Origin of the sequence: Streptomyces sp. P17 (assembly GCF_032436805.1) — a bacterium.
Lineage (GTDB): Bacteria > Actinomycetota > Actinomycetes > Streptomycetales > Streptomycetaceae > Streptomyces.
In genome coordinates, this window is the sequence record NZ_JAVRBF010000018.1 from 1 (window position 1) to 55509 (window position 55509).

Consider the following 55509-nt stretch of genomic DNA (forward strand, 5'->3'; position numbering starts at 1 on the left):
GCGGGGGCGAGCCCGGCGAAGGCTTCCCGGCCGGCGGGGGCGAGCCCGGCGAAGGCTTCCCGGCCGGCGGGGGCGAGGCCAGCGAAGGCTTCCCGGCCGGCGGGGGCGAGGCCGGCGAAGGCTTCCCGGCGGGCGGTGGCCCAGGCGGCGTAGTAGGCGGCGGATCTGGCCGCCTGGACCTGGACGTAGACGTCGGCCAGGCGGTGCTTGACGGCCTGGAAGGAGCCGATCGGCCGCCCGAACTGCTCCCGCTGTTTCACATACTCGACGGTGAGCTCCAGCACTCGGTCGGCGGCACCGACGGATTCACAGGCGAGGACGGTGGCGACGGTGTCTCCGAGGCGGGCGAGTTCAGCGATGACGTCCGCACCCTCCTCGCCCAGCAACTCGGCCGGCACGTCACGGAGTTGGAGTCGGGCGAGCGGGCGGGTGGAGTCCAGGGCGGTCTGCCGCACCCGGACAAGCCCCTCGGCGTCCCCGGGAACGAGGAAGAGGTCGGTGCGGGAGCGGGCGAAGCCTCCGGTGTGGGCGGCGACGAGGAGGATCCCGGCGCTGTGTCCGTCGAGGACGTGCTCGGTCTCGCCGTAGAGCCGCCAGCCGCCCCCGACCGCCTTCCGGGCCTCGACGACACCCGCGGCCTGCGCGCCGCCCTCTGCCCGCCCAGCCTGTGCGCCACCCGCGCGCCCGTGCCCGCCTGACTCCCGCCCGGCCCGCGCGCCACCTTCTACCCGCCCAGCCTCTGACCGCCCAGCCTGCGCACCACTCGCCCGCCCGTCCCCGCCCGACTCCCGCCGGGCCTGAATGCCGCCGGCGCGCCCACCCCCCGCCCAGCCGCCACCGTTGTCGCCAGTGAGCGCCAGGGCTGTGGTGGGGGCGGCGAGGGCGGCCGTGAGCGAGCCGTCGGCGATTCGGGGCAGTAGCTCGGCGCGCTGGTCGTCGGTGCCGAGGGCGAGGATCAGGGGGGCGGCGAGGACGGCGGTGGCGAGGAGGGGTGAGGGGGTGAGAAGACGCCCCAGTTCCTCTGCCGCCAGCGCGAGTTCGGTCGCCGAGCAGCCGACTCCGCCGTAGGTCTCGGGGAGGGCGAGGCCCGGCAGGCCGAGTTGCTCGGCGAGGGCCCTCCACAGGGCGGGGTCGTGCCCGGCCGGGGTGTCGATGGCGGCCCGCAGCTCCTCCGAGCCGCACCTCTTGTGCAGCAGTTCGCGGAGAGTACGGCGGATCTCGTCCTGTTCGGCGGTGAAACCGGCGTCCATCGCTGCCCCTTCCCTCCGGAACTGACGGTCCGTCATATTAGGAGGACCGGGTCGAGATGCACAGAGGGAGAGGCCTGTCGTGGCTGACGGAAACCGGAAAGTGGCCGTGGTCGGAGCCGCCCTCTCCGACTGCGGCCGAGTGGACGACGCGACGCCGTACACCCTGCACGCCCAAGCCGCCCGCCGGGCCCTCGCGGACGCCGGGCTCGACCGCTCCCTGGTCGACGGCTTCGCCTCCGCCGGCACCGGCGTCCTCGCGCCGGTCGAGGTGGCCGAGTATCTGGGCCTGCGCCCGACCTGGGTCGACTCCACCTCGGTGGGCGGCTCGACCTGGGAGGTCATGGCGGCGCACGCGGCCGACGCGATAGCGGCCGGGCATGCGAACGCGGTCCTGCTGGTCTACGGCTCGACAGCCCGCGCGGACATCAGGGCGGGCCGGAGGACCGGCAACCTCTCCTTCGGAGCCCGCGGCCCGCTCCAGTTCGAGGTGCCGTACGGCCACACGCTCATCGCCAGGTACGCGATGGCCGCGCGCCGCCACATGATCGAACACGGGACGACCATCGAGCAGTTGGCCGAGGTGGCGGTGCAGGCGCGGCAGAACGCGGCGTTGAACCCGGAGGCGATGTTCCGGGACCCGATCACCATCGACGACGTCCTGTCGGGACCGATGATCGCGGACCCCTTCACCAAGCTGCACTGCTGCATCCGCTCCGACGGCGGCGCGGCGGTGCTGCTGGCGGCGGAGGAGTACGTACGCGACTGCCGCAAGGCGCCGGTGTGGGTGCTGGGGAGCGGGGAGTGCGTGTCCCACTCCGCCATGTCCGAGTGGGAGGACTTCACGGTGTCGCCGGCGGCGGTGAGCGGGCGGCTGGCGTTCGAGCGGGCGGGGGTGCGGCCGACGGAGATCGACGTGGCGGAGATCTACGACGCCTTCACGTACATGACGCTGGTGACGCTGGAGGATCTGGGCTTCTGCAAGAAGGGGGAGGGCGGGGCGTTCGTGCAGGCGCGGGAGCTGCCGGTGAACACGGACGGGGGCGGACTGTCGGCCCAACATCCCGGTATGCGGGGGCTGTTCCTGCTGGTGGAGGCGGTGCGGCAGCTTCGCGGCGAGGGCGAGGCGCGGCAAGTGTGGCGCGGCGAGGGGGAGTTGCCGCGCCTCGCGGTGGCGTCCGGGACGGGTGGGTGGTTCTGCTCGTCGGGGACGGTCGTGCTCGGCAGGGCTTAGAGGACGGCCCGCTGCCCGGCACGAACGTCTCCGCCGGCAGCGAGGCCCATCCGGTGAGCGTGGCCTGCCCGACGTCGTGGGGCTGCTCAACGGCGAGGGAGGAGGGCGCCGCGAGGGCGGCCGTCAGGGCGACGGCACTGAGCATGATCGAGGTTCTTCTCATGGCGGGCGCGGTAGGGCAGGCGACGCCGGCCGGTGGGGAACAGGCACCCGTCGGCCTTCGTTGTGCACCACAGCACAGGACGACTCGTCGATCCGCAGGAGGAGACCGGAAATGGCCCTGACCCGCGAACAGCGCGAGCAGTTCCTCGCAGAACCTCATGTCGCCGCACTGGCGGTGCACGCGGGGGAGGGGCGCGGCCCCCTGACCGTGCCGATCTGGTACCAGGTCGAGGACGACGGCAACATGTGGATCATGACCGGGCTGGACTCGCGGAAGAACCAGCTGATCAGCGCGGCGGGCCGGTACACGCTCATGGTCGACCGGCTGGAGCCGACGATCCGGTACGTATCGGTGGAAGGCCCGGTCGTGGAGACGGTGCCTGCGACGATCGATGACCTGCGGGAGATCGCGGCGCGGTATCTGCCCGCGGACAAGGTCGATGGATACGTGGACTTCGCCTGGAAGAACCACGGCGAGCAGGTGGTCGTACGGATGCGGCCCGAGCGTTGGGTGTCCTCGGACCTGGGAACCGTCTGACAATCGGTGCATGGATCTTCATGAGCTGCTGAGGTCACTGCGGGTGTGGGACCCGGAGGTGACCGAGTTGCCGCCCTTCGACCCGGGGTCGGCGCCGGCCGAGCCGCTGCCGCTGTTCGCGAACTGGTTCGCGGAGGCGGTGACGGCGGGGCAGATCGAGCCGCACACCATGTCGCTGGCCACTTCCGACGAGGAGGGCCGCCCTGACGTACGGACCGTGATGCTGCACGGGGCGGACGCGGACGGCTGGTCGTTCGCCACGCATGTCAGCAGCAGGAAGGGGCGGCAGCTGGCGGCACGGCCGTATGCCGCGCTGGGCTTCTACTGGCCGGTGCTGGGGCGGCAGGTGCGGGTGCGGGGGCCGGTGACGGCGGCGCCGTCGGTGGAGAGCCAAGCCGATCTGCACGCCCGCTCGACCGGCGCCCTGGCCGCCGCGCTCACCGGCCGGCAGAGCGAAGTCCTCGGCTCCCTGGAGGAGTTGGCGCGGGCCTCGGCCGAGTCCTGGGCGCGGGCCCAGCAGGAAGCGGACGCCCCTGTCCCCACCTGGACCCTCTACCGCCTGCTCCCGCAGGAGGTGGAGTTCTTCCAGGGCGACGAGAAGCGTCAGCACGTACGGCTGAACTACCGCCGTACCGGCAAAGGTTGGGCCCGGGAGCTTCTCTGGCCTTAGGTACCCGAACCGCCCTGGAAGTCGTACACCTCGAAGTCCGCCACCGCCCGGTAGCCGAGCCGCTGGTAGAGGACGTTGCTGGTGTTGTTGGCCATGTCGGTGAAGAGGAGGACCTCCTCCGCGCCGGCGCGGACGGCGGCGCGGCTGACCACGACCGTCACCGCGCCGGCGTAACCGCGTCCGCGCAGGTGGGGCGGGGTGTAGACGGGGGCGATACGGACCTGTCCCGCGACCATCGGGGTGACCCCGCACATGGAGAGGGGCGTGCCGTCGAGGCCCTCCCACAGGGTGACGCCGCCGTAGGCGATGCGGTGGTCGGCCCAGGACTCGATTTCCTCGGCGGCGGTTTCCCCCACGCTCTGGGTGAACTCGCGGTACCAGCGGATCAGTTGGTCCCTGTCCTTCTCGCCCGCCACCCGCGCACTGCCCTCCGGTACGGGCCGCGGTGTCATCAATGTGCCGAGCCGGTAGAGCCGTTGGCGCTGACGCAGGGCCGAGGTCGCGCCCGTGTGGCGCTGCCAGGAGCGGACGAAGGCGGTGGTCGTCTCGCGGGTGCCGATGATGCCCGGCACCGGGTGACCGGTGGCGACGAGGTGGGCGGCGAGGGCGTCGGTCTCGTCGGCGGTGAGCGGGGTGACGTTGAGCCGGTAGGGCGGGGTGCGGAAGTAGGCTCCACGCACCTGTCCGTCCCGTTCCATCACCCCGAACACGGGCGGTTCGTCACCGCCGTACGCGCGCAGCCCGCGCATCCGCAGCGACTCCGTCACCGTCAGGGCGACGGTGTGCAGATCGGGGCGCGACCGCAGGAAGCCACCGGCGTGGCCGAGGAAGCGGTCGAGGTCTTCGGTGACGTACCAGTCGTCCGAGCGCATGTCTCATGATCCCGCGTCTGTACGGGACTTGGCCATGCCTTTCCGGGGTGAACACACGGCCGTCACATCGACGCGAGAGTCACGCCCTCATGACGCATCCGGATCCGGATCATCCGCAAGCCGCGCGTGCAGATGCATGTCCCGGTAGGCGTCGTGGCGACCCGCCTCCCACATCGCGCCGCGCAGGGTCCCCTCGTACGTGAAACCGCAGCGCTCGGCGATGTGGCAGGAGGATACGTGGCCCACGGCGTGATCGAGTTCCAGGCGGTGCAGGCCCAGATCGGTGAGCGCCCAGCGGGCGGCCAGGGTGAGCGCCCGGGTCGCGAGTCCGTGTCCGCGCGCCTCGGGGAGGACCCAGTAGCCGACGCGCGCTGTGTTCATCACACGGTTGATGACGTTGACGCCGATGTGCCCGAGCGGCCGCCCGGTCACCGGGTCCGCGATGCAGTACGGCGCCGCCGCGCCCTCCGCCGCGGTCTGCGCCGACGCCCGCAGCTGGTCGCGCGCGGTGTCGAGGTCCGTGGTGAACCTCAGGGGGGTGTTCCAGCGCCGGAACTCGGGGTCGGTGCGTCCGCGCAGCCAGGCCTCGGCGTCGGCCTCCGACTCCGGGTCCCAGGGGCGCAGCCAGAGGTGCGGGGTGCGCAGGCCGGGGAGGGAGGCTGCCGTGTAGCGCCGGTCGTCGAGGGCCATGAGGCCATTGAAGCCGCTCGCTCATTCATGCGCATGGGAGTGCGTGCTTTCGCGGGCGGAACACGGGCACCCCGTCCCGGAACCCCGCCTCCAGTTCCATCCCGGCCCGCAGTGGCGCCTCCCCCTCCGACCCGGTCCACTCCACGATCTCCGTCATCATCCGGGGGCCCTCGGCCAGGTCGACGACGGCGGCGACGTACGGCGTGCGCTCGCCGAAGGGCGGGAGGTCGTTGCGGTGCACGGTTGACCAGGTGTAGAGCGTGGCCCGGCCGCTCGCGGTCTCCCAGGCCACGTCCTCGCTCCAGCAGTACGGGCAGAACTCGCGGGGGTAGTGATGGGCCCGCCCGCAGGCCCGGCAGCGGCGGACCAGCAGGCGGCCCTGTGCCGCCGCGTCCCAGTAGGGGCGGGTGAAGGCGTCGGGCTCGGGGACGTCGAAGGCGGCTTGCGGCGCCATCAGAAGAGCCCCAGCGCGTTGTCCAGGGACCAGGTCTGCCAGGACATTCCGAACAGGGCGACGACCGAGATCAGCGCCATCATCGAGTTCTGGCCCTGTTCCGCCCAGTCGTGGATCATCAGCGCGAAGTAGACGCCGTTGAGCAGCAGGCCGGCGACCAGGGCGACCGGGGTCAGGAAGCCCGCGATCAGGCCCAGTCCGAGGGCGAGTTCGGCGTACGCGACGACGTACGCCATGGTCCGCGGGCGGGGCGCGACGACCACGTCGAAGCCGGAACGTACGGCGTTCCAGCGGTGCTTGGCCGCCACATCCGCCGCCCAGGCGATCCCGCCGCCCTGGAACCAGCTCTTCTTGTCCTTGTGCCGCCAGCTCTCCAGCCACCACAGACCGAGGCCTATGCGGAGCACGGCCAGCCATTCCGCGCCACTGAGCCAGATCGAATCCATGGATCTGACGGTACGTCAGGTATGGTTTCGAGGGGAACCCCCGGCTGTGCGTTCGCCATGAAGCTGTGAGGTCCCCACGAAAGGGCCCGAACTGTTGGCAATTTTGTCACCAGTACGGCTGCCTTCGCGGCGTCGGCGCGGCGGCCGGAGTGGCCGCGGCCGAGGCCAGGCAACCCCCTGAGCCGCGGTACCGGTTTCCCGTCATGGCTCCGGCCGCGGCGACAGTCACGGCTGCCGGTCGCCGCGAGGGCTGAGGCTCTCCTCCGAAACCCCACAACCAGACGCCGTACGCCACCGGCCCCACCCACTCCTCCTGCAGGCGTGATCAATCCGCAACCAATTCCGGTCTTGACCGAGACCCATCAACGGGGTGCGTGATTACGCTCGCGCTCATGGCCGACTCCACAGCGCACTCACCAGCCGACGCGGACCGCCCGGTGTACGTCATCGGCGGCGGTCCCGGCGGGCTCGCCGTCGCGCACACCCTGCGCGCCCGGGGCATACGCGCCGTCGTCCTGGAGAAGTCCGACCACGTCGGCGCCTCCTGGCGCGGCCACTACGACCGGCTGCGCCTGCACACCACCCGCCGTCTCTCGGGCCTTCCCGGGCTGCCGATGCCCCGCCGGTTCGGGCGGTGGGTGGCCCGGGACGACGTGGTGCGGTACCTGGAGAAGTACGCCGAGCACCACGAGCTGGAGATCGTCACCGGCGTCGAGGTCTCCCGCGTGGACCGGGCACCCGACGGCAACGGCTGGCTCCTGCACGCCACCGGCGGCCGCGAACTGACCGGCGCCGCGGTGGTCGTCGCCACCGGCTACAACCACACCCCCCGGCTCCCGGACTGGCCCGGCCGCGCCACCTACACCGGCGAACTCCTGCACGCCTCCGCCTACCGCAACCCCGAGCCGTACGCCGGCCGTGACGTCCTCGTCGTCGGTGTCGGCAACACCGGCGCCGAGATCGCCGTCGACCTGGTCGAGGGCGGCGCCTCCCGGGTACGGCTGTCGGTGCGCACCGCCCCGCACATCGTGCGCCGCTCCACGGCCGGCTGGGCCGCCCAGTACTCGGGCGTGCTGTGCCGACGCCTGCCGGTCGCCCTGGTCGACCGCATGTCCGGCCCGCTGGCGAAGCTGAGCGTGCCGGACCTGTCGGCGCAGGGCCTCCCCCGCCCGGACACCGGCCTGTACAGCCGGGTCCTCGAAGGGGCCGTCCCCGTGCAGGACGTCGGTCTCATCGACGCCGTCCGCAAGGGCCGGGTCGAGGTCGTGGCCGCCGTCGACGGCTTCGACGACGGCAAGGTACGCCTCGCCGACGGCACCCTGGTCGAGCCGGACGCCGTCATCGCCGCCACCGGCTATGTCCGCGCCCTGGAGTCCCTCGTCGGCCACCTCGACATCCTCGACGCCCGCGGCAGACCGGTCGTCCACGGCGCCCGCACCCCGGCCCACACCCCCGGCCTGTACTTCACCGGCTTCACCAACCCCATCAGCGGCATGCTCCGGGAACTGGCCATGGACGCCGAGAGGATCGCCAAGGCCGTGGTGAAGGAGGCCGGGAACCGGGTGTCCAAGCTGCCGGTCACCTGAGATTCTCTGCCTGGGAGCCGCTCCTCCACGCAACTTTGCCTGCACAGCCATTCCTGACGACGCGTCAGTTCCAGTAATCTGACAGTGCGTCAGTTAATCGCTGTCACACAGGAGCGGGCGGACCGATGCTTGGATCAACCCACGGCACCCTCACCACCGACTCCCGCCGGGCCCGGGTCATCGCCTGTGGCGAGCAGCCCGGCCCCGCCGTCCACGGCCGCCCGGCCGAGGTCGACGATCTCGATGTCAGCGGGCGTCCGCTGTATGCGGGCGTCCCCGATCTGGACCGCTTCTTCCGGCCCGAGTCGGTCGCCGTGATCGGCGCCTCCGACGCCGACGGCCGACCCAACACGGGCGTCACCCGGCAACTCCTCGCCTGGTCCGAGCGGGTCGGCGCCCGGCTCCATCCCGTGCACCCGAGCCGCCCGTCCGTCTTCGGCATCCCCTGCTCTCCTTCCGTAGCCGACCTGCCCGAGCAGGTCGATCTCGCCGTACTGCTGGTCGCCGACCCCCTTCCCGTGATCGAGGAACTGGCCGAGGCCAAGGTCAAGTTCGCGGTGGTCTTCGCCTCCGGGTTCGCCGAGACCGGCGAGGAGGGCGCCGCCGCACAGGCCCGGCTCGCCGCCGCCGTCCAGCGGTCCGGGATGCGGCTGCTGGGCCCCAACACCAACCTCAACGCCTTCGAGGAGTTCCGCACCGACCTCGAAGGACCGGCCATCGCCCTGATCACCCAGTCCGGACACCAGGGCCGCCCCGTCTTCGCCCTCCAGGAACTCGGCGTCCGCCTCTCCCACTGGGCGCCCACCGGCAACGAGGCCGATCTGGAAACCTCCGACTTCATCTCCTACTTCGCCGAACGCCCCGAGGTGGGCGCCATCGCCTGTTACATGGAGGGCCTGAAGGACGGCCGCTCCTTCCTGCTCGCCGCCGACCGGGCCGCCCGGCGCAGGGTGCCGGTCGTCGCGGTCAAGGTGGGCCGCACCGAGACCGGCGCCCGCACGGCCGCCTCACACACCGGCACGCTGACCGGCGCGGACGCGGTGGTGGACGCGGCGATGCGGCAGTACGGAGTGATCCGCGTCGACGGCCTCGACGAACTCCAGGACACCGCCGCCCTGTTGGCCAGGGCCCGGCCGCCGCGCGCCGACGGCGTCGTCGTCTATTCGATCTCGGGCGGCACGGGCGCGCACTTCGCGGACCTGGCGACCGAGGCGGGACTGCGGCTGCCGGTGCTGTCCCAGGCCAGGCAGGACGAGCTGCACCAGTGGATACCCGAGTATCTGAGCGTGGCCAACCCGGTCGACAACGGTGGCCATCCGGTCGGTGACTGGCGCGGCCGGAAGATCATCGACGCGATCCTCGACGACCCGGAGGTGGGCGTCCTCATCTGTCCGGTCACCGGGCCCTTCCCGCCCCTCAGCGACCGGCTCGTGCAGGACCTGGTCGACGCGGCCGAGCGCACCGACAAGCTGGTGTGCGTGGTGTGGGGGTCGCCGGTCGGCACCGAACCCGCCTACCGCGAAGTCCTGCTCGGCTCCTCGCGTGTGGCCACCTTCCGCACGGTCGCCAACTGCATCACCGCGGTCCGCGCCTACCTCGACCACCACCGCTTCGGCACCGGCTACCGCTCCCCCTTCGACCGCGCCCCGCGCACCCCGTCCCCTTCCTTCCGCAAGGCCCAGGCCCTGATGCGCCCAGGACAGCAGCTGAGCGAGCACGCGGCGAAGCAACTGCTGCGGGCGTACGGCATTCGCGTACCGCGCGAGCAGTTGGTGACCAGCGCGGCGGCGGCCGTACGGGCGGCGGGCCTGGTCGGCTACCCGGTGGTGATGAAGGCGTCCGGCGCGCGGATCGCCCACAAGACCGAGCTCGGCCTGGTCAAGGTCGGTCTCACCTCGGCCAGCCAGGTCCGCGACGCCTACCGGGAGTTGACGGACATCGCGCGGTACGAGGACGTCTCCCTGGACGGCATCCTGGTCTGCCAGATGGTCGAGCGGGGCGTCGAGATGGTCGTGGGCCTGACGCATGACGACCTCTTCGGGCCCACCGTGACCGTCGGGCTCGGCGGGGTACTGGTCGAGGTGCTGCGCGACGCCGCCGTACGTGTGCCGCCCTTCGGGGAGGAGCAGGCGCGGGACATGCTCCATGAACTGCGCGGGCGGGCCCTCCTCGACGGGGTCCGGGGGCGGCCCCCCGCGGACACGGACGCGCTCGTCGAAGTCGTCCTGCGGGTACAGCGCATGGCGCTGGAGCTCGGGGACGATCTCGCGGAGCTGGACATCAACCCGCTGATGGTGCTGGAGCAGGGGCAGGGAGCGGTGGCGCTGGACGCTTTGGCGGTGTGTCGCTGACATGTCTGATTCCCCCCGTGTGCCCGGGAATTCCGTTGAGTCATTGGTACAGCACGCCACTGACAACGGGGTCTGCCGCATCACGCTCAACCGCCCCGAGGCCCTCAACGCCATCACCCCTGACCAGCGAGAACGCATCGTCGAACTCCTCGCCGAGGCCTCGGCGGACGCGGCGGTCAGGGCAGTCGTCCTCACCGGAACCGGCCGCGGCTTCTGCGCGGGCGCGGATCTGCGGGGCACGTCCACGACCGGTGACCGCCTCCCCGGCGACGTTTCCCGCATGCTCCGCCAGGGCGCCCAGCGCCTCGTCGCCGCCGTCCTCGACTGCGAGAAGCCGGTCATCGCCGCCGTGAACGGCACGGCGGCGGGCCTGGGCGCCCACCTGGCCTTCGCCTGCGATCTGGTCCTCGCCGCGGAATCGGCCCGGTTCATCGAGGTGTTCGTCCGACGGGGTCTCGTCCCCGACGGCGGCGGCGCCTATCTCCTGCCCCGCCTGATCGGTCCTCAACGGGCCAAGGAGCTGATGTTCTTCGGCGACGCCCTGACGGCCGCGGACGCGGAGCGGCTCGGGCTGGTCAACCGGGTCGTCCCGGACGGGGAGTTGGAGAAGACGGCCCGCGAGTGGGCCGAGCGCCTCGCCGCCGGCCCCACCCGCGCCCTCGCCCTGACGAAACAGCTCGTCAACGCCTCCCTCGACAGCGACCGCGCGACCGCCTTCGCGGCGGAGGCGGCGGCGCAGGAGATCAACATGACGACGGAGGATGCGCGGGAGGGGGTGGCGAGCTTCGTGGAGCGGAAGGGTCCCGTTTACAAGGGGCGCTGAGGGTTCAGCGCTGAGGATTCAGGGGCGCTGAGGATTCAGGGGCGCTGAGGATTCAGCGCTGAGGATTCAAGGGCACTGAGGATTCAAGGGCGCCGGCTTCAAGGGCGCTGAGGCTTCAGGATCCGCAGATCCCCCGCGTCCGGATCACCGAACAGCACGAACAGCTCGGGGTCCTGCTCGGTGCCGCCGATCACCCAGTACGTGTCCTGCCCGCATCCGCCGTCCAGCGTCAGGGCGACACCGCCCCGGTCCCAGCGAACGTCCTCCCGCTTCAGGGACCAGGTGCCGGTGCCGTCGCAGACGGTGTAAGGGGGGTCGGACCCGAAGCCGGAGCGGAGGGGCAGCTCGGTCAGCTCGGCCCTTCCGCCCGGAGCCAGCCGCAGAACCGCCCCGTCGTCGCCCCGCCAGACGCCGGTGAGCTGCCCCGCGGAGAGGACGGGAGGTTCGTACCCCTTGATCAGCCCCGCGCTCCCCGCCGGCGCGCCGGCCACGCCGACCACGACGAACAACGCGAAGGAGGCCAGCCCCGAGCGGAACCAGACGCCCCAGAATCCCCACCGGGGACGCCTGGGGACGTAGGCCATGGCGAGGGCGGGAAAGATCCCGAGGGCCCCGAACAACAGGGCGGTGCCGAGGAAGGGCCAGTCCCACAGCACCGTGGTCAGCGCCGCCCAGCTCACGCCGATCAGCACGCTGCCCGCCTGATGCCAGGCCCAGCGCGGCCCACGCGCGCGTGCGACGACGAGCCCGGCCAGGCAACCGGCCGGCGGGGACTGTGCCAGCGCATGCAGAAGCCCCAGCACGGGCAGGACCAGCGGGGCGAAGACGAGCACGCAGGCGATGCCCATCGAGTTGAACCCTCGGCCGTAGGTATCGCCGGACTGCTCGCCGATCCACCAGACCAGCCAGACCACCGGAAGCTGACCGGCGGCCTTCGGCGGCGGCCGCGTAAAGCTCACGCAACGGCCTCGTCGAGCCGTCCCGCTGTCTCTCTCCCCACCCCATGCGCGCAGCGTACGCACGCGGGCCGAGCGCCCCGGCACACCCCTTCCAATCTGACACCCCGTCAGCTTCAATGGGTGACGTGATGGGACACGCAGGGATGGCCGCAGCCGCCGTCCGCTACCTCAGGTCGGTCGACGCCCCGCGCGTGGAGCCGTTGCCGCGGCCCGAGTTGCGGTGTGTCGGCGAGGACGAGCGGGCGACGGTCGGTCAGGCCGAGTTCCGTCGGGTGCTCGGGAACTTCGCGACCGGGGTGACCGTTGTCACGTCACCTGCCGCCGACGGCGAGGCCTCCCCCGCCGGCTTCGCCTGCCAGTCCTTCTCCTCCCTCTCCCTCGACCCACCCCTGATCGCCTTCATGGTCGGCCGTACATCGACGACCTGGCCGCGCATCGCCCGCGCGGGCGTCTTCTGCGTCAACGTCCTGGGCGCCCACCAGGGCGACCTGTGCCGCGGCTTCGCGGTCAGCGGCGGCGACAAGTTCGCCGGGGTCCCCTACGACGCGGCACCGGCGTCCGGCTCACCACGCATCGAGGGCGCCCTGGCCTGGGTGGACTGCACGATCCACGCGGTCCACACGGGCGGCGACCACCTCATCGTGGTGGGGCGGGTGGACGCGCTGGGGGCGACCGAGGAGGACGCGGAGCCGTTGCTGTTCCACCGGGGCCGGTTCCTCTGACCCTCACACGGCGACCTGCGGAGCGCCCTGGCGTCGGATCACCAGCGCCATCAGCGCAGCCACCGCGCACAGCGCCCCGGACGCATACCAAACGACGTCATACGACCCGAACTGAGCTGACCCCGGATTCGTGGAGTCCCTGAAGCCAGGCTTATGATCCCGGCCCGAAGGAGAACCACGAGCAGTGCCAGCACCACGCAAATACCCGGATGAGCTCCGTGAGCGGGCGGTCCGTGAGGTCCGCACCACCGGCCGTCCGATCGCACATGTCGCGAAGGACTTGGGCATCCACAAGGAGGCCCTGCGCGGCTGGGTCCGCCCGGCCGAGGCCGACGCCGGGGAACGCGACGACCGGCTGACCACCGGGGAGCACGAGGTGTTGAAACAACTCCGCAAAGAAGTAGCGGAGTTGAGGCGGGCGGACGAGATCCTCAAACCGGCGAGTGCGCTTTTTGCCCAGGAGTTCGACCGTCCCCGGACGAGGCCGACCAGGTGATCGACAGCCTGAAGGAAGACGGCTTCGGGGTCGGGCCCGTATGCCGGGTGCTCGGCTGGTCCGAGTCGGCCTACTACGCCCGCAAGAAGCGGCCGAAGTCTGCCCGCCGGCTCCGTGACGAGCAGCTCATGCCACTGATCCAGCAGATTCATGCCGAGTCGGGCGGCACGTACGGGGCCCGGCGGATCACCCGCGCGCTGCGGCGCAAGGGCGTCGTCGTGGCCCGCTGCAACGTGGAGCGGCTGATGGGCGAGCTGGGCCTGGAGGGCGTGATCCGCGGTCAGCGGCGGCGGACCACCGTGCCGGAGCCGTCGGCGCCCCGCCCGCCGGACCTGGGAGCGCCATGACGGTTCGCTCCGTCTGCCAAAAAGCCGGGGTGTCCTGAGACAGGCGCACAGCCGCGCGGTCAGGCCACCAAGGCACGGACAAGCATCGTGCCCACGGCCCTGCCCTCTGGCGGGTCGATCAGGGACACGCGCACGTCAGAGAAGCCGTGCCCGGTCAGGATGCGCCCCCACTCATCAGGGGTGCGGTCATGCCGCAGTCCGGCTTTGGCGGGCTTGGGCCCCTGACTGCCTGGAGGCAAGTGCGAGAAGGCCAGGGTGCCGCCCGGCGCCATACGCGAGCGGATCAGCGGGAGCAAGGTGTCCGGATCGACGAACCACACGGCACCAAAGATCGAGAGCACGACATCGAACGTCTCGTCCGTCTCGTTCAGGAACGACGTCGCCTCCGCCGTACGGAACGCGATGCCCGGCAGATCGCCCCAGCGCTCCCGTGCGACCGTCTCGCGGGCGGGGGCGATGTCCACCCCTTGACCAGTCGCGCCAAGCGTCACGAGGTGCGCGAGGTTACTGCCGCTCCCCGAGCCGAGTTCGAGCACCCGGCGTCCGGCCACGGGACCGAGAACGCTTCGCGCGTGTTCTCCGGGTTGCGGAGGAGGAGGGCTACCTCCCGCTCCCACACGTCCGGGGTGACGTACGCCTTCGGGTCGCGGATCACTACTGCCGTACTCATGCTGGCTTGCCTCCACGTGCTTGGGGGTCCGTGGTGCTCCGGTCATGTCGCCCACCCCTGCACTTGGGGCACAGGCACGGCGGCATAGGCCAGTAGCGAGGGGTTCCCCGCCCTCACCCTCGTACAGGGTTCGTGGCTTGGTCTGGGTGCCCTCGGCTCTCGGTCGCGTCCCGCGTCGTGCACTTGGCGGGACGCCATCTCGCCGCGCCACCACGCACTGGGCGGAGACGGACCAGCTGCAGCGCCTGTTCCCGGCCATCGGCGTCGACCCGGACGTCCTGTTCATCGACGACGGCGACGTACTGACCTCGGCCGGTGTCGCCGCCGGGATCGACCTGTGCCTGCACATGGTCCGCCGCGACCACGGCACCGCCGTCGCCAACGAGATCGCCCGCCGTACGGTCGTCCCCCCGCACCGCGCCGGCGGCCAGGCGCAGTACATCCACCGTCCGGTGCCCGACCCCCAGCAGGCGACGACGACCGGGGCCCGCGCCTGGGCCCTGGGCCGCCTCCACGAGCCGATCCAGCTGCGGGACATGGCGGCCCAGGAGGCCATGTCGGTACGGACCTTCACCCGCCGCTTCCGCGAGGAGGTCGGGGTCAGCCCCGGTCAGTGGCTCGCCCAGCAGCGCGTCGAACGGGCCCGGCATCTGCTGGAGTCCACCGACCTGTCCATGGACCAGGTGGCCCAGGACTCGGGATTCGGCACGGCGCAGTCGATGCGGCAGCATCTGCAGGCGGCGCTCGGGGTGACGCCGACCGCGTACCGCCGGACCTTCCGTCAGTCCGAGAAGGTCAGCACCGCCCGGGCCACCCGGCCCGCCTCGGCGTCGGCGGCCGCCTTCTCGAAGTCCTCGACCGGGTAGGTCCGGGTCACGAGTTCGTCGAGGAGCAGCCGGCCGGCCCGGTACAGGTCGGCGTAGAGCGCGATGTCCCGCTGCGGGCGCGAGGATCCGTAGCGGCAGCCCAGGATCGACTTGTCCAGGTAGAGGGTCGAGACACGGAAGGACGCCTCGGCGGTGGCCGGTGGCACGCCGAGGAGGATGGCCTGGCCGTGCCGGTCGAGCAGATCGACGGCCTCGCGGATCAGCTCGACGCGTCCGACGCACTCGAAGGCGTGGTCCGCCCCCGTGGGCAGGAGGTCCCGCACCCCCTCCGTGGAGGTCAGGAAGTCGGTCGCACCGAAGCGGCGGGCGATCTCCTCCTTGGCCGGGTTGGAGTCGACGGCGACGATCTTGAGGGCACCCGCGATCCGCGCGCCCTGAATGACATTGAGCCCGATTCCGCCGGTCCCGATCACCACCACCCTGTCTCCGCGATCCACCCGCGCCCGGTTGAGCACGGCCCCCACCCCGGTCAGCACCCCGCACCCGATCAACGCGGCGGACACCAGCGGAAGTTCCTTCGGAATCCGCACCGCCTGCACCGCCTTCACCACCGTCCGCTCGGCGAAGGCGGAGTTGGACGCGAACTGGTACACCGAGCGCCCACCCCGCAGGAAGGGCTGTCCCGGCCGCCCGATCGCCTGCCGGCACATGGTCGGCCGCCCCCGGTCGCACTCCGCGCACGCACCGCAGTTGGCGAGCGTGGACAGCGCCACATGATCCCCGGGCACGACATGCGAGACCCCCGCCCCGACGGCCTCCACCACCCCCGCGCCCTCGTGGCCGAGCACCACAGGAACGGGGAAAGGTATGGTCCCGTCCACCACGGACAGATCGCTGTGACACAGCCCCGCCGCCGCGATCGCGACCCGCACCTCACCCGGCCCGGGCTCCCGCACCTCCAGGTCGTCCACGACCTCGGTCCGCTTCCCGTCGAACAGCACACCGCGCATCAGACGACCCCCTTGGGCTCCCTGGGCAGACCGAGCACCCGCTCGGCGATGATCGTGCGCTGGACCTGGTCCGAGCCGCCGTAGATGGTGTCGGCCCGGGAGAACAGGAACAGATGCTGAAGCGGATCGAGTTCGTACGGCGCGGAGGGCGCCCAGTCGACGGGACCGACCGCGGCCCCGGCACCCCGCACCGCCACCGCCAGCTCCCCGAGCCGCTGATGCCACCCGGCCCACAGGAGCTTGGCCACGCTGGAGGCGCCCGCGTCACCGGAGCCGCCCAGGGTGCGCAGGGCGTTCCAGCGCATGGTGCGCAGCTCGGCCCACTGCCGGACGAGCCGGTCCCGTAGGACGGGATCCGCCACCGCTCCGGTCTCCACCGCCACCTTCACGACCCGCTCCAGCTCCCGTGCGAAGCCGATCTGCTGGGCCAGCGTGGACACCCCGCGCTCGAACCCGAGCAGGCTCATCGCCACCTGCCAGCCCTGGCCCTCGCCGCCGACGACGTGCTCCACGCGCGCGTGCGCGCCGTCGAAGAAGACCTCGTTGAAGTCGCTGGTGCCGGTCAACTGCCGGATGGGACGGACGTCGATGCGGTCCGGCTGGTCCATCGGGACGAGGAGGAAGCTGAGCCCCTGATGGCGACGGGAGCCCGGTTCCGTACGGGCCAGGACGAAACACCAGTCGGCCTCGTGCGCGAGGGACGTCCAGATCTTCTGCCCGGTGATGCGGTACCCGCCCCGCACGTCCCGCACGGCCACGGTCCGCACGGCGGCCAGATCCGACCCGGCTCCGGGCTCGCTGTATCCCTGGCACCACAGCTCGTCACCGGCGGCTATGGGCGGCAGGAATCGGCCCTTCTGCTCCTCGGTGCCATGCGCGAGCAGGGTCGGCGCCAGCAGCTTCTCGCCGATGTGCCCCGAGCGCGGGGGCGCGCCGGACCGCGCGTACTCCTCGGCCCAGGCGACCTGTTGGGTGAGCGTGGCGGACCGGTTCCCGTACCCGGTCGCGGTCCAGGAGAGCCCGATCCATCCGGCCGCTCCGAGGGTGCGTTCCCAGGTACGGCGGTCCAGATCGGGGTCGGCATGGGCGCGGAGCCAGGCCTTGGCCTCCGCACGGAACGCCTCGTCGTCGGCACTGAATCCGAAATCCACAGGGCTCTCCTCTACGAGGCGTTGGGCGGCCGGAGCAACGGCATGGGATCCGCTCCCACCGTTCCGGGCAGAAACTCCGCGATCCGTTCCGGCGTCCACGACCCCTCCGCGTACGCGGCCCGCAATTCCCTGGGCTGAGCCCACACCGCCAGCTTGGGCCCGGCGATCGTGTACACCTGCCCGGTGATCCCGTGCTCCTTGGCCCGGTCCGACAGCAGATAGACGACGAGCGCCGCCACATCCTCCGGCTCCCCGATCTCCGCCAGCTCCATGGGAACCTTCGCCGACATCCGCGTACGGGCGACCGGTGCCACCGCATTGGCGGTCACCCCGTACTTGTTCAGGCCCAGCGCGGCACTCCGTACCAGCGAAATGATCCCGCCTTTCGCCGCGCTGTAATTGGCCTGCGAAACGGACCCCTGATGGTTCCCGCTGGTAAAACCGATCAAGGTTCCGGAACGCTGTCCCCGCATCACCGCGGAGGCCGCGCGGAATACCGTGAACGTCCCCTTGAGGTGGGTGGCGATCACCGGATCCCACTCCTCCTCGGTCATGTTGAACAGCATCCGCTCACGCAGAATCCCGGCGACACACACGACCCCGTCGATCCGCCCGTACGACGACACGGCCGCGTCCACGACGCGCTGCCCGCCCGCCATGGTGGAGATGTCGTCGGCCACCGCGACCGCCTCTCCCCCGGCGGCCTCGATCTCCTTGACGACGCCCTCGGCGACCTCGCTCGTCGGTGAGGCGCCGTCCACCGCGACCCCGTAGTCGTTGACGACGACCCGCGCCCTCTCGGCCGCCGCCGCCAGCGCCACCGCCCGGCCGATCCCCCGTCCCGCGCCGGTCACGGCGACGACCTTGCCTGCCAAGAAGTTCCCCACGCCCGGCCCCTTCCCGCGGTTTCTGACGGACCGTTAGATTTTATGACCCGTCGGACTGTCGGAGACAAGCCCCGGGGAGGGACCGATGTCACTGCCGGACGCGTTCCATGAGATCGCCAAGCGCGTGAACAACTGGGGCCGTTGGGGGGCGGACGACGAGATCGGCACCCTCAACCTGATCACCGAGGAGGTCGTCCGCGAGGCGGCGGCCTGTGTCCGCACCGGACGGCGGATCCCGCTCGCGCTGCCGCTGCGCCAGGACGGCGTGCAGACCGGGATGATCCCCGGGCGGATCAACCCTCTGCACGTCATGGTGCAGATCAATCAGGAGATCTTCGGCCCGGGCACGGTCGCGTGCAGCGACGACGCCGTGACCATGGGCCTGCAGGCGGGCACCCATTGGGACGCGCTGACGCATGTCTCGCACTCGGGCCGGCTCTACAACGGCCGCCCGGCCGGCACGATCACCGCGCACGGAGGCGCCGAGTTCGCCGGGATGGCCACCGCGCGGCACATCGTCTCGCGCGGGGTGCTGCTCGACGTGGCACGCGCGCGTGGCGTGGAACGGCTCGACGGTGCGCACGCCGTGACGCCCGAGGACCTGGAGGCGGCCGAGGAACTCGCGGGCACGCGCGTGCGGGCCGGCGACATCGTGCTCGTACGCACCGGGCAGATGCAGGTATGCCTCGCCGGGGACAAGCACGGTTACGGCTATCCGTCGCCGGGGCTCTCGGTCCGCACCCCGGAGTGGTTCCACGCGCGCGATGTGGCCGCCGTCGCCAACGACACCCTCACCTTCGAGATCTTCCCGCCGGAGATCGAGGACCTGTGGCTGCCCGTGCACGCCCTCGACCTGGTGGAGATGGGGATGCCGCAGGGGCAGAACTGGAATCTGGAAGAGTTGTCCACAGCCTGTGGACAAGAAAAGCGGTACGCCTTCCTGCTGTCGGCGACGCCCGAGCCCTTCGTCGGCGCGACGGGGGCTCCGGTGGCGCCGGTCGCCGTACTGTGAGTCCCGGATATGCGGCTGGCGGCGCGCGATCCGCCCGCCCCGAGCACGGCAGCGCGCACCGCCATCCGACTCCGGCGCTCCCGCCCCGGCTGCCCCTCGGGCCCTGAGGGAGCCGACGCCGAATCACGACCCACACTCGTCGAGGGCTTCCGTCACCGAAACCCTCGTCGTCCCCTCACGGCGAATCGCTGAACACAAGCGTGATCAAATGGACACGCGCCGTCAACACCTCATCGGGGATTTATTACTTACGCCCTATTTGCGACAGGCGCACGTTGAAGCATGTCCCGGCGCATCGCACCACGTCCGGCGCAAGGATTCCGGGCCTGACACCCGCGGACACCGACGCGCACACCGCGGGCGCCGTCACACCGCCTCGAAGGCCAGCCCTTCAAGGGCTCCGCCGCCGTAGGCCACCGCGCGTGCGCGCCCCTCGGCGCACTGGTCCAGTTCGCACCAGATCCGCTTGCCGGGGCCGTCGGGCATCCAGCCCCAGCGGTCCGCGAGGCCGTCGACAAGGGCGAGACCCCGGCCGCCCGTCTCGCCGCCGCCCGCGCAACGCGGCACCGGCGCCCGGCCGCTGGCGTCCACCACTTCCAGACGTACGGTGACCGACTCGGTGCCTGTCGCCACCCCGGGCAGGAAGAGCCGCAGCACGGCCGGACAGCCGGTGTGCACCACGGCGTTGGTGACCAGTTCGGACACGAGCAGGATGAGCGTCTCGGACAGCGACTCGTCGACCCCTATCCCGGATCCGGCGAGCCGCGAGCGGGCCCACCTCCGGGCTCGCCCCACCTCAGCGGGGTCGGGCCGGATCTCCAGCTGCACTTGAAGCACCTGCACCGCTCACACCATCCGAACCGGCGGACTCATAGCCCCGCGCCTCACGAGGGCCACGATCGTAGCCATTTTTTGCATGACCAGAACAATGGCCGGAGCCAGGGTCACGGAACGTGAATCCCTTACGAGAAAGCATGGTTGACGTACAGTCACCCCAACAAGCGCTTCGGGCATATTCCAGCGCGAAGGAGTACCCGTGCGGGATACTGTGCGACGCACTTGACGGGGAGTCGAACAGGCGGGGGCCGAAACCGCGCCCGCCCTGCGATGACCGGCGCGCACCGCCGGATCCGGAGCGGCCTCAAGGGCAACTCCGGCATGGCTCGTGCTCGGAACCACTCGCATCCCACACAAGGTACCGGAGCAAGGCGCCGACTCCAGGCCGTGACGAGTCACACGTAGGACACAACCCGATATCAACGCTCCGTAGTTCCGGTATGCCACAATCCGCGACACCCGTGACCGCCGCGCTTTCGGATCCGCAGACCAGGAGCCCTTTCGCCCCTCATGCGACCAGATCGGCGGCGAGCAGCTCCTCACTCACCGTGTTTCCACCGCCACGCTGTGCCCGCACCCAGGCCCGCTTGAGATGCAGATGCACCTCGCACTCCCAGGTGAAGCCCATGCCGCCGTACACCTGGAGGCAGTCGCGGGCGCCGCGCACGGCGGCCTCGTCGGCCAGCAGGCGGGCCGCGGCGATGTCGGCGGGGTCCTCGGTCGCGGCGGCCGCGTAGACGGCGGCACGGGCCGTCTCCGCCCGCACCAGCATGTCCGCGCACAGATGCTTCACCGCCTGGAAGGCCCCGACCGGCTGTCCGAACTGTTCGCGGGTCCGGGCGTGTTGCACGGCGAGCTCGCACGCGCGCGTGGCGGTGCCCAACTGCTCGGCGGCGGTGAGGAGGACGGCGAGGGGGTTCGCCTCGCCCTTGTCGACCACTCGGTGAAGCGGGGTCAGGGGGTCCATGGAGCGCAGCGGTACGGCCCCTGCCGCATTCCCGAGGACCACGTCCGCCTGCGCCAGCCACTCCACCAGACCGGCGTCCACGGCCGTCACGACCGTCTCCCCGGTGGCCGCGCCCGGCACCGAGCCCGCCGCGAGCTGGGTGGCGGTCAACGGCCCCGGCAACAGCGCCCGCCCCGCCTCCTCGAACGCCAACACCGCCTCCGGCAGCCCGAGTCCGACCCCGCCGTCGGCCTCGGGCACGCGCAGCGCGAAGAACCCGGCCTCGCCCAGCGCCCGCCACAGCGCCCGGTCCAGCTGGGGCTCGTCCACGGCCGCCCGCAGCGCGTCGGCACCGAAGCGCCGGTCCAGCAGCTCGCGCATTCCTGCCTTCAACGCCTGCTGGTCCTCGGTGAGTTGAAACCGCATCCTCATCGCCCTCTCGGCAGCCCCAGGATCCGCTCGGCCACGATGTTCCGCTGGATCTGCGAGGTGCCGGCCGCGATGGTGTACGACAGCGACGAGAGCCGGTCGAGGACCCAGGGCCTGTCGAGGTCGAGGGCGTCGGGCCCGAGGACGTCGGCGGCGGCGTCGTAGAGCTCCTGGCGGGCGTGCGAATACCTCAGTTTGAAAACCGAACCCCCGATGCCGGGCACTCCGCTCGCCGACGCCTCGCTCACGTTCCACTGCGTCAGCCGCCACAGCGCGCGCAACTCTGCGTTCAGGCGGCCGAGCCTGCGCCGGAGCACCGGATCGTCCCAGCGGCCGTTCTTGCGGGCCTCCCCGGCCAGTTCGCGCAGGACACGACGGCAGGCCACCACCTCGCCGACGAAGGCCGTGCCGCGCTCGAAGGAGAGGGTCACCATCGTCACGCGCCAGCCGTCGTTCTCCGCGCCGACCCGGTGGGCGGCCGGCACCCGTACCTCGTCGAGGAACACCTCGGCGAACTCGGTGGACCCGGCCAGGGTCCGCAGCGGCCGTACGGTGGCACCGGGCGCGTCCATGCGCAGGGCGAGCCAGGTGATGCCCCGGTGCTTGGGCGCCGAGGGGTCCGTCCGTACCAACAGCTCGCACCAGTCGGCGACTTCGGCGTGCGAGGTCCAGATCTTGGAGCCGGTCACCACATAGTCGTCGCCGTCACGCCACGCGCGCGTGCGCAGCGCCGCGAGGTCGGAGCCCGCGCCGGGTTCGCTGAAGCCCTGGCACCAGACCTCCTCGCCGCGCAGGATCGGCGGCAGCCAGCGCGCCCGCTGTTCGGGGGTGCCCTCGGCGGCGATGGTGGGGCCCGCGTGCAGCAGTCCGACGAAGTTGGCGCCCACATAGGGCGCGCCGGCGCGCTCGGTCTCCTCCAGATAGATCAGCCGGGTGGTCGGGGAAGAGTCCCAGTGGACGTCCGCGTACCCGGCGTCATGGAGCATCCGCTGCCAGCCGAGGTCGTAGGCGCGCCGCCCGGGCCAGTCGGAGGGGGCGGGAGCGGGCGGCAGCTTTGGCAGCATCTCGCCGAGCCACTGCCTCAGGCGCGCCCGGAACTCCTCCTCCTCGGGCGTGTACGCGAGGTCCATACGGCAGCCACCAATCTGACGATTCGTCAGTTCAGGCTAGCCCCGCGCCCCTGGACCGACAAGGCGGCGAGTCCTACGCTCTGCCCACTAACTGACGTACCGTCAGCAAAGGGGCCACCGTGACCGACACCGCACTCGACCTGAGCTCCGCCCGGACCCTGTGGGACCTGCTGGCCCGCCGCGCCGCCCGCACCCCGGACCGGCCCGTCCTCCTCCAGGAGGACCGCTCCTTGAGCTTCGGCGAGCTACGCGCGCGTGCCGAGCGGGTGGCGGCCGGCCTCCACGACATGGGCGTGCGCCCCGGCACGGTCGTCGCCTGGCAGCTCCCCACCCGGATCGAGACGGCCCTGCTCTCCTTCGCCCTGGCCCGCCTCGGCGCCGTACAGTCGCCGGTCATCCCCTTCTACCGGGACCGCGAGGTCGGCTTCGCCCTGCGCGAGTCCAAGGCCGAGTACTTCGCCGTACCGGGCACGTGGCGCGGCCACGACCACACGGAGATGGCGCGGCGGCTCGGCGCGAAGGGGATCTTCGAGGCGTACGACCGGCTCCCCGACGGCGATCCGCGGATCCTGCCCGCTCCGCCCTCCGAGGGCACCTCCGTCCGCTGGATCTACTGGACCTCGGGCACCACCTCCGACCCCAAGGGCGTGCTGCACACGGACCGTTCGCTGATCGCGGGCGGCTCCTGCCTCGCGCACGCGCTGCGCCCGACCGCCGGCGACATCGGCTCGATCGCCTTCCCCTACGCCCACATAGGCGGCCCGGACTACATGGTGATGCTGCTGCTGTACGGCTTCCCCGCGGTGCTGTTCGAGCAGTTCGCGCTGCCCGAGGCGCTGGAAGGCTATCGCCGGCACGGGGTGACGATGGCGGGCGGTTCGACGGCGTTCTACTCGATGTTCCTGACCGAGCAGCGCAAGCAGCCCGGCGCCAAGGTGGTTCCGACGCTCCGGCTGCTGGCGGGCGGTGGGGCGCCGAAGCCGCCGGAGCTGTATCACTGCGTGGTCCGGGAGATGGGGGTGCAGCTGACCCATGGCTACGGCATGACCGAGGTGCCGATGATCACGATGGGCGACCCGGACGACGACCCGGAGCTGCTCGCCACCACCGAGGGGCGGCCGCCCGAGGGGATGGAGATCCGGATCGTGGAGGGGGAGGTGCGGCTGCGCGGGGAGGCGGTGTGCCGGGGTTATCTGGACGCGGAGCAGACCGCGCAGGCCTTCGACGAGGACGGTTTCCTGCGCACCGGCGACCTGGGACTGCTCACCGGCACCGGGCATCTGGTGCTCACCGGGCGGCTGAAGGACGTGATCATCCGCAAGGGCGAGAACATCTCGGCGAAGGAGATAGAGGATCTCCTGCACCGGCATCCGGCGGTCGCGGACGCGGCCGTCATCGGGCTGCCGGATGCCGAGCGCGGGGAACGCGTGTGTGCCGTGGTCGAACAGCCCGAGGGAGCCGGGGAGTTGAGCCTTGCGCAGATCACGTCGTATCTGCGCGCGGAAGGACTGTCCGTACACAAGCTGCCGGAGCAGCTGGAGGTGGTGGACGCCCTTCCGCGCAATGACACGCTGCGCAAGGTGCTCAAGTACAAGCTCAGGGAGCGCTATTCGGGGACGGTGAAGTAGCGGGCGAAGGCGGTCACGATCTCGGACTCCTCCACCCGGCCGTCGCTGTCGGCGTCGAGAGTGGCCGCCGCGGCCCGCGCGACGTCCGCGTTCACGCCGAGGGCGGTCAGCACGCGCGCGGTGTCCGCGAGGGTGGCCGCTCCGTCGCCGTCCCTGTCGGCCACCGCGAGGGCCGCGTGCAGGAAGGGGCGGGCGATCTCGGCGAACCGGTCCGGGTTGTCGCGCAGCCGCTTGACCGCGCCGCCCACGAACTCGTCCCGCGAGATGCGCTGGTCGCCGTCCCGGTCCGCTATTCCCGCCATGCCCTGCCAGAACGCCTCGGCGCCGATGTACAGCGCCTGGCCCTTGTCGGACCGGGCCGCCGTACCGAACTCCGCGAGCAGCGCCTTGGCCGCCGTGTTGAAGTCCGCACGGTCGATATAGCCGTTGCCGTCCTGGTCGAAGGTGGCGAACCGGGCGGCGATCTTGCGCTCGTACTCGCTGCTGACCATGTCTTTTCGTGCCGCCTTTACGTCACGTGGGGTGCGTTCTGGCACGGAGCGTACGACGTCGGGGGCCGTCCGGGAGCGGGAAAGCGACGGTTGTGCCAAGACCGGGGGAATTTTGGGACAACGGTGTGGCAGAGGGGTGGTCCGCTACGCCGACAGCGGCCCCGTCGTCTCGTCGGTGGCCGAGTCCACGTCGGGGTGGACGTCGAACAGGCGGCGCACGCCCAGGGCGCCGAGGACGCGGTTGACGTGGGAGCCCTCGACCGCGCCGTGCGCGGGCAGTATCAGGCGCAGGCGGCCCCGGCAGGAGCGGACGAGCCGGCGGGCGGCGATGAGCACGCCGACGCCGCTGGAGTCGCAGAAGAAGACCTCGGAGAGGTCGAGCACAAGACTGTGACGGCCTTCGGCCACTTCGTCGTGCACACGTTGGCGCAGCACGGGCGAGGTCACCAGATCCAGTTCGCCCGACACCCGCAGCACGGCCCACCCGTCCTGCTCTTCGCAGGTCACCTTGAACGCCACCGCCATGCCTTTCGCTCGCCGGACCCCCCGCAAACGGAAGCCGTCCCTACGCTTCCTTGCAGCGCGGCTGCCCAGCGGCAGTGCCCTGAAACACCGACCCGAAAACAGAAAGTGATGGAAAGAGGCTTGTTTCTGTCGTCTCCGGTCTTGTTCGATCAGTTCTGGACTGGGTAGGCGACGGTTCACTATCACCCGGGGCCCGTCAGGGGGCGCACATTGCGACAAAGGGGCGTGCGCTGTCAGAGGTGCCGACTACATTCGAGGAGATCGTGGGAGCAGGCTTGACCAGGGCGCAGGCACGGTGAGGTGAGGGGGCCGCATGGCGAAGAAGGACGCACCGCCCCGCTGGGACCGCAAGATGCAGCAGCGGCTCGCACGCGGTGAGGCGGCCGCCCTCGGCGAGCTCTACGACCGTTTCGCGTCCCTGGTGCACGGCCTGGCCCACACCGTCCTCGGTGACGAGCGCGCCGCCGACGGCATCACCCGCGAGGTCTTCGCCCACGTCTGGGAGCACCCCGACGCCTACGACCCCAAGCAGGGCCCGCTGCGCTCCTGGGTGGCCACGCTCACTCACCGCCTGGCCGTGCAGCGCCTGCGCGCCACCGAGACCGCCGCGCTGGCCCAGGGCGGCCACGGCACCACCGAGGACCTGGAGCGCAAGGTGCGCCACGCCTCCGTGGCCGCCCGCGCCGACTACATCGTCCAGGCCATGCCGGTGCCGCTGCGCGCCGCCCTGGAGCTGGCCTACTTCCAGCGCCGCGACTACCGCCAGACCGCCGTCGACCTCGGCGTCACCGAGGACGAGGCCCGCCGCCGCCTCCGCCTCGGCCTGCAACTCCTCTCCACCGCCCACGACGCCGGGGCCCCGCCGGGATACGGGGGTGCGGTGTGAACGACGCGGACACGTTCGAGGCGTACGACGAGCACGGGGGAGAGGGCGAGCCCAAGGACGAGCGGGGTGACGAAGGCTACGACGGCCCGGAGCCGGGCGACAAGGACGCGGACGCCGGAGCATCCGGCCCCGGCGGCCCCGGCAACGGCCCGCGCCCCGGCCCCGACCCGGACCAGCCGCCCCGCATACCGCTCCCCCGTTCCTCCGTCGAGGACACCGGCAGGCCACTGCCCGACCTCGCCACGGACCCGGTACCGCTCGTCCTGGAGCACCGCGTGCTGAAGTCGCTGCTCGGCGCGTGGGCGCTGGCCGCGTGTTCGCCGGAGGAGGCGCTCGCCGTCGAGGCGCACCTGGGCGACTGCGGCTCCTGCGCCGACGAGGCGCTGCGGCTGCGCGAGGCCGTGGGCCTGCTGCACAAGGCCGAGACCCTCGACCTGGACCCCGCCCTGCGCACCCGGGTGCTGGAGAGCTGCCTGGAGCGCCGCCCGCCGCGCATCCCGGTGCCGGGCTGGGCGGCGGCGTACGACGCCGAGACGGCGCGTCTGGACGCGTTGCTGCAGGACTTCGGGGACGCCGAGTGGCACGCGCCCGTGCGGCTGCGGTGGTTCCGGTCCGACGAGGCGACGAGCCGCCGTACGACGGTGGCCGGGGTGATCGCCCACCTGCTGACCGTCGACGGCCTGGTGGCGGTCGCCCTGGGCCTCGACGACCCCCTGGGCGACGTCGCGGCCGACCGCCCCACCCCGTCCGCCCGCACCGAGGCGTACTGGCGCGCCTCCCACTTCCCGCCCACCCGCTCGGTACGGGCGCCCTGGCGGGAACAGAGTCACGACCTGGTCCGGACGGCTTCCTTCACCGGCGGCCAGGCAGGCGCAATGCCGGTCTCCTACGGCGACTTCTCGCTGCCGCTGCACGACGCGATGCTGGACCGCGCCTTCGAGTGCTGGGTGCACGCGGAGGACATCGCGGAGGCGGTGGACTACCCGTACGCCCCGCCTTCGGCCCGCCACCTCCACGACATGATCGACCTCGCGGCCCGCATGCTGCCCGCTGCGCTGGCCAGTCGCCGGCGCAATGGGCTGGCAGCGCCGACGAGGGGCCGCCACCTCGGCCTGGCCGGCGGCCCCGGCCGGAGCCTCCGGCTGGAGATCGAGGGTCTGGGCGGCGGTGAGTGGCTGATCCCGCTGGACTCCCCCGCGGCGGTGGGCTCCGCCGAGCAGGAGGTGGCCCATGTGGCGCTGGACGGGGTGGAGTTCTGCCACCTGGCCGCGGGTCATATTCCTCCGGAGGAGGCGGCGGCAGGTCAGGTGGGAGACCGCGAGGCGATCAGGGACGTTCTGTTCGCGGCGGCGGCGTTGAGCAGGATGTAGGGGCGGGTTGCGGATTCGTCGGCGAGTGCGGGTGCGTGGGGGCTGGTCGCGCAGCTCCCCGCGCCCCCAAAGAGATGGGGCACTGGTCCGACTTCAGGGGCGCGGGGAACTGCGCGAGCGACCACGAATCACCCGCAGTCGCCCACGAAACACACGCCCCCGACCTCTCAGGCGAACACAACCGTCCGTCGCCCATTGAGCAGAATCCGACGCTCGGCATGCCACTTGACCGCCCGCGCCAGCGCCTGGCACTCCACATCGCGCCCCACCGCCACCAGCTGATCCGGCGTGACGTCATGCCCGACCCGTTCGACCTCCTGCTCGATGATCGGCCCCTCATCGAGATCGGCCGTCACATAGTGCGCCGTCGCCCCGATCAGCTTCACACCCCGCGTGTGCGCCTGGTGATACGGCTTCGCGCCCTTGAAGCTCGGCAGGAAGGAGTGGTGGATGTTGATGATCCGCCCACTGAGCTGCTTGCAGAGATCATCGGACAGCACCTGCATATACCGGGCGAGAACGACCAGCTCCACGTTCTCCTCGCGCACGATCTCCAGCAACCGCGCCTCGGCCTGCGACTTCGTGTCCTTCGTCACCGGAATGTGGTGGAAAGGAATGTTGTACGAGCCCACCAGCTCGGCAAAGTCCGTGTGGTTGGAGACCACCACCGCGATCTCCACCGGCAGCGCCCCGATCCGCGCGCGGAACAGCAGGTCGTTCAGGCAGTGCCCGAACTTCGAGACCATCAGGACGATGCGCATCTTCTCGTCGGCCCGGTTGATCTGCCAGTCCATCTGGAAGGCGTCACCGATCGCCGCGAAGCTCGCCCGCAGCTTGTCCACCGTCACCGGCGCCTCCGCCGAGAAGTGGACGCGCATGAAGAACAGACCCGTGTCGTGGTCGCCGAACTGCTGACTGTCCTCGATGTTGCAGCCGGTCATGAAGAGGTAGCTCGACACGGCGTGCACGATGCCCTGCTTGTCGGGGCAGGACAGGGTCAGGACGTACTGGTCGGTGGGTACCGCGGCTCGGCCGGACTGCTCGTTCATGCAGGACAGCGTCCCACAAACGGAGCCGTCCGATCACAGCCGTCCCGCTACGCGGACCTCGTCATGATCCGCAGCACCTCCAGCGTGCGCGGCGGCGCGTCCGGGTCGTCCCCGTCGCTCGCCGCCATCCGCACATGGGCGTCCCGCGCGGCGCGCACCGCGTCCGGCCATCCCTGGTGCTCCAGGTACGCGGCGACCGGCGCGTCAGGGCCGACCTGGTGCATGATCCGCAGTACCCGCAGCACGGCGGTGTCGACGAGCGCCGCCTCCTGCGAGTCCCGGAAGATCGTGCCGACGTATTTCTCGGCGGACCAGTTGTCCAGCCAGGTGTCCTCGACCAGGCGGTACACGGCATCGGTGACGTCTCCGTAGCCGTCGGCGCCGGCCAGCCAGGCGTCACGCTGGAACACCGGGTCGGAGAGCATGTGCAGCGCGGAGCGCACATTGCTGCGCCAGCGCCACCACGGCATGTCGTTCAGTGGCATGCCGCCCATGGTGGATGAGCGACGGCCGCGACGGGAAGAGTTCTCCGAACCTTGCACGGTCATCGATCGTACGTTCTCCGCCGGATCGCATACGACGGCCCCCGCAATTCACCTTCGCGTCACCTTTCGTTGACCGTGGGTGACTTCCGGGTTAGCGATGTGGCGGAATCGTGCGTGTCCATGACCGGCAGGCGCGGCTTCCTCAGTACCCACCTCCCCACGTTCACCCGACCCGTCAGAGCCACCGCGAGCAAAGCGGCGGCCCTGGTCGCGTGTGCGTCCCTCGCCGTCGGTTGCGGGGTCATCCCCGGTGTCTCGGGGGGCACCCGGGACGATCCCATCACCGTCATGACCTGGGCACCGCAGGACACCAACGCCACCAACAAGCCCGGCATGCCCGCGCTGGCGCTGGCGTACGCCCGCTGGATCAACTCCCAGGGCGGCATCAACGGCCGCAAGCTCCGGGTCCTGAACTGCAACGACCGCAACGACAGCGTCGCCGCGGCGAAGTGCGCCGAGCGCGCCGTCGAGGAGAAGGTGGTCGCCGTCATCGGCTCCTACAGCCAGTACGGCGACTCCTTCTTCCCCACACTGGAGAGCGCGGGGATCCCCTACATAGGCGGCTACGGCGTCACCGGCGCCGAGTTCACCAGCCCGCTCTCGTACCCCGTCAACGGCGGCCAGCCCAGCCTGCTGGCCGGCCTCGGCCGGGAGCTCGCCAAGGACTGCGGGCCCGTCGCGCTCGTACGGCCCGACAGCATCGCGGGCGACGAGCTGCCCCCGCTGCTGAACTCCGGCCTCTCCGCGGGCGGCCACGCCGACGCGGGTGACCAGCTGGCGGCGGAGGACGCCACCGAGTACTCGGCGCAGTCGCAGAAGGCGCTGCGGTACACCTCCACCGACCCGGTGAGTCCCGGCTGCGTGGTGCCCGCCCTCGGGGACCGCACCAGCACCTTCATGGACTCCTTCCGGCGCGGTCGCGAGGACTACCCCAATGTGCGCACGGCGACCGTGCTGGGCAGCGTCGACCAGACGGTGATCGACGCCTCCGGCGGCAAGTCCGGGCCGTACGAGGGCGCGTACATCACCGGCTGGTATCCCGTGGCCAGCGACAAGCGCTGGGACGAGATGAAGGACGTGATCAACGCACAGGCCTTCGGCGACAACCGCATCGACCCCGCGGACGCCGGAGTGCAGACCACCTGGATCGCGTACACCGTGTTCAGGGCCGTCATCGACTCCCTCGGCGACGGGGAGGTGACCGCCCGCTCGGTCCGCCGGGCCCTGGACAACGGTCTGGAGATCAGCACGGGCGGTCTCACCCCACCGCTGAGCTGGGACTTCTCTGAGAGCCTCGCCCAGGTCGGCCTCCCGCAGCTGGTCAACGCCGACGTGACCCTCCAGGTCGTACGGGACGGCCGGCTGGTGTCGGCCCGGAAGGGCTTCATCGATGTGACGAAGACCCTCCAGCAGGCCGACCTGAGCTGATCAGACCTCAGAGCTGGGTCGGCTGGCGCTCGGTCAGGCCGTACGTCTTCGCGATCGAGTTCCACAGGCCGGCGGCCTTGGCCTTCTCGGTGCTGGCCGTGCCGCTGGCCGCGTTGCCGGCCTGGGTCTGCGGGGTGGCCCGGGCCTGCCCCTTCTTGCAGAGCTGGCCCTTGCGCTGCGCGACCTGGTCGGCCCAGTTCGCGTAGTGGTTGTCGGCCGACGCGGACGCCTGCCAGGCCTTGTTGAGGGCCGTGGTCAGCTCGGTGTTCTGCGGCAGCTTGTCGACGGCGAGCGTGGAGAGCTTGGTCACCAGGTCGTTGCGCTGCTTGGCCGCGTCCCTGAGGTCCTTCGCCGCCTGGGCGAGGTTGGTGCAGGCCTTCACGTCGGCCACGGCGTTGATGACCATGGTCCGGCTGTTGCCGCTGTCGGCCAGCAGCTTGTCCAGTTCGACGGCCTGCTGCTCGACCGGGTCGGCGGACGGGGAGGGCGAGGCGGACCCGCTCGCCGGGGCGGTGGCGGCGACGGTCTTGTTGTCGCTGTCGTCGTCCCCGCCCCCACTGGCCAGCAGCGCGCCCGCGCCTATGCCGAGGACGGCGATACCGACGCCGACGGCCGCGAAGAGCGTGACCTTGGAACCCGTACGGCCGCCCCCGCGGCGCTCCTCGTCGTCGTGCGTCTCGCGCCTCGGGATGAACGGGGGCTGCTGCCGGGCACCGTACCGCTGCGGCTGCGGCTGCTGGAAGCGCGGCATCTGCTGGGTGGAGGCGGCCGGGGGCTCACCGCCCGGCTCCCTGCGGAAGAGGTTGTCGAACTCGGCGGGCGGCTGCCGCTCGCCCTCGCTCGCCGGCACGGGCGCGATGAACTGCGTGGCCTCGGCGTCCGGGTTCGGGGCGGCATGGCGCCGGACCCGGCCCAGCACCTGCGTGCTCTCGGCGGGCGCCTCCGGGGTGACGACCTCGGGCGGCAGCGCCCCGGCGCCGACCGGCGGGATGTACTGGGTCGCGCCGTCGTCGCCGACCGGCGGGATGTACCGGGTGGCGCTGTCGTCCATGACCGGCGGGATGTACTGGGTGGCCCCGTCGTCGCCGTAAGCGGCTGCGGGCGGCAGAGCGCCGGAGGCGGACGGACCGGCCGGAGGCAGCGGTGTCCCCTGACTCGCGTAGGAGCCATAGGGGTCCGCGGGCGGCAGCGGGGCGCCCTGGGTGCCGTAGCCGGTGGGGCCGCCGTACGACGGGGCCGGGGCGCCCTCCGGAGGGAGGGGCTGGGACGGGGCGGCCGGCCGGTCCGGTGCCGCCCAGGGCTGGGCGGGCGGCGGTGTCCAGCCCTGGCCCGGGGGCGGGGCCGCCGGGGGCTGGTGCTGCTGCTCAGGACCCCAGGCACCGTTCCATGCCTGGCCGCCGGGCGGGGCCGCCGGGGCGGGTGGCGGGGCCGGGTGGGCGTGCTGCTGAGGGCCGCCGTGGCCGCCCGTCATGCCCGGGAGCAGGGGCTCTCCTCCGTCGGAGGGCAGCACGATGCCTTCGCGCGCGGGTCGCGCCGAGGGCTCCTCGCCCTGTCCACTCTGCGTCACCGGGACTCCTACGAATGGGGGACCTTCGGAATCGTCGGCTCACGCTACCGGGTCCCGAGAGCCGCGTGCCACGCAGCTCAGGACGTGACGTCCGTCCCTGTGACCGCGGTAACAGAACCGGCCCCCCATCCGCTGACTACGGTCTCCTCTCCGTGCCGACGCCTTCGTTTCCCATGAGTTCACGCGCGCGTGGCCGTACTTTCAGGCCGCCGCCTGCAGCTCAAGACGCGCCCCGAACTCCCGTACCACGGGTTCCTCCCGGTACGGCTCCAACCGCTGCTGGAAGTCCTCCAGATACTCGGCGCCCCGGTTGGAGCGCAGGGTCTCCAGCAGCTCCACGGCCTTCAGGCCGGTGTGGCAGGCCTGTTCGACCTCGCGCTGCTGGACCTGGGCCGTGGCGAGGAGCACATAGCCGATCGCGCGCCGTCGCGCCTTGTTCTCCGGCAGCCCCGCGAGGGACTCCTCCGCGCGCCGCGCCGCCGCCTCGGCCTGTCCGAGGTCACGGTGGCAGTGCGCCAACTCGTCGGCCAGATACGCCTCGTCGAAGTGCGCGATCCACGCCGGATCGTCCCCGGAGGCCGGATCCGCCGACTCCAGCGCGCTCACCGCCCGCCCGGACGCCGCCTGGGCCGCCCGTGCGTCACCCATGAGCGCGTGCCCACGGGCCTCGGCGGCGTAGAACATGGCCTCCGCGCGCGGGGTGACCCGCCCCCGCGCGCCCTCCTGCGCCGCCCGCGCCAACTGCGCGATCTCGCGTGGGTTCCCTAGCTGCGCGGCCAGGTGGCTCATGGACGCGGCGAGGACGTAACCGCCGTAGCCGCGGTCGCCGGCCGCCTGGGCGAGCCGCAGGGCCTGGATGTAGTACCGCTGGGCGAGACCCGGCTGGCCGGTATCGATCGCCATGTAGCCGGCCAGCTCCGTCAACCGGGCCACCGCGGCGAAGAGTTCGCGCCCCACGGCCTCCCGGTACGACCCGGCCAGCAGCCCCGAGACGACGCTGTTGAGGTAGTGCACGACGACCGGGCGCACATGCCCGCTGCCGTACTGGTGGTCCAGGTCGACCAGGGCCTGCGTCATCGCCTTCACGGCGGCGACGTCGGACTGGCCCACGCGCGGGCCCGCCGAGCGCGCGACCTGGGAGTCGGGCGCCGAGATCAGCCAGTCGCGGCTGGGTTCGACGAGCGCCGACGCGGCGACGGACGAGCCGGACAGGAAGTCCCGGCGGCCCACGTCACTGCGCCACAGCTCACACACCTGCTCGATGGCGCCCAGTACGGTCGGCGAGAACTGGAGGCCCACGCCCGAGGCGAGGTTCTTGCCGTTGGCCATGCCGATCTCGTCGATCGTGACCGTACGGCCGAGTTTGCGGCCGAGTGCCTCCGCGATGATCGCCGGAGCGCGTCCGCGTGGCTGCTGTCCGCGCAGCCAACGGGCCACGGACGTCTTGTCGTAGCGCAGGTCGAGGCCGTGCTCGGCGCCGCACATGTTGACCCGGCGGGCCAGCCCGGCGTTCGAGCAGCCCGCTTCCTGGATGAGCGCCTGCAGCCGTTCGTTCGGCTGCCGCGCGACGAGAGGCCTTGCGGCCATGGCGTACCCCCTGTGGCTGCGGTGCCTGCCCACGCACCGAGTTGACGTGTCTTCGTACCGAAAAGATCCGGCCTTGAAGATCAATGCCCCACGGACATACCGAAAATGCGAGGCATGCGAGGATTGCCGGGGTAAAGGTGAAACCGACCCCACTCGTGGTTACCCAGCTCCCGCCGCTGATCCTCCCGCGCGCCCCCACACGTGCATCCATGCGCCCCAGATGCGGAATCGATGCTCCTCCCCCGCGCGCGCTACAGCCGTAACCCGAGGTGGGTGCGGGAGTTGTGATGTGCGTGGAAGAGACGATCGCGGGCACTGAAGCCGCTCAGATTCCGAAGCAGCGCGGGGAATCGCTGCTGGAGACCGCCGTTCGCTACACCGAGGAGCGTCATTGGGACGTGTTCCCCGGCACCTGGCTGGAAGCCGCCGACGGGGTGCAGCGCTGCTCGTGCGGCGACGCCTCGTGCGATGCGCCGGGGGCGCACCCCGCCCGCGCGGACTGGGGGACGCAGGCGACGGGCAGTGCGACGGTCGCGCGCCGGATGTGGTCGAAGCAGCCGCTGGCCTCCATCCTGCTGCCGACCGGGCGGACCTTCGACGCGATCTCCGTCGCGGAGACGGCCGGGTTTCTCGCGCTGGCCCGCATGGAGCGCATGGAGTTGACGCTCGGCCCCGTGACCTTGACGCCGGATCGCCGGATGCACTTCTTCGTGCTGCCGGGAGCCTCGGTGAAGGTGCCTGAGCTGGTACGCAAGCTCGGCTGGTCGCCGTCCTCGCTCGATCTCACGGCGCTCGGCGAGGGCAGTTACGTGGCCGCGCCGCCCACGCGGTACGGGTCGCGGGGGGCCGTGCAGTGGGCCTGTCGGCCGACGCCTGCCAATCGGTGGCTGCCGGACGCCGAGGAGTTGATCTCACCGCTCGCCTATGCGTGCGGGCGGGACCGATAGCGCTGAACCACGCCTGGTGCGCCGTAGGGTTTCACCCATGACGTCGGCTGTGAGTGTGCGGGGGCTCTGGAAGCGGTTCGGGCAGCAGATCGCCGTCGCCGGGATCGATCTGGAGTTGCCCGCCGGGAAGTTCATCGGTCTTGTCGGGCCCAACGGCGCCGGGAAGACCACCACGCTCTCCATGGCGACCGGGCTGCTGCGGCCCGATCAGGGGTCCGTCGAGGTGGTCGGGCACGACGTGTGGCGCGACCCCGTGGAGGTGAAGGCACGGATCGGGGTGCTGCCGGAGGGGCTACGGCTGTTCGAACGCCTGTCGGGGCGCGAACTGCTCGCCTACTCCGGGCGGTTGCGCGGGCTTCCCGGCGCCGAGGTCGACAAGCGGGCCACGCAGCTCCTCGACGTGCTGGACCTGGCCGGTGCCCAGCACAAGCTCGTCGTCGACTACTCGACCGGCATGCGCAAGAAGATCGGGCTCGCGGCCGCTCTCCTCCACAACCCCGAAGTGCTCTTCCTCGACGAGCCGTTCGAGGGCGTCGACCCGGTCTCCGCGCAGACCATCCGGGGCGTCCTGGAGCGGTACACCGCCTCCGGCGCCACCGTCGTCTTCTCCTCCCACGTCATGGAACTCGTCGAGTCGCTGTGCGACTGGGTGGCCGTCATGGCGGCGGGCCGGATCCGGGCGCACGGCCCGCTCGCCGAGGTACGCGGGGACGCGCCCTCCCTCCAGCGGGCCTTCCTGGAGCTGGTGGGGGCCCAAGGCCGCGACGCCGGTTCCGACCTCGACTGGCTGGGCGGCGGGGCGCGATGAGCGCGCCCACGGTCACGCCGGTTCTGGTACGGCTGAAGCTGTCGCTGCTGCGCAACGGCCTGCGCCAGTCCAGCGGCCGCCGCGCCGCCTACGTCGCATCCGTCGTCGTCACGCTGCTGTTCGCCGCGTTGCAGCTGATCGGTCTGATCGCGCTGCGCGACCACGCCCACGCCGCGTCCGTGGTCATCCTGCTGGTGGCGGTGCTGGCGCTCGGCTGGGCGGTGATGCCGCTGTTCTTCCCCAGCGGCGACGAGACCCTCGACCCGACCCGCCTGGTCATGCTCCCCCTGCGCCCCCGCCCCCTGGTGCGCGCCCTCCTCGCGGCCTCCCTGGTCGGCATCGGCCCCCTGTTCACGCTCTGCCTGCTGGCCGGCTCGGTGATCGCGGTGGCGCACGGCGCCGTGGCCTACGCCGTCGGCGTCGTCGGGGTCGTCCTGGCGCTGCTGGTGTGCGTGGCCCTCGCGCGGGCCGTCGCCGCCGCCAACCTCCGGCTGCTGACCAGCCGGAAGGGACGGGATCTCGCGGTACTGAGCGGTCTGGTCATCGCGGTCGGCGCGCAGGTCGTCAACTTCGGGGCGCAGCGGCTCGGTTCGTCGGGGCTCGGGGAGCTCGACCCGGCGGCGGACGTGCTGCGCTGGCTGCCGCCGGCGTCGGCGATCGGCGCGGTGGACGCGGCGAGCAAGGGTGCGTACGGCGTCGCACTGCTGCAACTCGCCCTGGCGGCCGGGGCACTGGCCGCGCTGATCGCCGTATGGTCGCGGCATCTGACCCGTCTGATGACCGAGCCCGACGGCTCGACGCTGCAGGCGGCCACCGGCACCGCCGTACGGGAATCCACGGGCCTCGGCCGTCTCCTGCCCGCCGGGCGCACCGGCACCGTCATGGAGCGCAGCCTGCGCTACATCTGGCGCGATCCGAAGACCAAGGCGGCCTGGGTGACCTCGCTGGCCATTGGCCTGATCGTGCCGGTGTTCAACGCCTTCCAGGGCACCGGCACGATCTACTTCGCGTGCTTCGCGGCCGGGATGCTCGGGATCCTGATGTACAACCAGTTCGGCCAGGACACCTCGGCGTTCTGGATGGTCGCGATGACGGTCTCCTCACCGCGGGACGCCTACGTCGAGCTCCGCGCGCGTGCCTGCGCGCTGCTGGTGATCACCCTGCCGTACGCGACGCTGGTGACGGTCCTCACGGCGGCCCTGCTGGACGACTGGCCGCGTCTGCCCGAGGCCCTGGGCCTCTCCTTCGCCCTGCTCGGTGCGATGCTGGCGACCGGCGCCTGGACCTCGGCCCGTTTCCCGTACTCCATCCCGCAGGAGGGCTACAAGAACGTGGCTCCCGGCCAGGTGGGCCTGGCCTGGATCTCGATCTTCGGCGGCATGGTAGCGGCGGCCCTGCTCTGCGCCCCGTTCATCGCCCTGACGATCTGGCTGAACGTGTCCGCGAACGGCGAGGACTGGACGTGGCTGCTGCTGCCGGTGGGGGCGGGGTACGGCGCGGGGATCACGGCACTGGGCCTGAGGCTGGCGGCACCGCAGACGGCGGCGAGGCTGCCGGAGATCTTGACGGCGGTGAGCAAGGGCTAGCGGAAGAACAACTCCCCAAGGGGCGCGGGGAACTGCGCGACAAGCCCCCACCGGCCGGCACCCGCGAGACAACCAGCAACCACCCCTCCGAGCGCGCCCCTCAAACCGTCCGCACCGCATCCAGGAACGGCTCGATCGCCCCCCGCCAAGCCTCCGGCTGGTCATAGTGCACGAGGTGCCCCGCCTCGGCCACCTCCGCGTACTCCCCCCTGGGAAGCACCCGCACCATCTCCTGCGCCTCGGCCCGGCCCAGCTCCCCGTCAAGACCGCGGACGACCAGCGCCGGGCACTGGACCTGCGCCAGTTCCTCCCAGTGCGCGTCGTAGACCCAGGTCTCCCGGGACTTCAGCATCTGCTCGGGCTCGAACACCGGCCGCCAGCCGTCCTCGCACTCCTGCATGACCTCGGCGTAGAACTCCCCGCGCGCGGGGTTCGGCCGCTCCACCCAGGGGTCGTCCTCGCCGAACCACTTGCGTACGTCGGCGAGCGTCGCGAAGGGGACGGGCCATGACTTGAACCAGTCGGCCCACTCCCGCTGCGAGGCCGCGCCGAGCGCGGAGGCCCGCATATCGCAGATGATCACGCCCGACACCAGGTCGGGCCGTTTCGCGGCGAGCTGCCAGGCCGTCAGCGCCCCCATCGCATGACCGATCAGGACGGCCGGCGCGAGGCCGAGCTGCTCCAGCGCGGCCTCGGCGTCCTCCACGTAGGCCTCGCGCGTGAACGCGGCCTGCGTCGGCTTGTCGCTGCGACCGTGCCCCCGCTGGTCCAGCGCGACCGCGCGATGCCGCTCGGAGAGCCAGCGGGCCGTGGCCGCCCAGTGCGAGGCGCGGCCCATCAGCCCGTGGAGTAACAGCACGCCGTGCCCCGGCTCGTCCTCGGCGGGGGCCGCTCGGTCGTCCTTGGGTGGGTCGCCGAACTCCCAGGCAGCGAGGCGTACCCCGCCTGTCCCGGTCACGTCGATGCGCCGCGCCATAGGTCCTGGCACCCCCCTAGCTCCGCCTGCCGTGCCTTTGCGTCGATCACGCGAGTGCACGTCCCGTGGGACCCATCACCCGCAGATTATCGAACCTCTATTCGAAAATGCCGTTTCGGCGGGCAACACCCCTCATTCGAGTGACCTCCCTCAAGGATTGACCGCCGCAGCCGAGGGGAGATCTTCAACGGGAGGCGGACCGCTCGGGGAAACCGGTCCGAGGGGAATGACCCTGAGAGCTCGGGGCTCCGGGTCAGAACAGGGGAGGACAGGCCCCGGCGCCGCACAGCGCCGGGGCCCTCCATACGTCTGCGGCGCATCCTCCGCCCCCCTCAGGTCATATGCCCCTCGCGACAGCCTCGCACGCGAAGCGCCGGAGCGCTGCGATTCGGCGGACTGGATCCCGGAAACGACGAGATCGCGTCGGTCGCCTCAACTGCCCCTGCGGTCCCGGGAGTTGCGGTCAGCGCTTGGCGACGAACACATGCGAGGCGACGTCCGCCCCCAGCTCGGCCGCCTCGCCGCCGCTGCCCACCAGCACACCGCCCGGCGACTCGGTCACGCTGACCACCGAGCCGGGCTGCACGCCGGCCCGGCGCAGCGTGTACATCAGCTGCGCGTCCGTCTGGATCGGCTCGCCGATCCGGCGTACGACGACGGTCTTGCCCTCCAGACCCGGGTCCAGCTCGGCCAGCGACACCATGCCCTCGTCGAGGAAGGGGTCGGCGCCGTCCTTCTCGCCGAGCTCCTCAAGACCCGGGATCGGGTTGCCGTAGGGCGACTCGGTGGGGTGCCGGAGCAGCTCCAGCACGCGGCGCTCGACGGCCTCGCTCATCACGTGCTCCCAGCGGCAGGCCTCGGCGTGCACCTGCTCCCACTCCAGGCCGATCACATCGACGAGCAGACACTCGGCGAGACGGTGCTTGCGCATCACGCGTGTGGCCAGGCGGCGGCCCTCGTCCGTCAGCTCCAGATGGCGGTCGGAGGCGACGGACACCAGGCCGTCACGCTCCATCCGCGCCACCGTCTGGCTGACGGTCGGCCCGCTCTGGTCGAGCCGCTCGGCGATCCTGGCACGCATGGGGACCACACCTTCCTCCTCCAGCTCAAGGATGGTGCGGAGATACATCTCCGTGGTGTCGATCAGTCCGGACATACGTGCCCCTTGATGAGATCTGCCGGAAGCGCGACAGCTTCGCGGCGCGTGCGCTGGCCCTGGCTTCAATTCTGACGCATAGCACTGACAACCGTGCCGCGCCGTTGAAACCAGGGGGTTTCGCGCTTGTACACGGTCGTACGAGCCTCCCCCGCGGGCGCGCCCGGCGGGCGCCCCGGACCGCCGTACCGCCGTATTGACACCGCACTGGTCCAGACCGCACGGTGATCCGCGACACAGATCACGACCGTCACCGCACTCTCGCACGGCAAAGGGGCCCCGCGCATGAGCGACCGCAAGCTGGCCGGCCAGTTCTTCGACGCCGCGATCGGGCTGCTCCAGCGGGTCCGCGACGAGGAGGCCGGGAACATCGACGCGGCCGGCGCGCTGCTCGCCGACACGGTCGCCGAGGGCGGCCGGCTGTTCGCGTTCGGGGCCGGGCACTCCTCGCTCGCCGCGCAGGACGTCGTCTACCGCGCGGGCGGGCTCGCGCTGATGAATCTGCTGGCCGTGCCGGGTGTCGTCGGCGTCGACGTGATGCCCGCCACGCTGGGGTCCGCGCTGGAGCGGGTCGACGGGCTCGCCGCCGCGGTACTGGACAGCTCGCCGCTGCGCGCGGGCGACGTGCTGGTGATCGTCTCGCTGTCCGGGCGCAACGCGCTGCCCGTCGAGATGGCCATGAACGCCCGCGCGCTGGGGGTGAAGGTCATCGGCGTGACCTCCGTCGCGTACGCCTCCGAGACGAAGTCGCGGCATGTCTCCGGGACGTATCTGAAGGACCACTGCGATCTCGTGCTCGACTCCAAGATCGCCGTCGGGGACGCCGAGCTGACCCTGGACACCGTTCCGGCGCCGTTCGCCCCCGCGTCCACGGTCGTCACCGCCGCCCTGCTCCAGGCCGTCATGGCCACGGCGGCCGGCGCCCTGGCCGACCGCGGCATCGAGCCGCCGCTGCTGCGCTCGGGCAACGTGGACGGCGGCCATGAGTGGAACGGACGGGTCATGGAGGAGTACGGGGACCGGATCTTCTACCGCCGGTGAACTCCTACTGGGCGCTCGCCAGGTCCAGGGCCGTCGCGATGCGGGCCGCCACGTCCTCCGCGTAGGTGGCGTCGGAGCGCTCGAAGGGGCTTCGGCCGCCTCCGCGCAGGAACGTCACCACGCCCAGGGTCCGGCCCCGGCTCCGCAGCACCGCGCACAGCGCGTGGACCGAGTCGGCCGGCCACTGGCGGGCCTCGGCCCACAGGCGGGCCTGTTCCGGCGGGACCGTGCCGACGCTGGCCCGGACCGAGCCGGCGCGCGCCACGCACTGGAGCGCCGGGTGCCCTTCGGCATAGCGCACGGGCAGGCCCGCGGCGCCGGTGGGCAGGCTGGGGCCCGGGGCGCCGGAGGGGGTGGCGGCGGCTCTGACCAGGCGGACCGCAGCGGACGCGTCCGCGTCGCTCAGGGTGCCGCCCGCGACGCGGTCGATCAGCGCGTGGTCGGCGAATCCGGCGAGCGCGAAGTCGAGGTGGACGGTGGCCGCCTCCGCGGGGTCCTCGCACTCCGCGGCGGCCCGTGCGGCCCGGTGCATCTGGTTGGTACGGAAGCGCAGCAGCGCCGCCTCCTGCTCGCCCTGCTTGGCCTCGGTCACGTCCTGGAAGAGCCAGCCCACACCGAGCGGCACCGGCTCCTCGGCGAGCGGCGAGGCCAGCCGTACGAAGCCGCAGCGCCAGCAGCGCCGCTGGTCGCCGTCGGGGGTGCGCACACTCACCCAGATCTCGGCCGGGGCGGGCGGCGCGCCCTCCGCGAGGACATGGGTCAGCGCGCTCTCCAGTTCCTCGACGCCCTGGGCGAGCAGTTCCCCGAGCGGGCGGCCCAGGACGGACGTACGGCCGATGCCCAACGCGCGTGCGGCGTGCGCGTTGACGACGGCGGGGCGCAGGTCGGCGTCGACGAGTACGACGCCCCAGCTCGCGTCCTCGAAGAGCGCCTCGCTGAGCGCGATGGACCGCTCCAGGTCGATCTGCGCGTGCACTTCGCTGAAGGCGCAGTACACACCGGCGGGCTTGCCGTCGGGGCCGCGCACGGCCGCGGACTGGGTCCGTACGAGGACCCGCCCGCCGTCCTTGGTCAGCAGCGCGAACTCGTGCACCTGCCGGCCCGGGGAGTCCATGGCGGACATCAGCCGCGCCTCGACCTCCTCGGCGTCGGCGCTGCGCACGGCCCAGTCGGCGAAGCCGTGCCGCCCCACCGCCTCGGCGGCGGTCCATCCGAGGATCCGCTCGGCCTCACGGTTCCAGTGGGTCACGACGCCGTCGGCGTCGAAGGCGCACAGCGCCGCGTCCATCCCGTCCAGCAGCGCGGCGAGCAGATCGGAGCCGCCGGTGCCCTCGGGACCGGCCCGCTCGGGTTCGTCCGGCCCCAGCTCGTCGGTGGTCCCACTACGCCGGGAAGCACTCACCTGGACCCCCTGCCAAGCCGCGTCCGCACGCGTACGGTGCGGCGGTTCGCCCACTAACAATCATTCAACTCGAACGTGACGCAACACACACCGGGTTCCCACAAGATTGAAGGAATCGTTGTACGCCGGAGACGTCGTACCACTCAGCGCTCAAGCCGCAGTGTGAGCCACACTTCGGTCTCGTCCTCGGCCGCCACATAGCGCTCCACCTCGACAAACCCCCGCCCCTCGGCGAACCGCAGCCCGTCGGCGTTGGCGGCGAGCACGACCGTCCGGATGCCCTGGGCACCGAGCACGCGCGCGTGCGCGAGGCAGTGCTCGTACAGGGCCGCGCCGAGGCCGCGGTCCCGGTACTCGGGCAGCACACGCGCGATGACGGCCACTGCGTTCCCGCACCTCGTCGGGCGGCACGATCAGGTTGTGGACGTACCGCCACCGCTCCAGCATGCGGTCGCCGTCCACCGGTACGACGCGAAGATCATTCACGTCGGGGATCTCCCCCTGGCGCGTACGGCTCAACCTTGGAAAAAAAGTGGTTGAACCCGCCGCTGTCGCTTCCTAGTGTGTGGGGCACACGAGAAGGGAGGTGGTTCGGCAGATGTACAAGAACCGGACGCGTGAGGTGGCTGCGGGCTAGCGGCCCAGCACCCCACTAGTTGCGGTGCCGGACCAGCACGTGACAGATGCGTGCAGCCGGCCCAATCCCAGGCAGTCACCCGACCCGCGAGCTCGCCGGTACGTCCGGCCGGCTCCCCCGCCGTCAGGCGGAGGAACCGAGCTCGCGGGTCGTCTGCGTTCCGGGCGGCTCTCAGCGGGCGATGTCGCCGTAGCCCTCGATCTCCCTCGGGTCCCGCGACCCCGGACCCACGTAGCGCGCGGACGGCCGCACCAGCCGGCCCGTCCGCTTCTGCTCCAGGATGTGCGCCGACCAGCCGGCGGTACGCGCGCACGTGAACATCGACGTGAACATGTGGGCCGGGACCTCGGCGAAGTCGAGGACGATCGCCGCCCAGAACTCCACGTTGGTGGCCAGCACCCGGTCGGGCCGCCGGGCGTGCAGCTCCGCGAGCGCCGCCTTCTCCAGCGCCTCGGCCACCTCGAAGCGCGGCGCGCCGAGCTCACGCGCCGTACGCCGCAGCACGCGCGCGCGTGGGTCCTCGGCGCGGTACACCCGGTGCCCGAAGCCCATGAGCCGCTCGCCCCTGTCGAGGGCCTGCTTCACATACGCCTCGGCGTCCCCCGTGCGCTCGATCTCCTCGATCATGTAGAGCACGCGCGAGGGCGCGCCCCCGTGCAGCGGCCCGGACATCGCCCCTACGGCGCCGGAGAGCGCGGCGGCCACATCCGCGCCCGTGGACGCGATCACGCGGGCGGTGAAGGTGGAGGCGTTCATGCCGTGCTCGGCGGCGGAGGTCCAGTACGCGTCGACGGCGGCGACATGCTTCGGGTCCGGCTCGCCCCGCCAGCGGATCATGAACCGCTCGACGACGGACTGCGCCTTGTCGATCTCGCGCTGCGGAACCATCGGCAGGCCCTGCCCGCGCGCGGACTGGGCGACGTAGGACAGGGCCATGACGGCGGCCCGGGCGAGGTCGTCGCGGGCCTGCTCGGCACCGATGTCGAGGAGCGGTTTCAGGCCCCACACAGGTGCCAGCATGGCGAGCGCGGACTGGACGTCGACGCGGATGTCGCCGGAGTGCACCGGGATCGGGAACGGCTCGGCGGGCGGCAGACCGGGGTTGAAGGCCCCGTCGACGAGCAGGCCCCAGACGTTGCCGAACGAGACATGTCCGACGAGGTCCTCGATGTCGACGCCCCGGTACCTGAGTGCGCCGCCCTCCTTGTCGGGTTCGGCGATCTCCGTTTCGAACGCGACGACCCCTTCGAGTCCGGGTACGAAGTCGGACATCAGGCGGCTCCCTCGTGATGTGTGCGACAGATGGTGTTGTGGGGGTGATGGTGCGGACCGTGTCTGGTGCGGCAGGGACGGCTGCGCGCCCGGTGGATCCGCGGTCGTGGCTCCGACGGACTCGCGGTCCTGGGCGGTACCCCAGTGATGCCCCGTGCGGTCGGCGGTCACCCAACCGGAACGGCATCAGAACGATATCCCCGAGTGCCACCTTTGGGGAGGGCTTGCGGCACTGAGTGCCACTCAGTGATGAAGGACACCGTGCCGAACGGGCCCCGCGCATACGGCAAGATGACCGCGTGACCGACCGAGACGCCGTACCTCCGGACCCCGCCGCGATGCGCAAGCAGTACCGGGCCGCGGGCCTCGCCGAGAACGAGCTGGCCGCCACGCCCGTGGAGCAGTTCGCGCGCTGGTTCAAGCAGGCCGCGAGCGAGGCTCATCTGTTCGAGCCGAACGCCATGGTCGTCTCCACCGCGGACGCCGACGGCCGGCCCAGCTCCCGCACGGTGCTGCTGAAGCACTTCGACGAGCAGGGCTTCGTCTTCTACACCAACTACGACTCCCGCAAGGCCCGTGACCTGGCGGGGAACCCGTATGTCTCGCTGCTGTTCCCCTGGCACCCGATGGCCCGCCAGGTCATCGTCCAGGGCATCGCCCGGCGCACCGGGCGCGACGAGACGGCCGCCTACTTCCGCACCCGTCCGCACGGCTCCCAGCTCGGCGCCTGGGCCAGCGAGCAGTCCTCGGTCATCCCCACCCGCGCCGACCTGGACGCCTCCTACGCCGAACTGGCCGCCCGCTACCCGGAGGGCGAGCAGGTGCCCGTACCACCGAACTGGGGCGGTTTCCGGGTGGCTCCGCAGACGGTGGAGTTCTGGCAGGGCCGCGAGAACCGGCTGCACGACCGGCTGCGGTATGTGACCCAGCCGGACGGGAGCTGGCGGGTGGAGCGGCTCAGCCCCTGACGTCGAGCGCTACGTCCAGGAGGGAGGCCCACTGCGCCACCACCCGCTCGCGCCGCCCCTTGTCGTCCGTCAGCAGGTTCGCGAGCCCCAGCCCCCGGGCCATGTCCAGCAGCCCCTGCACGGTCTCCCGCACCCCAGGCTCGGACTCGTCGGCGCCGAGCAGGTCCACGGCGATGCGGTGCGTCTCGCGCCCGACGCGGGCCTCCAGTTCCGTGACCCTGGGGCGCAGCTGCTCCTCGTTGGAGGCGGCCACCCACAGGTGCAGGGCGGCGCGGAAGAGGGGCCCTGTGTAGAGGTCGACCAGCGCCGTCACCACCGCCCGCCGGTTCTCCGCCGCGCCTTCCGGGAACAGGGCCCGAAGAGCCGTGGAGCGTTCCTCGGCGACGTACTCGACGGCCGCCGTGAAGAGGTCCTCGCGGGTCGGGAAGTGGTGCTGCGCGGCGCCCCGGGAGACGCCGGCGCGCTCGGCGACGACGGACACCGTGGAGCCCGCCCAGCCGTGTTCGGCGAGACAGGCCACGGCGGCCTCCAGGAGCCGCTGCCGGGTCGCCCGGCTGCGGTCCTGCTTGGGAACGCGGTCGCGTTCCGCCGTGCTCACACCACCCATGGGGGATCCCGTCGCTCCAGGAAGGCCGTCATCCCCTCGCGGGCCTGCGGGGCGGAGAACAGCCGGGCCGAGAGCGCGGTGAGGTCGGCCGCGTCCCGGTCGAATGACTCCAGCACCCTAGCCGTGAGCAGCCGCTTCGTCTCGGCCAGGGCCTCGGGAGCCGAGCGCCTCAGGCCGTCGAGGACGGGCTCCAGTACGGCGTCCACGTCGTCCCCGGCCGCGGTCAGCAGGCCGATACGGGCCGCCTCGGGGGCGTCGAAGCGCTCGCCGGTGAGGTAGTACCGGGCGAGGGCGCGGGGGTCGGTGCGCGGGAGCAGGGGGAGGGAGATGACCGCGGGGGCCACGCCGATCCGGACCTCGGTGAACGCGAAGCTCGCCGGGTGGGCGGCGGCGGCGATGTCACAGGCGGCCAACAGGCCGAGGCCGCCCGCGCGTACATGGCCGGTGACGCGCGCGACGACGGGCCGGGGCAGCTCCACGATCTGCCGCAACAGACCGACCAGCGCGTCCGGGTGGGGCGGGTCGCGCAGGTCGGCGCCGGCGCTGAAGGTGTTGCCGGTGTGGGTCAGGACGACCGCGCGGATGTCCGGGTCCTTGGCGCAGTCGGTCAGCGCGTCGGCGAGTTCGCCGACCAGGGCCGCCGACAGGGCGTTGCGGCTGTCCGGCGAGTCGAGGCTGAGGGTCTCGACGCCACGCGCGCGTGTACGGCCGATCAGGGTCACGCGCGCTCCCTGAGCTCGCGCCGGAGGATCTTCCCGGAGGCGGCCCGGGGCACCCCGTCGATGAAGGCGACCTGGCGGATCCGCTTGTAGGGGGCGACGCGTTCGGCGACGTGCATCATGACCTCTCCTTCGGAGAGGCCGGTGGCCGACGGCTGGCGGACCACATACGCGCGCGGGACCTCGTTGCCGTTGTCGTCGTAGACGCCGATGACGGCGGCGTCGGCGATGCCGGGGTGGGTCAGCAGCAGCGCCTCCAGTTCGGCGGGGGCCACCTGGAAGCCCTTGTACTTGATGAGCTCCTTGACCCGGTCCACGACGAACAGCCAGCCGCCTTCGTCGACATGCCCCACGTCGCCGGTGTGCAGCCAGCCGTCGGGGTCGATCATCGCGGCGGTGGCGTCGGGGCGGCCGAGGTAGCCCTTCATGACCTGCGGACCCCTGATGAGGATCTCGCCGGACTCGCCGACGCCGAGGTCCTTGTCGGGGTCGTCGAGGGAGACGATCCGCATCTCGGTGCCCGCGATGAGCCTGCCGACCGTGCCGGGGGGCGCCTCGCGCATGGCGTCCAGGGGGACGACATGGGTGCCCGGGGACAGTTCCGTCATCCCGTACGCCTGGCCTATCGGCGGCAGGTTCAGGCGCTGGGAGCAGGCCGCGGCGAGCGTGGCGTCCAGGGGGGCGGCGGCGCTGATGACGTGCCTCAGGGACGACAGGTCGTACTGGGCGACGAGCGGGTGCTTGGCGAGGGCGAGGACGATCGGCGGGGCCACGAACAAGTCGGTGATGCGGTGGTTCTGGATGGCCGCGAGGAAGGTCTCCAGGTCGAAGCGGGGCAGGACGACGACGGTGGCGCCGCTCCTGAGGGGGGCGTTCATGAGGGCCGTGAGGCCGTAGATGTGAAAGAAGGGCAGTACGGCGAGGATGCGGTCGCCGGGTTTCGCCGGCATCGACGGTTCGAGCTGGGCGAGGTTGGTGGCGATCTGCCGGTGGGTGAGCATCACGCCCTTGGGGATGCCGGTGGTGCCCGAGGAGTACGGCAGCGCGGCGATGTCCTCGGCGGGGTCGAGGTCGATCTGCGGTTCGGGAGCGGTCGAGCCGAGCATGTCGATGAGGGAGCGGTGCCCGGGGGCGCTGTCGCAGACGAAGATCTCCTCGACGCCGCCCGCGAGTTCGGCGGCCCGCCGGGCGACCTCCAGCAACGGCGAGACGGTGACGATCCAGCGGGCCGCCGAGTCCTTCAGCTGCTTGGCGAACTCGTCCGGCGTGGCGAGCGGGTGCACGGTCGTGACGGAGGCACCCGCGCGCGTGGCGGCGTAGAAGGCGGTCGGGAAGGCGACCGTGTTGGGGCTGTGCAGGGCGAGCACATCGCCCTTGCGGACGCCCGCCTCGGCCAGCGCGGCCGCGATGCGCCGGTGGAACTGGTCCACCTGCGCATATGTGAGGGTCATGCCGTTCGTGCCGTCGATCAGCGCGGGTGTGTCGCCGAACTCGGCGGCCCGGCCCAGCACGGCTTCGTGGATGGGGAGTTCGACGGGCGGGACGTCTGCGTACTCGCTGCGGAACATCGTTCCTCCAAGACGGCCTAGGGGGTGTTTTGAAAGTCCCGCACAGCACCCACGGCGCCCGGCACGCACCCTCGCCGCACCGGCCAAAGACCCAAGTACGTCCAGTACGAGGGCCTTCGTCCGGCACGCCGAGGGCACGCACCGAACACCGCGGGCACCGCACAGGACTTTCAAAACACCCCCTAGTACGACTTGGGCAGGCCCAGGGTCTGGTGGGAGACGTAGTTGAGAATCATCTCCCGGCTCACCGGAGCAATACGAGCCACGCGCGCGGCTGTTATCAACGACGCGAGACCGAATTCGCGCGTGAGGCCGTTCCCGCCGAGCGTGTGCACGGCCTGGTCGACCGCCTTCACACAGGCCTCCCCGGCCGCGTACTTGGCCATGTTCGCGGCCTCGCCCGCGCCGACGTCGTCCCCGGCGTCGTACAGATGAGCCGCCTTCTGCATCATCAGACGGGCCAGTTCCAGATCGATGTGCGCCTGGGCGAGGGGGTGCGCGATGGCCTGGTGGGCGCCGATGGGCGCCTTCCACACGGTCCGTTCACGGGCGTACACAATCGCTTGCGCGAGGGCGTAGCGGCCCATGCCGATCGCGAACGCGGCCGTCATGATGCGCTCCGGGTTGAGGCCCGCGAAGAGCTGGAGGAGCCCCGCGTCCTCATCGCCGACCAGTGCGTCGGCGGGCAGCCGTACGTCGTCCAGAGCCAGCTCGAACTGCTTCTCCGCCGCCTGGAGTTCCATGTCGATCCGGCGCCGCGAGAAGCCTTCCGCGTCGCGCGGGACGATGAACAGGCAGGGCTTGAGGTTACCGGTGCGGGCGTCCTCGGTGCGGCCGACGATGAGGGTCGCGTCCGCGATGTCGACCCCGGAGATGAAGACCTTCCGGCCGGTGAGGAGCCAGTCGGCGCCGTCCCTGCGGGCGGTGGTGGTGATGCGGTGGCTGTTGGAACCGGCGTCGGGTTCGGTGATGCCGAAGGCCATGGTGCGGGTGCCATCCGCCAGCGCGGGCAGCCATTCGCTCTTCTGGGCGTCCGTTCCGAAGCGGGCGATCACTGTGCCGCAGATGGCGGGTGAGACGACCATCATCAGCAGGGGGCAGCCCGCGGCGCCCAGCTCTTCGAGGACGATGGAGAGTTCGGCGATTCCGCCGCCTCCGCCGCCGTGTTCCTCCGGCAGGCTGACGCCGAGGTAGCCGAGTTCGGCGGCCTCCGACCAGAGGGCTTCGCGGTCGTAGTTGCGGCCGTGGCGCTTGCCGAGCGCGGCGACTGCGGATCGTAGGGCCTGGTGTTCTTCGGATTCGAGAGTGGGGTGCATGGGGCTCCTTCCCGGGTGCGGGTCGTGTGTGGTTGCTCGCGCTCACGCGGCGGAGCCGCAGATCGATACAGCCCCGCGCCCCTCAGGCCGGCTGTACGACCGCCAACAGAGCGCCGACCGTCACCTGTTGTCCCGGTTCGGCCAGCAGGGCGGTCAGCGTTCCCGTGACCGGCGCTGTGATCTTGTGCTCCATCTTCATCGCCTCCAGCCAGAGGAGGGGCTCTCCGGCCCGTACGGCGGCTCCTACGGCGAGGCCCTCGGCGACCCTCACCACCGTGCCGGGCATCGGGGCCAGGAGGGAGCCGGGCGCCAGCTGGGCCGTCGGGGCGGGGAAGCGGGGCAGGGATTGGAGGGCCGTGTTGTTGACGTACAGGTCGTCGCCGTACCGGGCCACCGTGAACCTGCACCGCACGCCGTCCACTTCCAGTACGACGAGATCCGCGCCCACGTGCACGACGCGCACGCCCTCCGCCTCCAGGCCCGCCCTCGTGTGCCGGTAGTGGACCTCGTGCTCCTCGCCCGCCATGGCGTAGCGCTTGGTCTGCGGCTGGGAAGGGACGTTGCGCCAAGCGCCGAAGCGGGAGCGGCCGTGGGCGTCCGCGAGGGCGGCGGCCAGGGGGGCGTGCGGGTCGGGGGTGGGCTCGGTCAGTTCGGGGAGGTGACGGTCGTAGAAACCGGTGTCCATCCGGGCCGTGGTGAACTCCTCGTGCCGCAGGGAGCGGACGAGGAGGTCCCGGTTGGTGACCGGGCCATGGATCGTCGCCCTTTCCAGGGCACCCGCGAGCTTGCGGAGCGCACCCGCGCGCGTGGGGGCGTGGGCGATCAGCTTGGCGAGCATCGGGTCGTAATGGATGCCGATCTCGTCGCCGTCGCCGTAGCCGCTGTCCAGCCGGACGCCCTCGGGTACGGCGAGCCGGTGCAGGGTGCCGGTCTGCGGGGCCCAGTCGCGGGCCGGGTCCTCGGCGTAGAGGCGGGCCTCGATCGCGTGGCCACGCGCGCGTGGGGGCTCGCTGTCGAGGGGCTGCCCCTCAGCGATGCTCAGTTGCAGGGCCACCAGGTCGACGCCGAAGACCGCTTCCGTCACGGGGTGTTCGACCTGGAGGCGGGTGTTCATCTCCAGGAAGTGCGCCTTGTCGTCGGCGACGAGGAACTCGACGGTGCCGGCGCCGACGTAGTGCACGGCGCGCGCGGCGCGTACGGCCAGCGTGCGCAACTCCTCCGCGAGCTGTTCCGAGAGCCCGGGCGCCGGTGCCTCCTCGATCACCTTCTGATGGCGGCGCTGGAGGGAGCAGTCGCGCGTGCCCAGCGCCCACACCGTGCCGTGCGCGTCCGCGAGCACCTGCACCTCGACATGCCGGCCGCGCTCCACATAGGGCTCGACGAAGACCTCGCCGTCACCGAAGGCGCCAGCGGCCTCGGCGCGTGCGCCCTCCAGAGCAGGGCCGAGCTCGTCCAGGCGGCGCACGATCCGCATCCCGCGCCCACCGCCGCCCGCGGCCGCCTTCACCAGCACCGGCAGGTCGGACTGCCCGACGTCGCTCAGGGGCGCGAGCCCCATCAGCTCCTTCGCGCGCGTCTTGGACGCCATCGCCTCGATGGCCTCCGGGGCCGGCCCGATCCACACCAGGCCCGCGTCCAGGACGGCACGCGCGAAGTCGGCGTTCTCCGAGAGGAAGCCGTAGCCGGGGTGCACGGCGTCCGCGCCGGCCGCGACGGCGGCCTTCACGATCAGATCACCGCGCAGATACGTCTCGGCGGGCGTCGCCCCCGGCAGCCGTACCGCGGCGTCGGCCACGCGCGCGTGGAGGGCGTTCTCGTCGGCGTCCGAGTGCACGGCGACCGTCCGGATTCCCAACTCACCGCACGTGCGGAAGACACGGCAGGCGATCTCGCCCCGGTTCGCCACCAGAACAGAAGTAATCATTCGTCTCACATCCGGAAGACGCCGAAGCCACCGCGCGCGCCCTCGTAGGGCGCCGTGTGGATGGCGGACAGGCACAGGCCGAGGACGGTGCGGGTGTCGCGCGGGTCGATGACGCCGTCGTCGTACAGCCGCCCGGACAGGAACATCGGCAGCGACTCGGACTCGATCTGCTGCTCCACCATGGCCCGCAGCGCCGCGTCCGCCTCCTCGTCGTACGGCTGCCCCTTGGCGGCCGCCGACTGCCGGGCGACGATCGACAGGACGCCCGCGAGCTGTTGGGGCCCCATGACGGCCGACTTGGCGCTGGGCCAGGCGAACAGGAAGCGCGGATCGTAGGCCCGCCCGCACATGCCGTAGTGCCCGGCGCCGTAGGAGGCGCCCATGAGGACGGACAGGTGGGGCACGCGCGAGTTGCTCACCGCGTTGATCATCATCGCGCCGTGCTTGATGATCCCGCCCTGCTCGTACTCCTTGCCGACCATGTAGCCGGTGGTGTTGTGCAGGAAGAGGAGGGGGATGTCCCGCTGGTTCGCCAGCTGGATGAACTGGGCGGCCTTCTGCGACTCCTCGCTGAAGAGCACGCCCTGGGCGTTGGCGAGGATGCCGACCGGGTAACCGTGCAGACGCGCCCACCCCGTGACCAGGCTGCCGCCGTACAGCGGCTTGAACTCGTCGAGGTCGGAGGCATCGACGATCCGGGCGATGACCTCACGCGGGTCGAAGGGCGTGCGCAGATCGCCCGGGACGATGCCGAGCAGCTCCTCGACGTCGTACTTGGGAGGCTCGGCGGGCCCCGGATCCTCGTACGCCTTGCGATGGTTGAGACGCGCGACGACCCGCCGCGCCTGTCGCAGCGCGTCCCGCTCGTCCACGGCGAAGTAGTCCGCGAGGCCCGACACGCGCGCGTGCATCTCCGCGCCGCCCAGCGACTCGTCGTCGCTCTCCTCACCCGTGGCCATCTTGACCAGGGGAGGCCCGCCGAGGAAGACCTTGGCGCGCTCCTTGACCATGATCACGTGGTCGGACATGCCGGGGATGTAGGCCCCGCCGGCGGTGGAGTTCCCGAAGACGACGGCGACGGTGGGAATCCCGGCAGCGGACAGCCGGGTGATATCCCGGAAGATGGCGCCGCCGGGAATGAAGATCTCTTTCTGGGAGGGCAGATCGGCGCCACCGGACTCGACGAGGCTGATGCAGGGGAGCCGGTTCGCGAGCGCGATGTCATTGGCGCGCAGGGCCTTCTTCAGGGACCAGGGATTGCTGGCGCCCCCGCGCACCGTCGGATCATTGGCGGTGATCAGACACTCCACACCCTCCACCACCCCGATACCGGTGACGAGCGAGGCACCGACGGCGTAATCGCTCCCCCAGGCGGCCAGCGGGGACAGCTCAAGGAACGGTGTGTCCGGGTCGAGGAGCAACTCGATGCGCTCCCGCGCGAGGAGCTTGCCGCGCCCCCGGTGCCGCTGGACGTACTTCTCTCCACCGCCCGCGAGCGCCTTGGCGTGCTCGGCGTCGAGATCGGAGAGCTTGGCGAGCATGGTCTCGCGGTTGGCCCGGTAGTCGGCGCCATCGGGGTCAAGAGCTGAGCTGAGAACCGTCACAGGAGGGCCTCCGGGATGTCCAGGTGGCGGGAGCGCAGCCACTCGCCGAGCGCCTTGGCCTGCGGATCGAAACGGTGCTGGGCGGCGACACCGGCGCCGAGGATGCCTTCGACGACGAAGTTGAGGGCGCGCAGGTTGGGAAGGGCATGCCGGTGGACGGCCAACCCGGCGGTCTCCGGCAGGAGCTCGCGGAAGAGATCGACGGTCAGGGTGTGGGCCAGCCACCTCCACGCGTCGTCCGTGCGCGCCCACACCCCCACGTTGGCGTTCCCGCCCTTGTCCCCACTGCGGGCGCCGGCGACGAGCCCGAGCGGGACGCGAACGGTGGGCCCGGCCGGCAGCGGCTCGGGAAGCGAAGGCTCCGCCGGGCCTTCGAGTACGAGGGTGTCCTGGGGCGGCGCCACAGGGACCCGTCGGCCGTCATGGAGGACGGCCACATGTGCGGCGGCGCCATGGGGGACGTACACATCCTCGAAGACCCCAAAGGGGGCGCCCTTCCCCGGTGGGGCGAGCACATGGAACCCGGGATAACTGGCGAGGGCGAGCTCGATGGCGGCCCCGCTCAGGGCCCGTCCGACGGTGGCCTGAGCGGGGTCCCGGACGACGAGCCGGAGCAGGGCGCTGGCCGTCTCCTCGGTCGGAGCGTCGGCCCGGTCGGTACGGACGAGTTCCCACCGCACCTCGGCGGGCGGCGACTTGGCCAGCGCGTCGGTCATCTGCGCACGCACCAGCTCGGCCTTGGCCTCGATGTCGAGCCCGGTGAGCACGAAGACGACTTCGTTCCGGAACCCCCCGAGCCGGTTGACACCGACCTTGAGGGAAGGGGGCGGGGCTTCGCCGCGCACGCCGTGGATCCGGACGCGATCGGGCCCGGTGCTGGTCAGTTGGACGGTGTCCAGGCGGGCGGTGACATCGGGCCCGGCGTACCGGGCGCCGGAGGTCTCGTAGAGCAGCTGGGCGGTGACGGTACCGACGTCGACGAAGCCGCCCGTACCGGGGTGCTTGGTGATGACGGCGGTGCCGTCCTCGTGGAGCTCGGCGAGCGGAAAGCCGGGCCGTCGGACGTCCCCGCCCTGGAAGAACGCGTAGTTGCCGCCGGTGGCCTGGGCCCCGCACTCCAGGACGTGCCCGGCGACGACGGCGCCGGCGAGCCGCTCGTAGTCCGTCGGCTGCCATCCGAAGTGGGCGGCGGCGGGCCCGGTGACCAGGGCGGCGTCGGTGACCCGCCCGGTGACGACGACATCGGCGCCTTCCCGCAGACAGGCGGCGATCCCGAACCCCCCGAGGTAGGCATGGGCGGCGAGGCTGCCGGGGTGGGCGGCGGTGAGGTCGTCGCCCTCGACGTGGGCGACACGCACCGGGATACCGAGCCGGTCGGCCAACTCCCGTACGGCGGCGGCGAGTCCGGCGGGGTTGAGTCCGCCGGCGTTGGCGACGACACGAACGCCCCGCTCATGGGCGAGCCCGAGGCACTCCTCCAGTTGCCGCAGGAAGGTACGCGCGTACCCGGCGCCGGGGTCCTTGAGCCGGTCGCGCCCCAGGATCAGCATGGTCAGCTCGGCGAGGTAGTCGCCGGTGAGGACGTCGAGTTCACCGCCGGTGAGCATCTCGCGCATGGCGTCGAAACGGTCGCCGTAGAACCCGGAGGCGTTGCCGATACGGAGGGTCACGTGGCGGCCCCCTTGGGCGCGCGCCCACTGCCGGGCGGGCCCGCGAAGGCCTGCGCGATGTCGAGCCAACGGTCGGCGTCCTCGCCTTCGGCGCTTATGGCGAGGTCGGCACGGTGGGCCCGGCGGGTGACGAGAAGGCAGAAGTCGAGGGCGGGCCCGGTGACGCGCTGGGGGGCGTCTTCGGGGCCGTAGGCCCATGTCTCGCCGCCCGGCCCGACGAGCTCGACGCGGAACTCGCCGACGGGCGGGGTGAGTCCGCGCACTCCGAAGGCGTAGTCGCGGGCACGCACCCCGATCCGGGCCACATGCCGGAGCCGCGCGGTAGGTGGGCGCACCACACCCAGGGCATCCGCGACGTCCTGACCGTGGGCCCAGGTCTCCATAAGACGGGCGGTGGCCATGGAGGCGGCGGACATGGGTGGGCCGTACCAGGGAAAGCGGGCACCTGAGGGGGCGGCACGCAGAGCGTCGGCAAGTGCCTTACGTCCGGTGCGCCACGTGGCGAGGATCTCGGCGGGCGGCTTCTGGACCCCCTCCTCCGCACCCTCGTCCACGAAGCTCTCCGGGGAGGCGAACGCCTTCTCGACCTCCCGGCCGAAGGCATCGGCATCGGTGACGGCGAGCAGGGCGGCGTGATCGGTCCAGGCGAGGTGGGCGATCTGGTGGGCGATGGTCCAGTGCGGGGCGGGGGTGGCGAGGGCCCACTGGTCCGGACTCAACTCGGCTACCAGCCGGTCGAGTTCATCGCTTTCGGCACGCAGGTCGTCGAACACGGGCGTCGGGTCGGCCATGGGGTGGAGCATGGCAGGGGCCCCAGAAACAAGCAAGCGTGCTTGCATGGATTTGTTTTCCACAACTCCGGTATCCGTGTGCGCTGCTGTGGCTACTCTCGGTGAGGGGAGGTGGGTCGCCGTGAACATCCGGAAACTTGATCCGAGTGCGTCGCCGCTGGACTACTACGGGTATGAGCTGCGGCGCGCACGGGAGGCGGCGGGGCTGACGCTGGCGCAGCTCGGGTCGATCGTGTTCTGTACGGGGTCGTTGATCGGGCAGATCGAGACGGCGCTGAAGGTTCCGCAACGGGAGTTCTCGGAGCGGGTGGATGCGGCGTTGGGGACGGACGGGACGTTCTCCAGGCTGGTGGGGCTGGTTTTGCGGAGCCAGTTGCCGGGGTGGTTTCAGCCGTATGCGGACTTGGAAGCGAAGGCGACGTTCATCTCGTCGTTCCAGGCGCAGTTGGTGGATGGCCTTCTCCAGACGAAGGCGTACGCCCGCGCAGTGCTCGGTGCGCGAGACGAAGGCGATCTCGACGGCAAGGTGGCGGCGCGGCTGGACCGCCAACGGATCCTGGAGCGCGAACAACCGCCCGTGATGTGGGTGGTGTTGAGCGAGGCGGTACTGCACCAGGAGATCGGCGGCCGGGAGGTTATGCGCGAGCAATTGGCGCACCTGCTGTCCCTGCAGAAGCGCCGGTGGCTGGAGATCCAGGTGCTGCCGTTCGGAGCCGGAGCACACGCGGGGCTGATGGGTTCGTTCAACCTGCTTCGCTTCGACAAAGACCCCGACATCGTCTACACCGAGGACTTCGTCCAGGGGCACATGACGGCCAATCCGGAAGCGGTCAAGGAGGGTTCGGTCCGTTACGATCATCTGCAGGCGGCCGCCCTCTCCGTGGACGACTCGGCGGCCCTGATCGCCCGCGTGATGGAGGAACGGTATGGAATCGAACCTGAACC

At 71.5% G+C, this 55509-nt stretch carries 54 protein-coding genes and 1 pseudogene (2 of these 55 cut by a window edge); 22 read left to right on the forward strand and 33 right to left on the reverse strand.

The genetic code is table 11. From position 1 onward, the window contains the following. A partial coding sequence (locus RMT89_RS13915; protein ID WP_315884045.1) for an acyl-CoA dehydrogenase family protein occupies window positions 1-1250 on the reverse strand: 1250 nt, incomplete at its 3' end. Window positions 1251-1329: 79 nt separating this feature from the next. Between RMT89_RS13915 and RMT89_RS13920 the strand changes: the two genes are divergently transcribed. From RMT89_RS13920 to RMT89_RS13930, 3 genes are all read left to right on the forward strand, one after another. Beyond that, window positions 1330-2481, forward strand: a complete 1152-nt coding sequence (locus tag RMT89_RS13920; RefSeq protein WP_315884046.1) for a thiolase C-terminal domain-containing protein — start codon at window positions 1330-1332, stop codon at window positions 2479-2481. 274 nt (window positions 2482-2755) lie between these two features. Further along, window positions 2756-3181 carry a pyridoxamine 5'-phosphate oxidase family protein gene (locus RMT89_RS13925; RefSeq protein WP_315884047.1) on the forward strand — a complete coding sequence of 142 codons (426 nt, stop codon included), beginning with the start codon at window positions 2756-2758 and terminating at the stop codon, window positions 3179-3181. A 10-nt stretch (window positions 3182-3191) separates the two neighbouring features. After that, window positions 3192-3851, forward strand: a complete 660-nt coding sequence (locus RMT89_RS13930; RefSeq protein ID WP_315884048.1) for a pyridoxal 5'-phosphate synthase — start codon at window positions 3192-3194, stop codon at window positions 3849-3851. On the opposite strand, the gene RMT89_RS13935 is transcribed toward RMT89_RS13930, so the two are convergent. The 4 genes from RMT89_RS13935 to RMT89_RS13950 all read right to left on the reverse strand — a co-directional run bounded on the left by RMT89_RS13935 (window position 3848) and on the right by RMT89_RS13950 (window position 6313). Further along, window positions 3848-4723 carry a GNAT family N-acetyltransferase gene (locus tag RMT89_RS13935; protein ID WP_315884049.1) on the reverse strand — a complete coding sequence of 292 codons (876 nt, stop codon included), beginning with the start codon at window positions 4721-4723 and terminating at the stop codon, window positions 3848-3850. The two genes, RMT89_RS13930 and RMT89_RS13935, sit on opposite strands and share 4 nt — an antisense overlap. Before the next feature lie 87 nt (window positions 4724-4810). Beyond that, window positions 4811-5413 (reverse strand): GNAT family N-acetyltransferase, encoded by a 603-nt coding sequence (locus RMT89_RS13940; protein ID WP_315884050.1) that lies wholly within the window; start codon window positions 5411-5413, stop codon window positions 4811-4813. A 25-nt stretch (window positions 5414-5438) separates the two neighbouring features. Then, the gene (locus RMT89_RS13945; protein WP_315884051.1) at window positions 5439-5867 is read right to left on the reverse strand and encodes an OB-fold domain-containing protein; all 429 of its coding nucleotides are present in this window, start codon (window positions 5865-5867) and stop codon (window positions 5439-5441) included. Continuing rightward, the gene (locus RMT89_RS13950) at window positions 5867-6313 is read right to left on the reverse strand and encodes a DoxX family protein (RefSeq protein WP_315884052.1); all 447 of its coding nucleotides are present in this window, start codon (window positions 6311-6313) and stop codon (window positions 5867-5869) included. Before RMT89_RS13950 ends, RMT89_RS13945 begins: the two co-directional genes overlap by 1 nt. 392 nt (window positions 6314-6705) lie before the next feature. On the opposite strand from RMT89_RS13950, the gene RMT89_RS13955 reads away from it, so the two are divergent. The 3 genes from RMT89_RS13955 (at window position 6706) to RMT89_RS13965 (ending at window position 11073) form a co-directional block, all read left to right on the forward strand. Then, window positions 6706-7899 (forward strand): NAD(P)/FAD-dependent oxidoreductase, encoded by a 1194-nt coding sequence (locus RMT89_RS13955; protein WP_315884053.1) that lies wholly within the window; start codon window positions 6706-6708, stop codon window positions 7897-7899. A 125-nt stretch (window positions 7900-8024) separates the two neighbouring features. Continuing rightward, a complete protein-coding gene (locus RMT89_RS13960) occupies window positions 8025-10250 on the forward strand; it encodes an acetate--CoA ligase family protein (protein WP_315884054.1) in 2226 nt (741 codons plus the stop codon). Window position 10251: 1 nt separating this feature from the next. Next, complete coding sequence (locus RMT89_RS13965; RefSeq protein WP_315884055.1) at window positions 10252-11073, forward strand: enoyl-CoA hydratase-related protein; 822 nt, start codon at window positions 10252-10254, stop codon at window positions 11071-11073. Window positions 11074-11171: 98 nt separating this feature from the next. Here the strand turns inward: RMT89_RS13965 and RMT89_RS13970 are convergent, their stop codons facing one another. Continuing rightward, window positions 11172-12032, reverse strand: coding sequence for a hypothetical protein (locus RMT89_RS13970; protein ID WP_315884056.1), 861 nt, complete (start codon window positions 12030-12032; stop codon window positions 11172-11174). Window positions 12033-12160: 128 nt separating this feature from the next. On the opposite strand from RMT89_RS13970, the gene RMT89_RS13975 reads away from it, so the two are divergent. From RMT89_RS13975 to RMT89_RS13985, 3 genes are all read left to right on the forward strand, one after another. Next, window positions 12161-12754 carry a flavin reductase family protein gene (locus tag RMT89_RS13975; protein ID WP_315884154.1) on the forward strand — a complete coding sequence of 198 codons (594 nt, stop codon included), beginning with the start codon at window positions 12161-12163 and terminating at the stop codon, window positions 12752-12754. A 184-nt stretch (window positions 12755-12938) separates the two neighbouring features. Next, window positions 12939-13250 carry a transposase gene (locus tag RMT89_RS13980; protein WP_315884057.1) on the forward strand — a complete coding sequence of 104 codons (312 nt, stop codon included), beginning with the start codon at window positions 12939-12941 and terminating at the stop codon, window positions 13248-13250. Continuing rightward, window positions 13247-13597 (forward strand): IS3 family transposase, encoded by a 351-nt coding sequence (locus RMT89_RS13985; RefSeq protein WP_315884058.1) that lies wholly within the window; start codon window positions 13247-13249, stop codon window positions 13595-13597. The genes RMT89_RS13980 and RMT89_RS13985 overlap by 4 nt, the downstream gene beginning before the upstream one ends. 59 nt (window positions 13598-13656) lie before the next feature. On the opposite strand, the gene RMT89_RS13990 is transcribed toward RMT89_RS13985, so the two are convergent. Next, window positions 13657-14148, reverse strand: a complete 492-nt coding sequence (locus RMT89_RS13990) for a class I SAM-dependent methyltransferase (protein WP_315884059.1) — start codon at window positions 14146-14148, stop codon at window positions 13657-13659. Further along, entirely contained in the window at window positions 14085-14267 is a 183-nt protein-coding gene (locus RMT89_RS13995; protein ID WP_315884060.1) for a hypothetical protein, read from the reverse strand. Before RMT89_RS13995 ends, RMT89_RS13990 begins: the two co-directional genes overlap by 64 nt. Window positions 14268-14467: 200 nt before the next feature. Here RMT89_RS13995 and RMT89_RS14000 point away from each other — a divergent pair. Next, window positions 14468-15133: pseudogene (locus RMT89_RS14000) on the forward strand (GlxA family transcriptional regulator); the annotation flags it as partial. On the opposite strand, the gene RMT89_RS14005 reads toward RMT89_RS14000, so the two are convergent. The 3 genes from RMT89_RS14005 to RMT89_RS14015 are packed head-to-tail and all read right to left on the reverse strand — an operon-like array spanning window position 15049 to window position 18142. After that, window positions 15049-16104 carry a Zn-dependent alcohol dehydrogenase gene (locus RMT89_RS14005; RefSeq protein ID WP_315884061.1) on the reverse strand — a complete coding sequence of 352 codons (1056 nt, stop codon included), beginning with the start codon at window positions 16102-16104 and terminating at the stop codon, window positions 15049-15051. The pseudogene RMT89_RS14000 and the gene RMT89_RS14005 sit on opposite strands and share 85 nt — an antisense overlap. Further along, a complete protein-coding gene (locus RMT89_RS14010; RefSeq protein WP_315884062.1) occupies window positions 16104-17255 on the reverse strand; it encodes an acyl-CoA dehydrogenase family protein in 1152 nt (383 codons plus the stop codon). Before RMT89_RS14010 ends, RMT89_RS14005 begins: the two co-directional genes overlap by 1 nt. A gap of 11 nt (window positions 17256-17266) precedes the next feature. Next, entirely contained in the window at window positions 17267-18142 is an 876-nt protein-coding gene (locus RMT89_RS14015; RefSeq protein WP_315884063.1) for an SDR family NAD(P)-dependent oxidoreductase, read from the reverse strand. Between the two features lie 85 nt (window positions 18143-18227). Between RMT89_RS14015 and RMT89_RS14020 the strand changes: the two genes are divergently transcribed. Further along, the gene (locus RMT89_RS14020) at window positions 18228-19154 is read left to right on the forward strand and encodes a cyclase family protein (RefSeq protein ID WP_315884064.1); all 927 of its coding nucleotides are present in this window, start codon (window positions 18228-18230) and stop codon (window positions 19152-19154) included. 366 nt (window positions 19155-19520) lie between these two features. Here RMT89_RS14020 and RMT89_RS14025 read toward each other — a convergent pair whose 3' ends face one another. The 3 genes from RMT89_RS14025 to RMT89_RS14035 all read right to left on the reverse strand — a co-directional run bounded on the left by RMT89_RS14025 (window position 19521) and on the right by RMT89_RS14035 (window position 22496). Beyond that, window positions 19521-19997, reverse strand: a complete 477-nt coding sequence (locus RMT89_RS14025; protein ID WP_315884065.1) for an ATP-binding protein — start codon at window positions 19995-19997, stop codon at window positions 19521-19523. 502 nt (window positions 19998-20499) lie between these two features. Next, window positions 20500-21363: an acyl-CoA dehydrogenase family protein gene (locus RMT89_RS14030; RefSeq protein ID WP_315884066.1), complete on the reverse strand. Its 864-nt coding sequence runs from the start codon at window positions 21361-21363 to the stop codon at window positions 20500-20502. A 2-nt stretch (window positions 21364-21365) separates the two neighbouring features. Further along, complete coding sequence (locus RMT89_RS14035; protein WP_315884067.1) at window positions 21366-22496, reverse strand: acyl-CoA dehydrogenase family protein; 1131 nt, start codon at window positions 22494-22496, stop codon at window positions 21366-21368. A 119-nt stretch (window positions 22497-22615) separates the two neighbouring features. Here RMT89_RS14035 and RMT89_RS14040 point away from each other — a divergent pair, with 119 nt between their 5' ends. Then, window positions 22616-24124, forward strand: coding sequence for an AMP-binding protein (locus RMT89_RS14040; protein ID WP_315884068.1), 1509 nt, complete (start codon window positions 22616-22618; stop codon window positions 24122-24124). On the opposite strand, the gene RMT89_RS14045 is transcribed toward RMT89_RS14040, so the two are convergent. Both RMT89_RS14045 and RMT89_RS14050 read right to left on the reverse strand, forming a co-directional pair. Beyond that, window positions 24103-24615 carry an EF-hand domain-containing protein gene (locus RMT89_RS14045; protein ID WP_315884069.1) on the reverse strand — a complete coding sequence of 171 codons (513 nt, stop codon included), beginning with the start codon at window positions 24613-24615 and terminating at the stop codon, window positions 24103-24105. The two genes, RMT89_RS14040 and RMT89_RS14045, sit on opposite strands and share 22 nt — an antisense overlap. Before the next feature lie 144 nt (window positions 24616-24759). Continuing rightward, complete coding sequence (locus RMT89_RS14050; protein ID WP_315884070.1) at window positions 24760-25140, reverse strand: STAS domain-containing protein; 381 nt, start codon at window positions 25138-25140, stop codon at window positions 24760-24762. Between the two features lie 313 nt (window positions 25141-25453). On the opposite strand from RMT89_RS14050, the gene RMT89_RS14055 reads away from it, so the two are divergent. Further along, window positions 25454-26026 (forward strand): sigma-70 family RNA polymerase sigma factor, encoded by a 573-nt coding sequence (locus RMT89_RS14055; protein WP_315884071.1) that lies wholly within the window; start codon window positions 25454-25456, stop codon window positions 26024-26026. Next, window positions 26023-27396, forward strand: coding sequence for a zf-HC2 domain-containing protein (locus RMT89_RS14060; protein ID WP_315884072.1), 1374 nt, complete (start codon window positions 26023-26025; stop codon window positions 27394-27396). The genes RMT89_RS14055 and RMT89_RS14060 overlap by 4 nt, the downstream gene beginning before the upstream one ends. A 167-nt stretch (window positions 27397-27563) precedes the next feature. Here RMT89_RS14060 and purU read toward each other — a convergent pair whose 3' ends face one another. Together purU and RMT89_RS14070 are read right to left on the reverse strand one after the other, a co-directional pair. Continuing rightward, complete coding sequence (purU, locus tag RMT89_RS14065) at window positions 27564-28445, reverse strand: formyltetrahydrofolate deformylase (protein WP_315884073.1); 882 nt, start codon at window positions 28443-28445, stop codon at window positions 27564-27566. A 47-nt stretch (window positions 28446-28492) separates the two neighbouring features. Then, on the reverse strand, window positions 28493-28993 hold the full coding sequence (locus tag RMT89_RS14070; protein WP_315884074.1) for an SCO4402 family protein: 501 nt from the start codon (window positions 28991-28993) through the stop codon (window positions 28493-28495). A gap of 117 nt (window positions 28994-29110) precedes the next feature. On the opposite strand from RMT89_RS14070, the gene RMT89_RS14075 reads away from it, so the two are divergent. Beyond that, the gene (locus tag RMT89_RS14075) at window positions 29111-30418 is read left to right on the forward strand and encodes an ABC transporter substrate-binding protein (RefSeq protein ID WP_315884075.1); all 1308 of its coding nucleotides are present in this window, start codon (window positions 29111-29113) and stop codon (window positions 30416-30418) included. A 7-nt stretch (window positions 30419-30425) separates the two neighbouring features. Here RMT89_RS14075 and RMT89_RS14080 read toward each other — a convergent pair whose 3' ends face one another. Beyond that, window positions 30426-31985 carry a hypothetical protein gene (locus tag RMT89_RS14080; RefSeq protein WP_315884076.1) on the reverse strand — a complete coding sequence of 520 codons (1560 nt, stop codon included), beginning with the start codon at window positions 31983-31985 and terminating at the stop codon, window positions 30426-30428. A 201-nt stretch (window positions 31986-32186) separates the two neighbouring features. Next, a complete protein-coding gene (locus RMT89_RS14085; protein ID WP_315884077.1) occupies window positions 32187-33572 on the reverse strand; it encodes a transcriptional regulator in 1386 nt (461 codons plus the stop codon). A gap of 284 nt (window positions 33573-33856) precedes the next feature. On the opposite strand from RMT89_RS14085, the gene RMT89_RS14090 reads away from it, so the two are divergent. From RMT89_RS14090 to RMT89_RS14100, 3 genes are read left to right on the forward strand one after another with little or no spacing between them, the layout of a single operon-like run. Further along, window positions 33857-34519, forward strand: coding sequence for a bifunctional DNA primase/polymerase (locus RMT89_RS14090; RefSeq protein ID WP_315884078.1), 663 nt, complete (start codon window positions 33857-33859; stop codon window positions 34517-34519). Window positions 34520-34556: 37 nt separating this feature from the next. Next, window positions 34557-35327, forward strand: a complete 771-nt coding sequence (locus tag RMT89_RS14095) for an ABC transporter ATP-binding protein (RefSeq protein WP_315884079.1) — start codon at window positions 34557-34559, stop codon at window positions 35325-35327. Beyond that, on the forward strand, window positions 35324-36913 hold the full coding sequence (locus RMT89_RS14100; RefSeq protein WP_315884080.1) for a transporter: 1590 nt from the start codon (window positions 35324-35326) through the stop codon (window positions 36911-36913). The genes RMT89_RS14095 and RMT89_RS14100 overlap by 4 nt, the downstream gene beginning before the upstream one ends. A gap of 100 nt (window positions 36914-37013) precedes the next feature. Here RMT89_RS14100 and RMT89_RS14105 read toward each other — a convergent pair whose 3' ends face one another. Further along, the gene (locus tag RMT89_RS14105) at window positions 37014-37889 is read right to left on the reverse strand and encodes an alpha/beta hydrolase (protein WP_315884081.1); all 876 of its coding nucleotides are present in this window, start codon (window positions 37887-37889) and stop codon (window positions 37014-37016) included. 463 nt (window positions 37890-38352) lie between these two features. After that, window positions 38353-39045, reverse strand: a complete 693-nt coding sequence (locus RMT89_RS14110; protein WP_315884082.1) for a metal-dependent transcriptional regulator — start codon at window positions 39043-39045, stop codon at window positions 38353-38355. Between the two features lie 285 nt (window positions 39046-39330). Between RMT89_RS14110 and RMT89_RS14115 the strand changes: the two genes are divergently transcribed. After that, a complete protein-coding gene (locus RMT89_RS14115; protein WP_315884083.1) occupies window positions 39331-40086 on the forward strand; it encodes an SIS domain-containing protein in 756 nt (251 codons plus the stop codon). A 4-nt stretch (window positions 40087-40090) separates the two neighbouring features. On the opposite strand, the gene RMT89_RS14120 is transcribed toward RMT89_RS14115, so the two are convergent. The 3 genes from RMT89_RS14120 to RMT89_RS14130 form a co-directional block, all read right to left on the reverse strand. Further along, window positions 40091-41488, reverse strand: coding sequence for a PAS domain-containing protein (locus tag RMT89_RS14120; RefSeq protein WP_315884084.1), 1398 nt, complete (start codon window positions 41486-41488; stop codon window positions 40091-40093). Between the two features lie 143 nt (window positions 41489-41631). Then, window positions 41632-41871, reverse strand: coding sequence for a GNAT family N-acetyltransferase (locus RMT89_RS14125; RefSeq protein ID WP_399498108.1), 240 nt, complete (start codon window positions 41869-41871; stop codon window positions 41632-41634). Between the two features lie 425 nt (window positions 41872-42296). Beyond that, window positions 42297-43397, reverse strand: a complete 1101-nt coding sequence (locus RMT89_RS14130; RefSeq protein WP_315884085.1) for a citrate synthase 2 — start codon at window positions 43395-43397, stop codon at window positions 42297-42299. Between the two features lie 299 nt (window positions 43398-43696). Between RMT89_RS14130 and pdxH the strand changes: the two genes are divergently transcribed. After that, entirely contained in the window at window positions 43697-44365 is a 669-nt protein-coding gene (pdxH, locus tag RMT89_RS14135; RefSeq protein ID WP_315884086.1) for a pyridoxamine 5'-phosphate oxidase, read from the forward strand. Here the strand turns inward: pdxH and RMT89_RS14140 are convergent. From RMT89_RS14140 to RMT89_RS14175, 8 genes are all read right to left on the reverse strand, one after another. Next, window positions 44355-44972 (reverse strand): TetR/AcrR family transcriptional regulator, encoded by a 618-nt coding sequence (locus RMT89_RS14140; protein WP_315884087.1) that lies wholly within the window; start codon window positions 44970-44972, stop codon window positions 44355-44357. The two genes, pdxH and RMT89_RS14140, sit on opposite strands and share 11 nt — an antisense overlap. Continuing rightward, window positions 44960-45694 carry an enoyl-CoA hydratase family protein gene (locus RMT89_RS14145; RefSeq protein WP_315884088.1) on the reverse strand — a complete coding sequence of 245 codons (735 nt, stop codon included), beginning with the start codon at window positions 45692-45694 and terminating at the stop codon, window positions 44960-44962. The genes RMT89_RS14140 and RMT89_RS14145 overlap by 13 nt, the downstream gene beginning before the upstream one ends. After that, entirely contained in the window at window positions 45691-47259 is a 1569-nt protein-coding gene (locus tag RMT89_RS14150) for a 4-coumarate--CoA ligase family protein (RefSeq protein ID WP_315884089.1), read from the reverse strand. Before RMT89_RS14150 ends, RMT89_RS14145 begins: the two co-directional genes overlap by 4 nt. 182 nt (window positions 47260-47441) lie before the next feature. Continuing rightward, entirely contained in the window at window positions 47442-48575 is a 1134-nt protein-coding gene (locus RMT89_RS14155) for an acyl-CoA dehydrogenase family protein (protein WP_315884090.1), read from the reverse strand. Window positions 48576-48657: 82 nt separating this feature from the next. After that, a complete protein-coding gene (locus tag RMT89_RS14160; RefSeq protein WP_315884091.1) occupies window positions 48658-50499 on the reverse strand; it encodes a biotin carboxylase N-terminal domain-containing protein in 1842 nt (613 codons plus the stop codon). 5 nt (window positions 50500-50504) lie between these two features. Further along, on the reverse strand, window positions 50505-52103 hold the full coding sequence (locus tag RMT89_RS14165) for a carboxyl transferase domain-containing protein (protein ID WP_315884092.1): 1599 nt from the start codon (window positions 52101-52103) through the stop codon (window positions 50505-50507). Then, entirely contained in the window at window positions 52100-53773 is a 1674-nt protein-coding gene (locus RMT89_RS14170; RefSeq protein WP_315884093.1) for an acyclic terpene utilization AtuA family protein, read from the reverse strand. Before RMT89_RS14170 ends, RMT89_RS14165 begins: the two co-directional genes overlap by 4 nt. Further along, the gene (locus RMT89_RS14175; protein ID WP_315884094.1) at window positions 53770-54564 is read right to left on the reverse strand and encodes a TIGR03084 family metal-binding protein; all 795 of its coding nucleotides are present in this window, start codon (window positions 54562-54564) and stop codon (window positions 53770-53772) included. Before RMT89_RS14175 ends, RMT89_RS14170 begins: the two co-directional genes overlap by 4 nt. 121 nt (window positions 54565-54685) lie before the next feature. On the opposite strand from RMT89_RS14175, the gene RMT89_RS14180 reads away from it, so the two are divergent. After that, window positions 54686-55509 carry the 5' portion of a helix-turn-helix transcriptional regulator gene (locus RMT89_RS14180; RefSeq protein WP_315884095.1) on the forward strand. It continues 22 nt past the right edge of the window, so 824 of the gene's 846 nt are visible here — the first part of the coding sequence; it begins with the start codon at window positions 54686-54688; its stop codon lies off the right edge, out of view. After that, window positions 55491-55509: the beginning of a DUF397 domain-containing protein gene (locus tag RMT89_RS14185; protein ID WP_315884096.1), read on the forward strand. 260 nt of this gene lie beyond the right edge of the window; 19 of the gene's 279 nt are visible here — the first part of the coding sequence; it begins with the start codon at window positions 55491-55493; the stop codon falls past the right edge of the window. The genes RMT89_RS14180 and RMT89_RS14185 overlap by 41 nt, the downstream gene beginning before the upstream one ends.

What these genes read in the sequence shown, in the direction of transcription:
- RMT89_RS13940 (WP_315884050.1), bottom strand. Translation starts at nt 5,413, where the DNA reads ATGGCCCTCGACGACCGGCGCTACACGGCAGCCTCCCTCCCCGGCCTG.
- RMT89_RS13960 (WP_315884054.1), top strand. Translation starts at nt 8,025, where the DNA reads ATGCTTGGATCAACCCACGGCACCCTCACCACCGACTCCCGCCGGGCC.
- RMT89_RS14085 (WP_315884077.1), bottom strand. Translation starts at nt 33,572, where the DNA reads ATGGCCGCAAGGCCTCTCGTCGCGCGGCAGCCGAACGAACGGCTGCAG.
- RMT89_RS14070 (WP_315884074.1), bottom strand. Translation starts at nt 28,993, where the DNA reads ATGACCGTGCAAGGTTCGGAGAACTCTTCCCGTCGCGGCCGTCGCTCA.
- RMT89_RS14095 (WP_315884079.1), top strand. Translation starts at nt 34,557, where the DNA reads ATGACGTCGGCTGTGAGTGTGCGGGGGCTCTGGAAGCGGTTCGGGCAG.
- RMT89_RS13930 (WP_315884048.1), top strand. Translation starts at nt 3,192, where the DNA reads ATGGATCTTCATGAGCTGCTGAGGTCACTGCGGGTGTGGGACCCGGAG.
- RMT89_RS14130 (WP_315884085.1), bottom strand. Translation starts at nt 43,397, where the DNA reads ATGTCCGACTTCGTACCCGGACTCGAAGGGGTCGTCGCGTTCGAAACG.
- RMT89_RS13975 (WP_315884154.1), top strand. Translation starts at nt 12,161, where the DNA reads ATGGGACACGCAGGGATGGCCGCAGCCGCCGTCCGCTACCTCAGGTCG.
- RMT89_RS14030 (WP_315884066.1), bottom strand. Translation starts at nt 21,363, where the DNA reads ATGCGGTTTCAACTCACCGAGGACCAGCAGGCGTTGAAGGCAGGAATG.
- RMT89_RS13950 (WP_315884052.1), bottom strand. Translation starts at nt 6,313, where the DNA reads ATGGATTCGATCTGGCTCAGTGGCGCGGAATGGCTGGCCGTGCTCCGC.
- RMT89_RS14115 (WP_315884083.1), top strand. Translation starts at nt 39,331, where the DNA reads ATGAGCGACCGCAAGCTGGCCGGCCAGTTCTTCGACGCCGCGATCGGG.
- RMT89_RS13955 (WP_315884053.1), top strand. Translation starts at nt 6,706, where the DNA reads ATGGCCGACTCCACAGCGCACTCACCAGCCGACGCGGACCGCCCGGTG.
- RMT89_RS14020 (WP_315884064.1), top strand. Translation starts at nt 18,228, where the DNA reads ATGTCACTGCCGGACGCGTTCCATGAGATCGCCAAGCGCGTGAACAAC.
- RMT89_RS14005 (WP_315884061.1), bottom strand. Translation starts at nt 16,104, where the DNA reads ATGCGCGGTGTGCTGTTCGACGGGAAGCGGACCGAGGTCGTGGACGAC.
- RMT89_RS14175 (WP_315884094.1), bottom strand. Translation starts at nt 54,564, where the DNA reads ATGGCCGACCCGACGCCCGTGTTCGACGACCTGCGTGCCGAAAGCGAT.
- RMT89_RS13925 (WP_315884047.1), top strand. Translation starts at nt 2,756, where the DNA reads ATGGCCCTGACCCGCGAACAGCGCGAGCAGTTCCTCGCAGAACCTCAT.
- RMT89_RS14055 (WP_315884071.1), top strand. Translation starts at nt 25,454, where the DNA reads ATGGCGAAGAAGGACGCACCGCCCCGCTGGGACCGCAAGATGCAGCAG.
- RMT89_RS14110 (WP_315884082.1), bottom strand. Translation starts at nt 39,045, where the DNA reads ATGTCCGGACTGATCGACACCACGGAGATGTATCTCCGCACCATCCTT.
- RMT89_RS13965 (WP_315884055.1), top strand. Translation starts at nt 10,252, where the DNA reads ATGTCTGATTCCCCCCGTGTGCCCGGGAATTCCGTTGAGTCATTGGTA.
- RMT89_RS13935 (WP_315884049.1), bottom strand. Translation starts at nt 4,723, where the DNA reads ATGCGCTCGGACGACTGGTACGTCACCGAAGACCTCGACCGCTTCCTC.
- purU (WP_315884073.1), bottom strand. Translation starts at nt 28,445, where the DNA reads ATGAACGAGCAGTCCGGCCGAGCCGCGGTACCCACCGACCAGTACGTC.
- RMT89_RS13995 (WP_315884060.1), bottom strand. Translation starts at nt 14,267, where the DNA reads ATGAGTACGGCAGTAGTGATCCGCGACCCGAAGGCGTACGTCACCCCG.
- RMT89_RS14155 (WP_315884090.1), bottom strand. Translation starts at nt 48,575, where the DNA reads ATGCACCCCACTCTCGAATCCGAAGAACACCAGGCCCTACGATCCGCA.
- RMT89_RS14075 (WP_315884075.1), top strand. Translation starts at nt 29,111, where the DNA reads ATGACCGGCAGGCGCGGCTTCCTCAGTACCCACCTCCCCACGTTCACC.
- RMT89_RS14035 (WP_315884067.1), bottom strand. Translation starts at nt 22,496, where the DNA reads ATGGACCTCGCGTACACGCCCGAGGAGGAGGAGTTCCGGGCGCGCCTG.
- RMT89_RS14045 (WP_315884069.1), bottom strand. Translation starts at nt 24,615, where the DNA reads ATGGTCAGCAGCGAGTACGAGCGCAAGATCGCCGCCCGGTTCGCCACC.
- RMT89_RS14100 (WP_315884080.1), top strand. Translation starts at nt 35,324, where the DNA reads ATGAGCGCGCCCACGGTCACGCCGGTTCTGGTACGGCTGAAGCTGTCG.
- RMT89_RS14050 (WP_315884070.1), bottom strand. Translation starts at nt 25,140, where the DNA reads ATGGCGGTGGCGTTCAAGGTGACCTGCGAAGAGCAGGACGGGTGGGCC.
- RMT89_RS14105 (WP_315884081.1), bottom strand. Translation starts at nt 37,889, where the DNA reads ATGGCGCGGCGCATCGACGTGACCGGGACAGGCGGGGTACGCCTCGCT.
- RMT89_RS14160 (WP_315884091.1), bottom strand. Translation starts at nt 50,499, where the DNA reads ATGATTACTTCTGTTCTGGTGGCGAACCGGGGCGAGATCGCCTGCCGT.
- RMT89_RS14140 (WP_315884087.1), bottom strand. Translation starts at nt 44,972, where the DNA reads ATGGGTGGTGTGAGCACGGCGGAACGCGACCGCGTTCCCAAGCAGGAC.
- RMT89_RS14150 (WP_315884089.1), bottom strand. Translation starts at nt 47,259, where the DNA reads ATGTTCCGCAGCGAGTACGCAGACGTCCCGCCCGTCGAACTCCCCATC.
- RMT89_RS13945 (WP_315884051.1), bottom strand. Translation starts at nt 5,867, where the DNA reads ATGGCGCCGCAAGCCGCCTTCGACGTCCCCGAGCCCGACGCCTTCACC.